Below are 57,047 nucleotides of genomic sequence, written 5' to 3' on the forward strand. Positions count from 1 at the left end.
CGCGCGGCCTGCGTCCACAGCGCGGCGATCTGCAGATCATCCTCACGCGGCGTGGGCAGCGGCAGGTCGACACGCTCCTCGCCGATCACGTCCGTCACCAGCACGGCGTGGTGAGCGGTCAGAGCACGACCGGATTCGGAGATGATGTGCGGATGCGGCAGATCATGCGCCTCGCACACCGCGTGGAACGCCCCGACCACATAGTCGGCGTATTCGCGCATCGAGTAGTTGAGCGAGCAGGCGCTTTCCGAGCGCGTGCCTTCGTAGTCCACGCCCAGGCCACCGCCGACATCGACGATTTCCACGCCGGCACCGGCCTCATGCAGCCCCTGATAGAAGCGCGCGCACTCGGCCAGGCCGCGCTGGATGTCGCTGATGTCCGCGATCTGCGAGCCGAGGTGGAAGTGGACCAGCTTGAGGCAGTCCAGCGCATCCACCTCGCGCAGACGCTCGACCAGCGCGACGATCTGGCTCGCCGTCAGGCCGAATTTCGACTTCTCGCCGCCGGTGTTCTGCCAGTTGCCCTTGCCGATGGTGGCCAGGCGCGCGCGCAGACCGATGCGCGGCCGCACGCCGAGACGTTCAGCCTCTTCCAGCACCAGTTCCAGCTCGCTGGCCTTCTCGACCACCAGGTGCACGCGATGGCCGAGCTTCTCGCCCATCAGTGCCAGACGCACGTACTCGCGGTCCTTGTAGCCGTTGCAGACGATGACCGACGGGCCATTGTCCGACAGTGCCAGCACGGCGAGCAGTTCCGGCTTGCTGCCGGCTTCCAGGCCGACACGCCCGCGCGAGCGTTCGCTGGTCGCCAGCAGTTCCTCGACCACGCGACGCTGCTGGTTGACCTTGATCGGATAGACGGCGGTGTAGCTGGCGCCATAGCCGCGTGAGCTGATGGCGGCATCGAAGGCGGCGCACAGCTGCTCGACACGGTCATGCAGGATATCGGCGAAGCGGATCAGCAGCGGCAGTCGCAGGCCCTGGGCGCGGGCCTTGTCGATCAGCGAGATCAGCGGCAGCGCAGGCGTACCCGGTTCGCCATGGGGGCGCACCAGCGTCAGGCCATCCTGGCCCACATCGAAATAGCCGCTGCCCCACTGGTCAATGTTGTAGGTGCGGCGTGCTTCGGCTGCAAAGGAGGTCATCGCGGTCTCCGGAGATGGACGGCGTGAAGGCAAGCCCGGCGGTGCTCAGCGGTGTGGGCAGCGTCGGAGAAGACAATGGCGCCCGCACGGATGCGGGCGCTCAGGGGGCGCATTATGCCTGCTGGGGAGGCGCAGGCAATCGCTTTGCCACTTGCGTGGACATTCAGGCCGGCTGGGTGGCGTCGGGCAGCGGCAGGGCGCCTTCCTCGATGCGCCGGCCCAGCAGCTGGCGATACTGTGCCGGGTCCTTCGGCGTCAGGCTGTGAGCGGGCGGGTCCACGTAGACCACCAGCAGGCGTGACAGCCAGTAGCGCAGCGCGGTCATGCGCAGCATGCTCGGCCACAGGCGGCGTTCGTCAGCGTTCATCGGACGCTCGGCCAGATAGGCGCTGAGCAGGGCGTCATAACGCGCCTGATCCAGACGGCCATCGTCATTGGAGCACCAGTCATTGACCAGAATCGACAGATCGAAGATCAGGTCGCCGGTGCAGCCATTGTAGAAGTCGATGATGCCGCCGAGGCGATCGCCGTCAAACAGCGTGTTGTCGCGGAACAGATCCCCGTGCAGCGCGCCCTGTGGCAGGTCGACGCCACTGAAGACGTCTTCGCAGACATCGATCTCGTCGGCCATCAGTGCCTGGTCTTCCGGGCTCAGATAGGCCAGCACCTTGTGGTGCATCGGCTTGATCCAATGCAGGTCACGGGTGTTGGGGCGCTGGCCGGTGAAGTGCTGGGAGACGGCATGCATGAGCCCCAGCGCAGCGCCGATCTCGCGGCACTGGGCGACATTGGGCGAGACGGGCCACTTGCCCGGCATGCGCGGAAACAGCAACGCCGGCTTGCCTGCCAGCGTCTTGAGCGCCTGACCTTCGCGGTCATGCAGCGGGCCGGGCACCGGCAGCTGGTGGCTGGCGAGGAAGTCGAGCAGCTCGACGAAGAAGGGCAGTTCCTCATGCTCGCCCTGCTCGAACAGGGTCAGCACCATCTCGCGGCGGTCGGTGGTGACGAAGAAGGTCGAGTTCTCGGTGCCGTGGGCGACATCTTCCAGCGATGTCAGCGTGCCTGCATCGTACTCTGCCAGAAATTCTGCGACCTGAGCCTCGCTCAGGGGGGTAAAGACTGCCATGGGTGACTCTTCTCGCCGAAATGTGTCCGCCCCATCAGTGGCGCGCCGCTGGACCGACGCGGCGGCAATGCGCTGACAGGAGTTGTTGTCGGTAGGCAGGAGGGAGACCTCCATGCCCGGGCCGAGCGCAAGGGATGCGTCCGGTCCGGGCATGATGCCCGTCACTGCCGGGTCAGATGCCGCGTGACCCGCAATGCCGAGCTTATCACTTTTTCCGCGCCCAGCCGGGCACCTTGAGCTGACTGGCCTGCGACACGCTGGAACGGGTGAAGTTGCCGTTGCCATCACTGTCGAGCAGGAAGAAGGGCGTGCCCCCCTTGGGGATGATCTCGATGGCGTACAGATGGCCATTGACGCGGTATTCGCGCAGCTGGCGGTCATCCTGCTGACGGCTGGTGACCTGTGGCTTGGGGGCATCACTCTCGGCCACGGACAGCGGGGCGCCCAGCGCGGTGATGACCAGCAGCAGAGCACTCGCCAGCAGCGTGGGCAGGCGCAGCGTCGGGTGCGGAGCAATCGAAGCAGTCGTGCGCATGGCATTCCTCCTTTAACACGTGAGCCTTCATCGCAGGGAGACTGGCGACAAGGCCCCGTACACAAAAGTCCTGAGCGCAAAGATTCTGTGCGCAAGCGTGCGGAGGGCAAGCGAATCGGCGATGGCCAGAAACCTTGCCTGATGGGCGCAGTCTACGACTCTTGTCAGCCGCGTGCACGATTTCACTGCCCCCGGGAGCTGCCCGAAAGCCGGTCCATGCCCGCGGCGTGACTGTGCCTCGCCGCAGCCCTTGCGTATCATGACAGCCATTGATGCCGAGAGAGTTTCGGCCCCGACTCTGCTTGCCCCAAGCTCACCCTTCAGCCTACGGATGCGACTGCTCATGGCCGCCACGCCGATCGTTCTCGTCGATGGATCTTCCTACCTCTATCGTGCCTTTCATGCCCTGCCGCCGCTGACCACCTCCAAGGGCCTGCCCACCGGCGCGGTGAAGGGCGTGATCAACATGCTCAAGAGCCTGATCCGCCAGTATCCGGACAGCCCCATGGCGGTGGTGTTCGACGCCAAGGGCAAGACCTTCCGTGATGACATGTACCCCGAGTACAAGGCCCAGCGTCCGCCGATGCCCGATGACCTGCGCCTGCAGGTCGAGCCGCTGCATGCCTGCGTACGCGCGCTGGGTCTGCCGCTATTGTGCGTGGAAGGTGTCGAGGCCGATGACGTCATCGGGACTCTTGCGCGACTGGCCACCGAGGCCGGACGTGACGCCGTCATCTCCACCGGCGACAAGGACATGGCTCAGCTGGTGAACGAGCACATCACCCTGGTCAACACCATGAAGAACGAGACGCTGGACGTGGACGGCGTCACCGAGAAGTTCGGCATTCCGCCCAATCTGATCATCGACTTCCTCGCGTTGATGGGCGACAAGGTCGACAACATTCCCGGCGTGCCGGGGGTGGGCGAGAAGACCGCGCTGGGCCTGCTGCAGGGCATGGGCGGCGGTCTCGACACCATCTACGGTGATCTCGATCGCATCAAGACGCTCAGCTTCCGCGGCGCCAAGACCCTGGCCAAGAAGATGGAAGCGCACCGCGAAGATGCCTATCTCTCCTATCGTCTCGCCACCATCAAGCTGGACTGCGAGCTGGAGCATGGCCTGGATGACCTCGCGATCGCCGCGCCGGATACCGCCGCGCTGGTCGAGCTCTACAAGGAGATGGAGTTCCGCGCCTGGTTGAAGGAGCTGCTGGAAGGCGGTGACATGGCCGCTACCCCGCACGCCGACGAGAAGGACAGCGGTGTCGCCGGCGGTGATCTGTTCGGCGACAGCATCGCGCCCGTCGCGGAGAAGGCCTCCGGCAAGGGCAAGACCGCCGCTGCACCGACGCCTGAGCTGGATGGGGCGGGTGACGAGGACGAGATGCCCGAGGCGCTGCCGCCGCGTGAGGAGCGCAACTACCGCGCCATCACCGAGCAGGCCGAGCTGGACGCGTGGCTGGAGCGCGTGCGCAACGCCACCTCGCTGTGCTTCGACCTCGAGACCACCAGCCTCAACTACATGGAAGCCGAGATCGTCGGCATCGGCATGGCGCTGGAGGTCGGCGAGGCCGTCTACATCCCCGTCGCCCACAGCTATCTGGATGCCCCCGCGCAGCTGGACCGCAAGGCCGTGCTGGAGGCGCTGACGCCGATTCTGGCCGATGGCGCCATCACCAAGATCGGCCAGAACCTCAAGTACGACATCGAGGTGCTGGCGCGCTATGACATCGCGGTGGCCGGTCCGCTGGCCGACACCATGCTGATGTCCTATGTGCTCAACTCCACCGCGACCCGTCACGACATGGACTCGCTGGCGCTCAAGTACCTGGGCGAGAGCACCATCAGCTTCACCGACATCGCCGGCAAGGGCGCCAAGCAGCTGACGTTTGACCAGATCGCGCTGGAAGAGGCGATGCCCTACGCCTGTGAGGATGTCGACATCACCCTGCGCCTCGCCGCGCTGCTGATGCCGCGCATCGAGAAGCTGGGCCGTCTGGGCGAGGTGCTGCGTGATTACGAATACCCGCTGATTCCGGTGCTGGCGCGCATCGAGCGCAACGGCGTCGCGATTGACCCCGAGCGCCTTCACGCCCAGACCCGTGAGCTAACCGAGCAGATCCACGACATCGAGAAGCAGGCCTTCGAGCTGGCGGGCCGCGAGTTCAACCTCTCTTCCCCCAAGCAGCTGGGCGAGATCCTCTTCGAGGAGCAGAAGCTGCCGGTCAAGAAGAAGACTCCCAAGGGCGCGCCGTCCACCGCCGAAGCCGTGCTTGAGGAGCTGGCGCTGGACTACCCGCTGCCCAAGCTGATCATGCGCCATCGCGGCATGACCAAGCTCAAGAGCACCTACACCGACAAGTTGCCGCAGCTGGTCAACCCGACCACGCGCCGCCTGCACACCAGCTACCATCAGGCCGTCACCGCCACCGGGCGTCTGTCGTCTTCCGATCCGAACCTGCAGAACATCCCGGTGCGCAGCGAGGAGGGCCGTCGCATTCGTCAGGCCTTCATCGCGCGCCCCGGCTATCGCATCGTCGCGGCGGATTACTCGCAGATCGAGCTGCGCATCATGGCGCACCTCTCCGGTGACAAGGGGCTGCTCTCGGCCTTCGCCGACAACCGTGACGTGCACGCCGCCACCGCCGCGGAAGTCTTCGGCACCGAGGAATCGCGTGTCAGCAGTGATCAGCGTCGCAGCGCCAAGGCCATCAACTTCGGGCTGATCTACGGCATGTCCGCCTGGGGCCTCTCGCGTCAGCTGGATATCGACCCCGGCCAGGCCAAGACCTACATCGAGCGCTACTTCGAGCGCTATCCGGGCGTTGCCACCTACATGGAAGACACTCGCCACCTCGCCGCCGAGCAGGGCTATGTCGAGACCATCTTCGGCCGTCGTCTCTACCTGCCGGAAATCGGCTCGCGCAATCATGCGCGTCGCAGTGCTGCCGAACGCACCGCCATCAACGCCCCGATGCAAGGCAGTGCCGCCGACATCATCAAGCGCGCCATGATCGACGTGGACGCCTGGCTGGCGGGCAATGACGGTGACAAGGTGTATGACGCCATGATGGTCATGCAGGTGCACGATGAACTCGTCTTCGAAGTCGCCGAAGCGCAGGTCGAAGACTTCATGAAAGACGTCGCCCAGCGCATGCAGAACGCCGCCTCCCTCGACGTCCCGCTGCTCGTCGAAGTCGAGCAAGGCGACAACTGGGAAGAAGCGCATTAACGCGACGGACTCTTTAAGCAATAACAAAAACCCCGCCTCGGCGGGGTTTTTGTTATTAACTTTGACAGTTATCCTTATCAGGGCAAAGATCTAGGAGCTAGCTTTTACACAGGGAAGAAGAAAAATGAGCTTAATAGAACGTTTCCAGCCATTAGTCCGTCGTGCACGTGATGAAAGCTCTCACATTACGACCGAAGAGGCCACCAAGACGGCGTTAATATTACCCATGTTGCAGATCTTGGGGTATGACGTTTTTAATCCTCGCGAGGTCATTCCAGAGTATATTGCCGATATAGGGAAGAAAAAGGGCGAGAAGGTTGATTATGCCATCATGAAAGATGGCGAGATATCCGTGTTAATTGAGTGCAAGCCCTTGGGTATGAATCTTGACCAAGCCCACTTCACCCAGCTTTATCGTTATTTCAGTGTGACGCCTGCGCGCTTTGGTGTACTCACGAATGGTGTGGAGTATCGCTTCTTCTCGGACTTGGATGACAGGAATAAGCTTGACGATCAGCCTTTCTTCCGTTTCGATCTGCTAGATCACAACGATCGTGATTTAGAGGAGTTGAAAAAATTCAGTAAAAGTGATTTTGAAGTTGATAATATTCTTGGCTCTGCAAGTCAGCTTAAGTATATCTCGCTTATACAAGAAGAGTTTGCTTCTCTCATTACCGACGTGCCTGAAGACTTTGTGAAATTTATTGTGTCGCGTGTCTACGAAGGGCGCATGACTCAAAGTGTGGTGAGTGAGTTCAAGCCAACCGTTTATGATGCAATTCAACAGTTTATTCGTGAGCAGGTGGATACTCGTCTCAAGAAAGCGCTTAACTCCAGTGACTTGTCAGTTAGCGACGTTATGAGAAGTGATCCTGTTGAAAAAGAGGTAGAGCCAGAAGATGGCATTGAAACCACGCAAGAAGAAATTGACGCCTATAATATTGTAAGAGCTTTGGTTTGCGCCAAGGTTGATATTGAGCGTGTTGTCATGCGTGATACTAAAAGCTATTGCGGTATTTTACTTGATGATAATAACCGCAAGCCGATTTGTCGCCTGCGCTTTAATGGTAAAAGCATCAAAAGAGTCGAGTTCTTTGATGATGACGCCGATCGAGTAGAGATCAAAGACGTTAAGGACATTTTCTTGTTCAAGGAACGCTTGTTGAACACTATTGATAAATATATCCAGTAAATAGTGTTGGCTGATAAGGAAACCCCGCTCCGGCGGGGTTTTCTTGTTTTTGGGGCGAGTGTCATCTGGCAAGTTCTAGTTCTGCATGGAATGGTCCACAGCTAGATCGCGAGTATAAGCAACTACCGCATGTGCTGACCTCGGGAACTCCTACGACCACTGGCTACGTTGATCCTTGGCGGTGGTAGGCCGATGCTGTAGGTGGAGTCCGGTTTTCCGGACGCTGGCCGCGGAATGAAGCGACACACAACAATCAGATCCGGCGGGTGTTGGTGGCAGCATGGCGGCTACCCACGATGACCGGACACGCCAAGGGAGAGTCGGTGATGGCTCAGCAGATGCCAGTGTCAGGCGCGGTGGGCGGGGAGAAGATGGCTGCTCCGCTGCGCAACGATTCACCTGCCACCTCGATTCATGTCGAGCGGGCGCGTCGCGAGTTGCTGCGAGCCGCGATGGATGCGGTGGAGGAGTGGGTGGTGGTGGTGGATGCCCAGGGCGGTATCCAGTTTCTGAACGCCCCCTATGCCGAGTTTCTCGGGGTGGAGGCCAGCGAGGTGCTGGGGCGCGATGTCAGCGAGGTGATCGAGAACACCCGCATGCATGAGGTGCTGGACAGCGGACGCGCGGAGCTGGCCCAGCTGCAGTTGATTCGTGGCCACCACATGATTGCCCACCGTTACCCCATCTTCCGCGATGGCGAGCTGATCGGCGCCATCGGCTCGGTGCTCTATCACGACACCTGGGAATGGCGGCAGGTGAATGCTCAGGTCCAGGCGCTGGAGGCGGAGGTGGACTACTACCGTCAGGCGCTGGAAACCCCCAACGGCGCGCGCTGGCAGCTGAGTGACATCATCGGGGATTCGCCCGCCATGCGGGAGCTGGCCAGCAAGGTACGCAAGATCGCCCCCGGTGGCGCCTCGGTATTGATCCGTGGCGAGTCCGGTACCGGCAAGGAGCTGTATGCCCATGCGCTGCACCGCAGCTCGGCGCGCGCCAAGGGGCCCTTCATCAAGCTCAACTGCGCGGCGATTCCCGAAGCGCTGCTGGAGGCGGAGCTGTTCGGCTATGAGGAAGGCGCGTTCACCGGCGCGAGGCGAGGCGGCAAGCCCGGCAAGTTCCAGCTCGCGGATGGTGGCACGCTGTTTCTCGATGAGGTCGGTGACATGCCGCTGGCGATGCAGGCCAAGTTGCTGCGCGTGCTGCAGGACCGTGAAGTCGAGGCGGTCGGCGCGACACGACTGGTCACCGTCGATGTACGAGTCATCGCCGCCACGCACCGCCCGCTGGAAGCGCTGGTCGAGAGCGGCGAATTCCGCGAAGACCTCTTCTATCGCATCAACGTGGTGCCACTGCAGGTGCCGCCGCTGCGCGAGCGCCGTGACGACCTGCCGACCCTGGCCACGCATCTGCTGTCACGTCTGGCGCGTCGTAGTGGCCGTCGTCCGCCGATACTCTCCGAGACCGCGTTGGAGCGCCTGTGTGCCCATCACTGGCCCGGCAACGTGCGCGAGCTGGAAAACGTCCTCGAAGCCGCCTTCTACCTGGGCGGCAGCCATATCCAGCCGACCGATCTGCCGGATGCCATCGGTGCCCGGCATGGCGATGCGCGGCATGGCGATGCCCGCCGGACTGAATTATCCACACCCCCCTCGGATTCAGCCGAGCTTGCTGCTTCCGACACGCCAGTGGCAACCGGCTCGCTGCGGGAGGCGATGGCGCAGACCGAGCGACGCCTGATTGAGGCCGCCCTGTCTGCCGCCAATGGCAATCGCACCCGCGCCGCCCGTCAGCTCGGCATCGCCAAGTCCTCGCTCTACGAGAAGCTCAACCGTCATGGCCTGTTGGCCGAAACGCCCTGATCGAGAGTGGTTTCACCTTCCCGCCACAGACGAGGGGTCAAAGCGTCCGGAAATTCGGTCAATGACCGGAATTCCGGACGCTTTGCGTATCTTGCCACCCCACGCCGTGCCTGCCCGCATGGGGTCTGCATTCCACTATCGGCATATTCGACTGGAGTCGTAGACCGAATTCATGTCAGCGCGCGACCTTGGTCGCAGCCTTGGCGACCCGCGTGTCCGACTTTCCGGACACTGCCGAGCATGGATGGCGGCATCGAGGACATCGTGTGGCTACTCGTGCGTGATTGGCTCTCGTAGCTCTCTGAAATCATTGGAATTGTTGTGGCGTGGTCAGGCGCTTGCGTTGTCAATGGGTAAGTTGACGTAAGCGTCAGCTTGTTGCGTGCCTTATCGCCAGAAAGCATCGAGCCGTACGACCAGCCAGTACAACAACAAATCAGGGAGCCGTGCCATGTTGCATCACGCCACGCCGCGTCACACGACGCCGACTCGTCGCCTGCGCCTCGGAGCCGCCATCGCGGCGGCCGTCGCCACCACCACCTTGATGGCCGCCGCACCTGCTCAGGCGGAAGGGCCGAAGCAGCTTGACGTCGCCAGTACCTTCTCGACCAAGAACTTCCTGGGCGCCGGGGCCGTGCGTCTGTCCGAGGAACTCAAGAGCGCCACCGGCGGTGAAGTCGGCCTGCGCGTGCATGAGCCGGGCGATCTGGTGCCGGCCTTCGAAGTCTTCAACTCCGTCTCTTCCGGCGCGATCCAGGCCGGTTGGGACTGGATGGGCTACTGGGCCGGCACGGTGCCGATCACCAACCTCTACGGGGCGCTGCCGTTCGGCCCGAGCCCGGAAGCCTTCATGTCATGGATGTGGGCCGGTGAGGGCACCGAGCTGATCCAGGCCGCCTATGACCCCTACGGCGTGAAGGTGCTGCCGTGCTTCATCTCCCCGCAGGAGACGGGCGGCTGGTACAACAAGGAAATCAACTCGCCGGATGACTTCAAGGGCCTGTCGATGCGCATCTCGGGCCTTGGTGCCAAGGTGCTCAACAAGCTGGGCGCCTCCACTCAGCTGGTACCGGGCAGCGAGATCTATCTCGCGCTGGAGCGTGGCCGTGTCGATGCCACCGAGTTCTCGGTGCCGCAGGTCGATCAGGCGATGGGCTTCAATGAAGTCGCCAAGTACTACTACTTCCCGGGTTGGCACCAGAGCGCCAGCTGGTTCTCGCTGTTGATCAATCAGCAGGTGTGGGACAGCTACAGTGACCAGCGCAAGGCGCAGTTCCAGACCGCCTGCCGCGCGACCCTGCAGTGGGCGATGGCCGAAGCGCCGCCGGCTCAGGTACGTGCGATCCATGAGCTCGAAGCCAAGGGTGTCGAGGTCAAGCGCTTCCCGGAACCGGTGATGACCGCGCTGCAGAAGGCCTGGGGGGAAGTGCTGGAAGAAGAGAAGCAGACCAATCCTGACTTCGCCAAGGCCTACGATTCGCTGATGAAGCATGCCGCATTGATCGACGAATGGTACGAGCTGCAGGCCATGCCGCAGCCGATGGCCATGAAGCAGGCTGGTGACGCTGAGGAGGGTAGCGCCCAATGACCGACCCCCGCCTTGCGCCCTGGCGGGCACAGGGCGGGGCGGTGTGTGACGCCCTGGGCCGACCGCTGGTCGGCCTGGGGCTATGGGTGGGTCGCCTGACCAGCTGGTTGGGTCTGGCGATCATCCTGGCCGTGCTCACCACCGTCACGCTCAACGCCCTGGGCATCAATGAAATCGCCAACTGGGGGTCGCCTGACGTGCTGCTGTTCGGCACCGCGATCACCATCAATTCCGTCACCGAGCTTCAATGGCATCTGTTCGGCCTGCTGACGCTGTTCGGTGGCACCTATGCCTTGCACAGCGACACGCATGTGCGGGTCGATCTGTTCTACCAGCGCCTCTCGCCGCGTGGGCGCGCCGTGGTCGATATCCTCGGCCACCTCATCATGCTGATTCCCTTCTGCCTGCTGATCGCCTGGCTGTCCAAGCACTTCGTCACCATGTCCTACATGTCCGGCGAGAAGTCCAACTATGGCGGGCTGGTGGACCGGTATCTGATCAAGGCGATGCTGCCGACGGGGCTGGTGTTTCTCGCCCTCGGCGCACTCGGGCAGATCTTCGAGAATCTGGCCTGCCTGTTCGACCCGGCGCGCACTCCTGAGCGCCTGAAGGACCATGAGATTGCCAGTCTTGCCGGCCTTGCACCTCAGGCAGGCAAGACGCAGGACACCGCTGCACACGAGACGGCCGGCACGACGGCACCCAAGGATCAAGCAGACGGGAGCCATGACGATGCTCGCTGAATACGCCTTGCCCATCACCATGGTGGTGGCACTTCTGATCGGTATCTTCTCCGGCTACCCGGTAGCCTTCCTGCTCGGCGGGCTGGGTATCCTGTTCGCCTTCATCGGTGACATCCCGCTGCCGTTTCTCGGCACCGTCGGCTCGCGCATCTTCGGCGGGGTGATCGAGAACTGGCTGCTGATCGCGATTCCACTGTTCGTGTTCATGGGGCTGATGCTGGAAAGCTCCGGGGTGGCGCGCAATCTGTTGATGACGTTGCAGCGCCTGTTCGGCCGCGTGCATGGCGGTCTGGCCGTCTCGGTGGCGCTGCTGGGCGTGGTGATGGCCGCCAGTACCGGCATCATCGGTGCCTCGGTGGTCATGCTGGGGCTGCTGGCGCTGCCGGTGATGCTGGGGCAGGGCTACAAGGCCGAGATGGCCTGTGGCGTGATCGCGGCCTCCGGCACCCTGGGCATCCTGATTCCGCCCTCGATCATGCTGGTGCTGATGGGCTCCATCCTGCAGATCTCGGTGGGGGCACTGTTCAAGGCGGCGCTGATTCCGGGGCTGATGCTCGGCGCGCTCTACGTGGCCTATCTGCTGATCACCGCCAAGCTGCGTCCGGACTGGGCACCGCTGCCGGACCAGTCGCTGCTCGGCACCGACAAGACACCGCTGCCGCTGGCGCTGCTGCGGGATCTGCTCGGCCCGATGGTGCTGATCGTCGCGGTGCTGGGCTCGATCATGACCGGTATCGCCACGCCCACCGAGGCTGCGGCCATCGGCGCGGGCGGCAGTCTGCTGCTGGCGCTGGTGATGGGTGGGCTGTCCTTCGACACCCTGCGCAACACGCTGCGCGATACCTCGCGAACCAGCGCGATGATCCTGTTCGTCGTCATCGGCGCGACCTGCTTCTCGGTGGTCTTCAAGCGCCTGGGCGGTGACTACCTGATCGAGGATGTCATCACCGGCACCGGGCTGGGTCCCTACGGCCTGCTGCTGCTGCTGATGGGGCTGATCTTCGTGCTCGGCTTCTTCCTCGAGTGGATCGAGATCAGCTTCGTGGTGCTGCCGCTGGTGGCGCCGGTGGTCGAGGCGCTGGACTTCGGGCTCGGGCTTTCCGGCCAGGGGCTGCTGGTATGGTTCGCGATTCTGGTCGCCATCAACCTGCAGACGAGTTTCCTGACCCCCCCCTTCGGCTACGCATTGTTCTATCTCAAGGGCATCACCGCCGGGCAGGTCTCCATCGGCACCATCTATCGCTCGATTCTGCCCTTCGTCGGCCTGCAGCTGGCGGGGTTGATCCTGTGCATGCTGTTCCCCGCGCTGGTGCTGTGGTTGCCGGGGCTGATGCCCTGAGTGCGGGCAGGGGACGGGCAGAGTGCGGGCGTGACATCGGCGCCGTGACACCGCCACGCCGTGGAAGGTAGTCAGCAGGGCGAGGGGCATCACAGGGAGGTGATGTGCCACAGATCCGCCGTGATCGGAAGAGCGATCCATCAGGGAGAACGAGATGCTGCCACGACGCAGGGTATTGATTGCGGGGCAGGGAGAATGGCTGGAAGCCATGGCGCGCACCTTCCTGGAAGATGGTGCCATCATCGCCCTGATGAGCACCGCGCAGACGGATCTTGAGCGCGTGCTGGACGCGCTGGGCGGCGAGCAGTCGGATCGCTTCGGTCAGGTGGTGGGCGAGGGCTGTTTCGAGGTGCTGGTGGCGCGTCTCGGCCGTCTCGACGTGCTGGTCTGCATGCCGCCGCAGGCCGTGGCCGGGCAGTCGCTGGAGGCGTGTCTGGTCGCGCAGGTCGCCGGGCCCGGCGCCTTGCTCAAGGCGGCCTGTGCACGCATGTTGCGCCACGGTGGACGCCTGCTGGCCGTCGCGCCGCCGCTGTCCTCGCCGCTGCCCTCGCAGGAGCATCACGGCACTGCCATGGCGCAGGCGGCGCTGGGTGAGTTGATCCAGCGCCTCGCGCTGCGTGCCCCCGACAGGGTGCGCGCCAATCTGCTGTGTCCCGAGGGCAGCCGACCGGATGCCGTGGCGGAGTGCGCGCGCTTCCTAGCCGGTGGTGCCGGGCGCGCGCTCAACGGTCAGGTCCTGCACCTGACCGACTGATATCGAATGGGGGCTCCCGGCCCTCGTTCTCTTGTCGTACCCCCGGCGCACGATGGCTGCCGGGCCTGCCTGCCATTCCTTCCCAAGCCTTGCCGATTCGTTTCCGCGGATGCGCCGCGTTCGCTGGTCCGACATATGGCCAATTTCATCAAATCTATGTCCAGTTTCCTCAATCCACTTCGACGGTAGGGGCTTAAGGTAGAAGAGATTCCAGTCGGACCCGCCCCCGAGAGCAGGCACCTGCCAGGGAAAACAAGCGTGCCGCTCCCCAGCCGTGGAGAACATCGAGTGCCCAGCGCCCCCCTTTCCGTCTGCCTGACAGACTCCGGACGACAACTGCAGCTGAGCCACCCCGAGGGTGATCTGACCCTCGAGGCGCTCTGGCTGCGCGAGCGGAGTCCTGATGACGCGACTCTCGATTCCCTGACCGGTCAGCGCCTGATCGAGGCGGCGGATCTGCCGCTGGATCTGCGCCTGAGTGAGGCGCAGCTCGACGGCGATACGCTGTCGCTGGCCTTCAGCGACGGCCACGCGGTGAGTGTCTCGTCGTCGGCTCTGCTGGCGGAGTGTCGCGCGCCACAGGCCTACCAGGGCATGACGTTCTGGAAGGGGGATCTCGCCCAGCTGCCCGAGGCTGACTTCGCGGCAGCACTGGACGATGACGCGGCCTTGCTGGACATGCTCGAGCAGTTGCAGCGCTTCGGCTTCGTGCGGGTCAGTGGCGTGCCGGATCACGAAGATGGCATGCAGAGCCTGATCCATCGCATCGGGCCGCTGCGACGCACCAACTGGGGCGGCATCGCCGACGTGAAATCCGTCGCCAACGCCTATGACCTCACCATGACCCAGCGCGGGCTGGAGCCGCATACCGACAATCCCTACCGCGACCCGATTCCGGGCTATATCTGGCTGCACTGCCTGCGCAACGCGGCCCAGGGCGGCGACAGCATGCTGGTGGATGGCTACAGCGCGGCAGAGCACCTGCGCCGTGAAGACCCCGAGGCCTTCGCCTGCCTGACAGAAGTCACCCCCGGCTTCCGCTACCACGACGCCACCACGCGCCTGGAGAGCGAAGGCCCGCTGATCGAGCTGGATAGCCGTGGTCAGGTCGCCCGAGTACGTTTCTCCAACCGCACCGAGCGGGTGCCGGCGCTGCCCGGCGCGACCCTGCGTCGCTACTACGCTGCCCGCCAGGCGTTCTATCGCCTGATCTCCGGTGATGACTTCACGCTGCACCTCAAGCTGGCACCGGGCCAGATGCTGATCATGGACAACTACCGGCTGTTCCATGGTCGTAGCGCCTTCCAGCTGGAAGGCGGCATCCGTCACATGCGTCAGGGCTATGTGGATCGCGACTCCACGGCCAGCCGCCGCCTGCTGCTGGCCGACCAGCTTGCCGATCAGCTCAGCGGTCAGCCGGACAACCGGGAGGAGGCCACCGCATGAGTCAGCAAGATACCGTCCCGATGACCCAGGCGCGCTTTCGCAGCTTCGCGGAAAGCACGCATGCCGAATGGGCGCTGATCGATGCGCACTTCCGGGAGTATCAGTCCGATGCCTGTCGGCGCGTGATCGCCCACCTGGGCCGCCTCCAGGGAGATCACCATGGCTATCCGGTGGATCGCTACGAGCACTGCCTGCAGACGGCGACCCGCGCCTTGCGTGCCGGTGCCGATGAGGAGATGGTGGTCTGCGCGCTGTTGCACGACATCGGCGATGATCTCGCACCGGCCAATCATGCCGAGATCGCCGCGGGTATCCTCGAACCGTTCATTGATCCGCTCAATGTCTGGATGATTCGCCATCACGAGCTGTTCCAGGGCTATCACTACCGGGAATTCTTCGGCCAGGACCGCCATGCACGTGATGCCTACGCCCACCACCCTGCCTATGAGCGCACCGTGCGCTTCTGTGACGAGTGGGACCAGACCAGCTTCGACCCCGAATACGACACCCTGCCGCTTGCGCATTTCCTCCCGATGCTTGCGCGCGTGATGGGGCGTGAGCCCTTTGGCGGCCTGCCGAAACTGGTGGCAGCGCCATCGGCTGCAGTCGCGCAAGGCATGCAAGACCCCGCTTGACACTCCCTATAACAAGGCCCGGTGCGACCGGTGCTGACAAGGAACGACAAGATGAAGCGACCCCTGACCTGCCTGACCTCTTCCCCGTTGCGCGGCACCCGCCGCGGTCTTCTCACGCTCGGTGCACTGCTGCTCAGTACGGCGCCGCTGGCGGCTTCTGCCCAGGACACGGACGACGTCTTGACGCTCATCGTGCCGCCCTGGCCCGGTGTCAGCGTCAAGAGCGAGATCGTCGCCCAGATTCTCGCCCCCATGGGCTATGACGTGGAGCGGCAGGAAGTCAGCTCCACCGTCGGTTACAACACCCTGACCACCGGCGACAGCGATGCCTTCCTCGCCGGCTGGCTGCCGGCCCAGAAGGACAGCTACGACGCGGCCATGGCGGCCGGCGCGATCACGGATCTCGGCAACAACGTCACCGGTGCCCGGATGGGCTTCGCGGTGCCGGGCTATGTCTATGACGCGGGTATCCACAGCGCGGCGGATCTGGCCGCCCACGCCGATGAATTCGATGAGACCATCTACTCCATCGAAAGCGGCTCCACCATCAGCGACATGCTCAACGGCGCCATCGACGACGATGTCTATGGGCTGGGTGACTGGGATGCGATGGAATCCTCGACGCCGGGGATGCTCAGTGAAGTGCGCGCCGCCGAGCGCGAGCAACGCTGGATCGCCTTCTACGGCTGGACGCCGCACTGGATGGTGCCGGAATTCGACACCCATATCCTGGAAGACCCGGAATCGGTCTTCGGCCCTGACAACGGCGCCAGTGACGTCAAGACCGTCGTGCGGACCGCCTACGCCGAGGCCAATCTCAACCTGACGCGCTTTCTCGATCAGCTGGTCTTCAGCTCCGATGAGCAGAGCGCCTTCATCCTCGACTACAGCCTGAACGAGCGTGACCTCGATGAGGTGGCGCACGACTGGCTCGTCGCCCACCCGGAGCGTCTGGCGGAGTTTCTTGCCGGCGTGACGACCCGCGATGGCGAAGATGCCGTCGCTGCCGTGAACGCCAGCCTGCAAGACTGACGTAGCCTCCCTACCGCGATGACGGCCATTGATCGCTTCCCGCGCTCCACTTCTCCTGCATACGAAGACGCCGAGTCAGTCGACTCGGCGTCTTGCTGTCAGGGGCCCAGTGTTCAGGCCCCGAAACCCGCGATGAAGACGCGCACGCAGCGCCTGACGTGTGGTCGCAGGCTTTCCGGGTCGGCCGGTTCGGGGAAGCTGCCCAGCAGGGCATCGACATGCAGCGGGTTGAGCAGCATGCCGGTCAGCAGGTTGGCGGCGGCCAGCGGTTCCTGCCCGAGGCCGGAGCCTGGCAAGTGGCCCTCCGCCACCTGTCGTGACAGGTAGCCTGCCAGCCGCTGGCGCGTCAGCTTGGGGCCATTGTCGAGGAAGAGCTTGCCGAGCTGCGGGTTGCGGCCGCTCTCGAAGGCGAGGCCACGAAACAGCCGGATCAGCTGTGGTTCGAGGGCCAGTGTCAGCATCGCCATCCCGAAGTGTTCCAGGGCCTCGTCGACGCGACGTGCCTCATTGACCTCGTGATCCATCACCGACCATACCGACTGTGCTTCCTGCTGCATCACGGCGAGGAACAGCCCCTCCTTGTTGCCGAAATTCCGATAAAGCGTCGTCAGTGATCCGCCGGCCTCCCGTGCGATCTCGTTGATGCTGGTCGCGGCGTAGCCATTTTGCAGGAAGTGTTCTCTGGCGACTTCCCGCTGGCGTCTGCGGCGGGCTTCCCCGCGCGGCGAGGTGCGGGATGTGGCGGTGTCCGGAGCACTCTGCGAGGAAGGGGAGTCCGTCATGTCTGTGTCCTCTGGTGAAAGGGGCCGACTGACGCCGTCAGGGTTGCGATATTGCGAACGAGGCACGCTGTCGGTTGACGCTGTCGGGGGTGGCTCAATGAAGTGTAGTATTCATTACACTTAGTGGCGGTGCAAGATGGCAGTCCCGAGCGCAGGCGTTGCGTCATCGAGGCCGGCCACCGTCAGACGCTTTCCCTGCCTGGCACTGACAGGCAGCAACAGAGAGTCGCCGTATGAACAAGGCAGGCAAGGGCGCAGTGGCGCTCCTCGTGGTGGCGGGCGTGATCGCGGGTGGCGTGATGGGAGTCGAGTGGTGGCAGGTCGGGCGCTTCATGCAGGAGACTGACAATGCCTATGTGCGGACCGACAGCGTGCCGGTACGTTCCGAGATCACCGCGCGCGTGACGCGCATGCTGGTGCATGACAACCAGCCGGTGAAGAAAGGGCAGTTGCTGGTTCAGCTGGACGATGGGGATGCCAGGGCCAACCTGGATCAGGCGAGCGCCGCACTCGACAAGGCGCGCACCGGGGAAGTCCAGGCCGAGCGTCAGCTGGATCTGCAGAGCGCGAAGATCGATGAGGCCAAGGCGGCCCTGGCCTCGGCCAAGGCCGAGCGCGATCAGGCCGCGCTGCATCTCAAGCGCTCAAGGAGTCTTGAGAGCCGCAGCTACGCCTCGCGGCAGTCCCTTGAAGATGATCAGGTGACCCTGCGCACTGCCGAGGCCAGCGTCGCGCAGCAGCAGGCGTCGCTGGTCTCCGCGCGTCAGCAACTCGAGGTCTACAAGGCACAGCTGGACTCGGCCCGCGCCGAAGTGGTGTCAGCGGCGGCGGATCTCGCCTACGCGCGCCACCAGCTGGAGAAGACCTCGATTCGTGCGCCCCAGAACGGCGTGGTCGGCAATCGCAGTGTCGAGGTCGGCACCATGGCCAGCGCCTCGCTGACCCTGATGCAGCTGGTGCCGGTGGAAAGCGCCTACGTGGTGGCCAACTACAAGGAAACCCAGACCGAGCGCATGCGAGTCGGGCAGCCGGTCCACCTTGAGGTGGATGCCTATCCGGACATCGAGTTCGAGGGGGTGGTGGACAGCCTCGCGCCGGCGACCGGCACCGAGTTCAGCCTGCTGCCGACGGACAATGCCACCGGCAACTTCAACAAGATCGTCCAGCGCGTGCCGGTGCGTATCCGCCTGACCGGCCCGGAAGCGGCATTGCCACGCCTGCGGGCGGGGCTGTCGGTCGTGCCGTCCATCGACACCCGCGAGCTGCCGGAGACCGGCACCTATGCGGCCAGTGTCACCGCGCCGGTCACTGCGGCTGTCACCGCGCCTGTCATGGCGCCTGATAGCGTGCAGGCCGCCTCCGATGTCGCGGCCACCGCCGAACACGGAGCGCAGTGAGCATGGCCGAGGCAACCGCAGCCCCGGCTGGTGCTGCCAGTGACATGCCGTCGCGCCGTCAGCAGATCGGCTTCATCGCGGCGGTGTTCGGCATGTTCATGGCGATCCTGGATATCCAGATCGTCGCCAGCTCGCTCAATGAGATCCAGGCGGGCCTGGCGGCCAGTCCCGAGCAGGTCTCCTGGATCCAGACCAGCTATCTGATCGCCGAGATCGTGATGATTCCGCTCTCGGGCATGCTGGCGCGCATCTTCTCGACCCGCGTGGTACTGACCGTCTCGGCGCTGGGGTTCACGCTGGCGAGTCTGGGCTGTGCATTGTCCACCTCGCTTGAGGCGCTGATCGTGCTGCGTGCGGTCCAGGGCTTCATGGGCGGGGCGATGATTCCGCTGACCCAGGCCGTGAGCTTCTCGATCTTCCCGCGGCGCAAGATGGGCACCATTCAGGCGGTGATCGGCCTGGTGGCGACCATGGCGCCGTCCATCGGTCCCACCGTCGGTGGCTATCTGACCGAGTATTTCAGCTGGCACTGGCTGTTTCTGGCCAATCTGCTGCCGGGCATCCTCGTGGCCAGTCTGGTGTGGCGCAATCTGGAGATCGACAGCGGTGATCGCGGACTGCTCAAGCGTCTGGACACGCTGGGACTGTCGTTGATGGCGGTGTTTCTCGGCAGCCTCGAATACGTGCTGGAGGAGGGGCCGGGAGATGACTGGTTCGCCAGCACCCCCATTCTGCTGTGGGCCATCGTCTGTGCGCTGAGCTGCGTGGGCTTCTTCTGGCGCGTGCTGAGTGCTGACAACCCCATCGTGGATCTGCGCGTGTTCAAGAATCGCAACTTCGCGCTCGGCGCGCTGGTCGGCTTCTGGCTGGGCGTGGTGCTCTACGGGCTGGTCTATCTGGTGCCGCTGTTCCTCGGCAGCGTGCGTGGCTTCTCGAGCCTGCAGATCGGCGAGGTGATGTTCGTGGCGGGCGTGGCGATGTTCCTGATGGCACCGCTGTCGGGCAAGCTCTCCGATCTCATCGATCTGCGCCTGATGATGTTCATCGGTCTGGTGCTGACCGGTGTCGGCACCGGCATGAATGCCCATCTGACGTCGGGCTCGGGCTACAACGAGTTCTTCTGGCCGCAGGTCATCCGTGGCGTGGGCCAGATTCTGGTGCTGCTGTCGGTGTCACGCCTGGCGATGGGACGACTGGCACCCCACGAACTGGGCAACGGCAGTGGCCTGTTCAACGTGATGCGCAACCTGGGCGGCGCGGTGGGTCTGGCGCTGATCGATACCGTGCGCGACTGGCGGGAGGACTACCACTGGAACCAGCTGATCGGCTCCATCGACCAGAGCCGCCAGGTGGTGATCGACCAGCTGGCCAGCTATCAGGTGACCTTCTCGGGCCTGACCGACCCCTGGCAGGCGGGCGTCGCGATGATCGCGCAGCGCATCAGTCTTCAGGCCGAGGTGCTGGCCTTCGACAATATCTTCCTGTGGCTGGGCGCGGTCTATGTGGTGGGCAGTGTCGTGGTGATCGCCTTCCGTCGCCCGGAGAGCGAGGGCAGTGACGAAGGCGGCGCTCACTAGCGTGGCGTCCCGTGGCGTCACCGCCGCCCCGGCCAACCAAAAGACCCGCCTTGATGGCGGGTCTTGTCGTTTCAGCCTTCGGGTGACAGCGTCTCACCAGCCCCAGAACATCAGGTACCAGACCCCCAGCGCGGGCAGGCAGGCCAGTGCGACGCTTGTCGTGCCGACCAGTCGTGCGGCGTTGCCGGCGAGCCGTCCACCGTTGCGCTGCTCGCTGTCGTGCTGCTCGCCGTTGTACTGCTCGCCAGTAATGCGCCAGGCCAGTCGCAGGCCCCACAGGCAGGCCAGTGCCAGCAGCACGGCGCGAAGATCATTGGCCCAGGTGAGGTTGATGCCGTCACCGCGCAGCAGCGTCATGGTGGTGGCGGAGAGGCCGAGGAACACGCCGAGCCCGCCCAGCGGAATCAGGCTCAGCGAGAGATGCCACAGGCGTGACAGCGTCGCCTTGCCCCCCATCAGCCAGTTGCCAAGCAAGAGCGGCAGGCTGGTGAGTGCGCCCAGCAGACCGCCGCCCACCACGATCCACAGCGTGATCAGACTGCCATCGAGCAGATTGAAGACATCGTTGTGCTCGGGGTAGTTGGTCAGGATCCAGGGGGGCAGGGTGGTGGTCAGCGGCCACATCAGGTCATGCTCGATCAGCCAGACGGCCAGCTGCTGCTTGAGCGCGACGAACCACGGGCTGGCGCTCCAGCTGAAGGCGCCGATGGCGATGCCGAGCAGGCCGAACACCAGCACCGAGTAGTGGGTGAAACGCACCGGCTGCGGCGGTTCGACCAGCTCCACGCCCGGCGACCGCCATTCCAGCTGCATCGCGTCCTTGTAGCCACTGCAGCGCCCGCAGACATGGCAGTCGCCGGCACTGTCGAGCTGCTTGAGCGGAATCAATGGCGCGCAGTCAGGCGCATGCGTACGCACGGCATTGCCCTGGCGCACGGCGCGGTTGTGGGCGTTCCAGCGCGCCTGGTCGGTACGGAAGTGGGTCGGCGAGAGGCGCGCCAGCAGATTGAAGACGCCATTCACCGGGCATAGCTGACGGCACCAGACGCGTGTGCCCTTGCCGTAGATCAGCCCGACCACGATCGCCGCCACCGTCGAGCCGCCCAGCACCACCAGCGCGCCCAGCGGGTACTGATAGACGCTGGCCAGCTGACCGTAGAGCGTGGTGCCCAGGAAGGCCACGAAGGGCCAGCCTCCCCAGCGCATCCAGCCCGGAATCGGCCGGCCGAGCCCGATGCGGCTGGCGGCCTCCGTCAGGGTACCCTCGGGGCAGAAGACCCCGCACCACACCCGGCCCATCAGCACCATGCTGATCAGCACGAAGGGCCACCACAGCCCCCAGAACACGAATTCGGCGAACACCGTCAGATTGGTGAGGATGTGCGCCTGATAGTCGGGCAGCGGCAGCAATGCCGGCACCACCAGCAGGAAGGCGTAGATGCCCACCACCAGCCACTGGATCAGCTGGATCAGGCCGCGCCGCTGTTGCATCGCCTGGCCGAACCGCGCGATACGGGTGGCTCGGGAGGCACCGGCTCCGGCGTCACTGGCGATGATGTCCGCCCGTGCGTCGGGGCGTGCGGAGTGTGTACTGCAATGGGCCATGAACGCTTCCTCTTCTCTCACTGGGCAGTGCGCGGGACGGGCATCAGCTGCGCGCGCGGGCGGTGAGCTGCTTGCGCTGATCCTTGCGCTCCACCTTGCGCTGGCGCTTCATCAGAGTGATGACGATGACCCAGTAGAGGGCATAGCCCAGCACCATGGTGGTGGCGGGCCAGGCGCGATAGCCGGCGAAGGTCGCCAGCAGGCCACCGAGACCGCTGCCATCATCGAGCAGCCAGCTGGAATCCCACAGCGGGTCGAGACCGGCCGGCAGATAGCCCAGGCCGATGAGCTGCTCAAGCCCTGACATCAACAATGACGCGGCCAGCAGCAGCAGCAGGACTTCCGTGACGCGGAAGAACAGCTTCCAGGAGAACAGGCGCGAACCCAGCTGCAGGGCCATGAAGGTCGCCACTGCCAGCGCGAAACCGATGAAGGCCGCGAGAGAGAAGCTGCCGATGCCACCGGACTGCAGGCTGGCGGCGCCCATGCCGTAGAGGAAGACGACGGTTTCCGCACCTTCACGTGCCACGGCGATGGCGACCAGTACCGCGACCCCCCAGTAGCTGCCGGAGGAGACGGCCTCGGCCAGGCCGCTCTCGAGTTCTGCCTTGAGAGTCCGGCCCTTGGTCCGCATCCAGAGCACCATCTGGGTGATCAGCAGGCAGGCGATCAGTACCAGCGCCGCCTGGAAGACTTCCTGGGCGGTGCCGGTCAGCCAGGTGTTGGCGCCCATCAGGGCCGCGCCCATCAGCCCGGCCAGCACCAGACCGGCAACGACCCCACCCCACAGGTAGCGCAGCCCGGCGCGCGTGCCCGACTGCACCAGCCAGGCATGCATGATGCCGATGACGAGAATGGCTTCGACGCTTTCGCGCCAGACGATAAACAGAACCTGATCAAACATGGCGGGACTCTCGGGGACAGCGGGCAGGGTGAGGAATCGGCAATGCCGTTCGTGCCCTGACAGGGAAGAGATGGCAGGCGCGGCAGGGGACGAGACGAGTGACGGCGGACATGTGCCGGTGCCTCAGTCTTCTGCGACGACCTTGCCGCGGGCATCCGGCAGGTGGAAGTCATCGAAGTAGTCGTAGCTGCCGGCACGCAAGGGGTGGATCACCACGAAGGATTTCACGCCCGGGGCCAGCACCTTCTCCTTGCGCAGCGAATTGCTCTCGAATTCGGCGGGCGTGTTGCCCGCGTTGTGCAGCTGGATGACGAATTTCTCGCCGGCCTTGACCTTGAGCACCTCGGGACTGAGCTTGCCGTTGGTGAGCGTCAGGTCATAGGACGGCATGTCGCTGGCCAGCGTCACGCGCGGCAGCAGTACCGCCAGCAGCAGAGCGAGGGTCGGCAGCAGCGCAGCGACGGACTGCCGGGCAGATCGACGACGAGGAAGGCGCATGATGGGCTCCGGGATAGTGGGGTAGGCACTCGGCAGAGGCACGAGGGAGGGTCATTCGGACGTGGCACTCGCGGGCGCCAGGTGCCAGGGATGGAGGGTTGCCGGCAGAGCGACCAATGGCCGCGAGCGCTTTTCAGCACAGGCGGCCATTGGAGACAGCGGGCGGACATGCCGGCGGATACGAGATGGCGCCGGCATGTCCGCCACGTGCAGAGGCTGGTGCTCAGTAGCCGCCTTTCTTGCCGACACCGGCATACACGAAGTCGTAATCGGTGGTGATGGTGTCCGGCCACTCGGCGACACCGGTTTCCTTGTCGATGTGACGCGGCATGTCCGGGTGCTGGATGTCGAAGGTCAGGTGGTACTTGCCCGGGCCATCCAGCTTGACGTTCTTGCCATAGTGGGTGCCGTCGTTGGCGATCATCGGCACCAGATCGCCTTCGATCGGGGTATCACTGCCCTGCTTGGTCAGGGTGTAGTGAATGCCCAGATAGGGGATCCAGTCGCCCGGCGCGAAGCCGTTGTCGTTTTCCATCAGTGCGTGGATATCGGCTTCCAGATGGATGTCGGCCTGATTGGCCGGCAGCTTGCCGGCCGGGGCCATCACCACTGGCTGCAGATAGACGGCCGCGATTTCCATGCCGCCTTCCTTGACCGGAGTGCCGATCGGGTATTCCAGTGCCGAGGCCTGGCCCGCCACGAACGGTGCCGCCAGGCTCAGGGCGAGCAGGGCAGGCTTGAGCGCGCGGGGCAGAGTAGTGGTGACGAAATGACGCTGTGGCATCGGGGATGGCTCGCAATAATGGGAAGTGGAGCTTCATTATCCTGATAGGCATAAATATAACCATTCTCATTCTTGCGCCGCCTGCGTTGCCTATCTTGCAACGGGGTGTTTTTAAATATGAGATATTACTTAAATAAAAGGACGTTGAGAGAGAGGGCTGCCCGGCGTGACTGGCCCCTGGCCGCCCGTCATGAGGATTCCAGCACCATGTCTGGTCTGCCACGTCACCATGCGGCATGCTGCGCGCCATGATGACGACTTCTTCACGTTACCCCGCCCCATTGGACCCTCCCGCCATCGATGCCTGGTGCCGGACACTGCATGAGCGCCTGCTCGCGCGGCATCAGCGCGCCTGTCTGTGGATCAGCGGCGGAGAGGGCACGGCCAGCGATCCCTGCGCTGCTGCGCTGGCGATCTGTGATCTGTGGCCAGCGCGTGAGCCTGCTCCACTGTGGCTGGGGGCCGGGGAGGCGATCACGACGCCGGGCGGGACACACGTGCGCTCGCTGGCGATGGCCAAGGCTGCCACTCAGCTGGGCGGCGAGCAGGCATTGGTCGTCTTCGATGCCGCACATCCGCAGAGTGGTCTTGATCCCGATGCCTTCGGGGCCGTGACCGGCACTCTGATGGCGGGAGGACTGCTGGTGCTGGTGACGCCTGCCGCCTGGGCCGACGCCGAGCCAGCGCCAGCGCCGGATGGCGACTACGCGCGTCTGGCGCACTGGCCGTTCGCGCGTGAGCAGCTTGCGGCGCGCTATCTGGCGCGGCTTGCACGGCGTCTCCAGGCGGATGCCAGCGTACTGCACTGGCCGCAGGGCGAACCGTTACCGGCGCTGCCACCCGCCGGGGAGGCAGCGACCCGTGTCGGTGAGGTCACGGACCCTGATTGCCTGACGTCAGATCAGGCCGAGGTGGTGGCCGCGCTGGCGGCGCTCCGTCCGAACCAGCCGGTGGTGATCAGTGCCGATCGTGGCCGCGGCAAGAGTGCCGCGCTGGGCATCGCCGCGGCACGCTATCTGGCAGCGGGGGAAAGTGTCTGGCTGACGGCGCCACGGCCGGCGGCGGTGGCCGCGGTCTTCGCGCGTCTGGCAGCGCTGCTGCCGCGGGGGCGCCGCGAGGGCAATGCCTTTCGGCTTTGCGTGCCGGCAGTGCACCCCGCGCAAGCCCGGCGGACAGCTGATGGAGCGGAGGTTGCGAGCGAGCTGCGTTTCCTGGCGCCGGACGCCATCGCCGCCGCCCGCCTTGCCTGCCCGGAGGGGCCACTGCCGCGCTTGTTCGTCGATGAAGCAGCCGCCATCCCCACCCCGTTGCTCAAGGCGTCTCTGGTGCATTTTCCGCGCATCGCCTTCGCCACCACCGTCCATGGCTATGAAGGTACCGGGCGAGGGTTCCAGCTGCGTTTCCGCCAGCATCTCGAGCGTCAATGCCCCCGCTGGCAGGCACTTGAGATGACCACGCCTGTCCGCTGGGCGTCCGGTGATCCGCTGGAGGCGCTGACCGATGATCTGTTGTTACTCTCGGCACCGCCATCAACGCTGGCGCCGGTCATGGAGGATCGCAGCGATGCCGAGCAATGGCTGGTCGGCAGTGAGGTCGTCGTGCTGGATCGGGACGCTCTGGCACGCGATGAAGCGATGCTGGAGTCGCTGTTCGGCCTGCTGGTGCAGGCGCATTACCGCACCACGCCGGCGGACCTGCGGCAGCTGCTGGATACCCCGGGGCTCAGGCTGCTGGCGATTCGCCATCAGGAGACCGCCAGTGGCAAGCCGGCATGGCTGGGCGTCGTGGCGGCCGTCGAGGAGGGCGGGTTTCCTGCACCGCTGGCAGAGGATATATGGCGAGGTCAGCGGCGGCCGCGCGGGCATCTGCTGGCGCAGTCTCTGGCGGCGCATGCCGGTCATCAGGCGGCCGCCGAGACGCGCTGGTGGCGGATTCTGCGCATCGCGATACATCCCGCACTGTGGCGGCGTGGGCAGGGGGCGCGCTTGCTCAATGCGCTGGAGCAGCAGGCACGGTTGGCGGGTGTCACTCGTCTCGGCACCAGTTTCGGGGCCGAGGCGGGACTGGTGGACTTCTGGCTGTCCCAGGGCTTCATGCCACTGCGCATGGGGCTCAAGCGCGATGCGGCCAGTGGCGAGCATGCGGTGATGATGGGCAAGGCGACGGGGGGGGCATGCGATGACGAAGGCGAGGCCTCGCCGGGAGATACCTTGCTCGAGGCGCTGCATCAGGACTTTCAGCATCTGCTGCCGAGCCTGCTGGCGCATGAGCTGGCCGGGCTGCCTGACGTGCTGGCATCGCGGCTCGCCCTGGGCGGTCAACCGGCTCAGGGCTGTCAACCGGCTCAAGGCTGGCCGCAACGACTCGACTGGTATCGGCGCGGTGGCGGAGGTCTTGCCCTGGTGCGGCCGTGGCTGCAGGCCGCGCTGAAAGCTCACGGCTCCCCGGATGAGCAGTGCGTCGGCTCATCCGGACTGGATGAGGCCGCGCGTCACGGGCTCGCACTGGCCCTGGCCGGCCAGGATGCACCAGCCTTCATCGACTGGGCCCAGCGTCAGGGCATCGTGGGGCGCAAGGCGCGTGATCGCTGGTGTCGTGCGGCGGCAGGGCGTCTCGTCGATGCGCACGGTGCCCTGCCTGCCGGCGATCATTGATCAGAGGCCGGGGATGCCGATCGGTCCCGGCATGTCGGGAATCGGCGAGCAGCCGCTCAGCATCAGCAGGCCAGCAGTGGCGGAAAGGACGGATAACAGCAGAAGTCGGCGGGGCATGAGGGCTCCGGTTGTCAGGGGCTGGAAGTGCACAGCGTGGCCGTGTCGAGAGATCTCATCCTTGCATATTCGCAGTCACTGATCGACAGGCACCGACAACCACTAGCCATGGCCGTGGACGGTTCCGTATGCTCGGGGATGACAAGAACAGGAAACTTCGCCATGAATGAGCATATCGACACGTTGGAACCCGCCATTGTCTGGCGTCATTTTCGTACCCTGTGCAATATCCCGCGCCCTTCCGGGCATGAAGCGGCACTGGTTGAGCATCTGATTGAGTGGGCGCAGTCGCGCGGCCTCGCGCATGACCGCGACGATTTCGGCAACCTGCGTCTGCGCAAGGCGGCCACCCCCGGCCATGAGAGCGCTCCGGGGATCGTGTTGCAGGGGCATCTCGACATGGTGGCCCAGGCGGCCAGCGACTCCCGCCATGACTTCACCCGTGATGCGCTCGAGACCTATCTCGAGGAAGGCTGGCTCAAGGCGCGCGGCACGACGCTGGGCGCCGACAATGGCCTCGGCGTCGCCGCGGCGCTGGCGGTGCTGGAAGACGAGACGCTGGTGCATGGTCCGCTGGAGGCGTTGTTCACCCTCGAGGAAGAAACCTCGATGGGCGGCGCATTGAATCTGGCCGAAGGCTGGCTGGAAGGGCGCTATCTGCTCAATCTGGACTCGGAGGACCGTGGCCAGGTCTATATCGGTTGCGCTGGCGGTGCGGACATCAATGTCGCGCACGAATTCGCCACGTCCTCGCTGAAGGATGCCGAGGCGGAGCTTGAGCTCACCATCGGCGGGCTGGTCGGAGGACATTCCGGGCTCGACATCCATCGTGGGCGCGGCAATGCCAACCGCCTGATGTCACGGGCACTGGTGGCGCTGGCGGAATTCTCGCCGCGTCTGGTCAGCTGGTCTGGCGGTACGCTGCGCAATGCACTGCCACGCGAGGCGACCGTCGGCGTGGTGCTGTTCGATGAGCGTGTCGCGGCAGCCCGCCAGCGTCTGGCGGAATTCGAGGCGCAGATTCGCGATGAGCTACGTGACACGGACCCGGACGTCACCCTCAGCGTGACGCGCGGCAATGCCGAGAGTGCCCTGTCCGTCGAGGATACCCAGCGGCTTGTCGCTGTGCTGGATGCCGCGCCCTATGGCGTGGAGCGCATGAGCGCAGCCGTGGAAGGCGTGGTGGAAACCTCCAACAATCTCGGCGTGGTCCAGCTGCGTGAGGGGAGTTTCCATCTCTGCGCCCTGGTGCGCTCGCTGCGTGATGATGCGGTCTCCATGATGGAGCAGCGCATCCGCGGGCTGTTCGGCCTGTTGGGGGCGCACACTCAGGCCGAGAATGCCTACCCGGGTTGGCAGCCGCAGCCTGAGGCGGAGCTTTTGGCGCGATTCTGCCATCTGCACGAGAGCGTCACCGGCCGCGCGCCGGAGATCAAGGTCATCCATGCCGGTCTGGAATGCGGCATCCTGGGGGCCAAGTATCCCCAGCTCGAGATGATTTCCTTCGGCCCCTTGATTCGCGGTGCGCACTCGCCCAGCGAGCGCGTCGAGGTCGACTCGGTCGGGGAATTCTGGCAGGTGCTCAAGGGACTGATCACGACGCTTGCCGAGCCGCGCGACGCCTGATCCGGGCCGATTGACTCCCCACGACACCGCCCCCGCAGGTAGCCTGCGGGGGCGGTGTCGTATCTGGGCATCAGGCTCTCGTTGCGCTTCCTGCGGGGGCGCTGGCTGGGCACTTCGAGCGTGCGTCAGCTCAGTGGATATTGATGCGTATCGCCGGGAAGCCGATGCTCACGCCATCGTGACGGCGGCGCAGGTCATGGCGGCGCGAATCGTATTGTCGATACTGATGAGGCGCGTAGCGCTCATGTTGGTAGTAGCGGCGCTGGGGAATGCGGTGACGTGTATCGTGGCGAGAGTGATGGCGCTCCACCCGCGGCTCGTCGAACATCCTCAGATGGCGGCGATTGATCGCCTCATGGCGGCTTTGCGGCGTGCTGTGACGCTCGATGGTCTGTCGGCCGTGATGCTGCTGACCCTGTGAGCGATGACGATCATCCGCGGCAACGACACCGGGGATGGCGAGGCTCAGCATGAGTCCCAGGCCCAGCAGGACTGGTGCCATTGTGATGGTGTGCATGGGGTGGTCTCCCGTGTTGTCGGATAGTCACCCTTCTTGATCCCTGTTCACACGATACCGTGTCGCGGACACTTTGACGAACAGCGTTCTCTGATGTGCCGACGTCTCCCTGAGTCCATGTCGTGATCTTCTGGCCTTCATGCTCTATGGCGCTCAAGGTAAGTGCTTGCTCGCAAATGCTTTTCCCGCGATGAGCCTCAGTCTGCGGTGCAGAGCGCAAAAAAACGCCCCTGCCGCGGGGGCAGGGGCGTTTTCGGGTGCTGTCGTCGGGGACGAGATCAGGCGTGTTGATGCTGATGCTTGCCCTCGGCGAGCTCCTCGAGCAGCTTGGCATTGAAGGCATCGAGGTCATCCGGCTTGCGGCTGGTGACCAGCGCGCTGTCACACACGACGTCGCTGTCCTGCCACGCGGCACCGGCGTTTCGCAGGTCCTGGGCGACGGAGGGGAAGGAGGTCATCTTGCGGCCTTCGACCACCCCGGCGTTGATCAGGATCCACGGCGCGTGACAGATGGCGGCCACCGGCTTGTGGGCCTGGAAGAAGCTGCGCACGAAGTTGAGTGCGGTCTCGTCCTGGCGCAGGGTATCGGGATTGAACAGGCCGCCCGGTAGCACCAGGCCATGATAGTCGTGTTCGCTGGCATCGCTGAGCGAGGTGTCGACCTGGTAGGTCTCGCCCCAGTCGGTTTCGGCCCAGGCACGAATGCCGTCTTTCTCCGGCGAGACGATGTGTACCTCGACGCCCGCCTCCTGCAGTGCGGCGCGCGGCACCGCAAGCTCGGATTCCTCGAAGCCATGGGTCGCGAGAATGGCCACGCGCTTACCTTGCAGTTGTTGACGTGTCTGCTGATCGGTCTGCTGTGTCATGCAAATCTCCTTTCCGTGCTTCGGCTCTTGCGAGCGTGTTGGGCAGAGAAGGGAAAAATTCTGCTCTCAGCATGCGTTGCTCACTGAGGTGAGCGCCCCACGTTGATGCAGCGAATTCCCGTCCTTTCGTGCCCTGACACTCAAGACATGGATGCGCGATACTGACTTTCAAGGGGGTGACCCCACTGCGTTTTCACCGGCCATGGAGTGCCCGATGCCTCTGCTTTCTGAATCTTCCGCCGTGATGTGGTTGCTGGTCGGCGTGCTGTTGATGCTGTCGTTGATCCTGGGGTTGGGCTGGCGGCGAACCCGCGAGCAGCTTCACGCTCTCGAAGAGAGCAGTGACGAAACCCGGCAGGCGTTGCAGCAGACGCTTGAAGAGGCGCGGGATCTACAGCAACAGGCCGAGCAGCGGGCGGCCCTGGTCGAGCAGCGTGCCGCACTGGATGGGCAGCAGGCGGAGCAGCAGCAACGCCATCTGAGCCAGTCGCTGGAGGAGGCGCGCCAGGCGCGCGATGCGCTGACGGAACAGCTCGCCACGCTGCGCGAATCGCTGCAGGGGCGGCTTGATGAACAGTCGCGTGCGCTGAGTGAACAGCAGACGCTGGCACGCAGCCTGACCCGCCAGCAGGAAGTGCTGGAGGCCCAGCTGCTGGAGCGCGAGGAGCGTCTCGAGACATTGACCGAGCGCTACGCCGAGCTGCGCGAGACGCATGCCTCGCTGGTCACGCGTCAGCGTCAGGAGGCCACTCATCACGCCGAGCAGCTGGCACTGCTCAACGACTCCCGCGAACGCCTGAGTCAGGAATTCGAGCAGCTGGCAGGCAAGGTGTTCGAGGAGCGCCAGCAGCGTTTCACCGCCGCCAGTGGTGCCCAGCTCGAACAGTTGCTCAAGCCGTTTCGCGAGCAGGTCGGGGACTTTCGTCAGCGCCTCGAGCAGCTGCATGGCGAGGAGGTACGCGAACGCACCAGCCTCAAGAGTCAGCTCGACCAGCTGGCGGGACTCAATCGCCAGATCACCGAGGAAGCGGCCAATCTGTCACGTGCGCTCAAGGGCGACAGCAAGATGCAGGGCAACTGGGGCGAGATGATTCTGGAGACCGTGCTCGAGCGCTCCGGCCTGCGAGAGGGGATCGAGTTCAAGCGCGAGGTGTCCTTCAGCGGTGAAGGCGGGCGTCAGCGCCCGGATGCCATCGTCTACCTGCCGGACAACAAGCATCTGATCATCGATGCCAAGGTCTCGTTGAGCGCCTACACCGACTACGTCAATGCCGCGGGTGAGACGGCGCGGGCGAGAGCCCTGAGGGCGCATCTGACCTCGGTGCGCGGCCACGTCACGGGACTGGCGCGGCGCAACTATCCTGCCATCGAGGGGCTGGGGTCACCGGATTTCGTGTTCCTGTTCCTGCCGATGGAGCCCGCCTTCGCGCTGGCCTTCGAGCATGACTACAGCCTGTTCCAGGACGCCTCCACCCAGGGCGTGGTGATGGTGACGCCGACCACCTTGCTGGCCAGTCTGCGCACCGTGGCCAGTCTGTGGAGTCTGGAGCGCCAGAACGACAATGCGCGCGTGATCGGTGAGCGTGCCGGGGCGCTGCTCGACAAGTTCCGCGGACTTGCCGAATCCCTCGAGGAGCTTGGTAGCCAGCTGGGCCGTACCCGCGAGGCGCACGATACCGCCATGAAGCGTCTGGCCAGCGGGCGCGGCAACCTGATCAGCCGTGCCGAGGAGCTGCTGGAGCTCGGTGCGCGCATGAAGAAGCCGTTGCCCGAGACCCTGGTGCGTCAATCCCGTGACTCCCTGCATCACCAGGGGCCGGTCTCTGGCCCGACATCGCAGTCCGATGCTGCTATTGAATCTGATCCTGAGACTGAGTCTCAATCTGAGACTGAGCCTGCCTCTGGCTCGACGGCGGACAAGGCTCAAGGTGCCACGCTATCGCGCTGGGAACATCTGGAGCGCAAGTGGCAAGGGGACACCCCGTGAACCGGCACATCTCGCTCATTGCCGGCTGACACTCGGTGGCATGCCATCTCTCGTATTCCCTGTTCTTTCTCGACGGCCCTCCAGCAGGGCCGTTTTTCTTGAGATGCAGGGTCAACGCAAGCTCGGACTATCGTGTTCTGACGCGGTGAGGAAGGAAATATCGTGAGTGATGCAAAAAATTCGACATCTTCTGCATCCGTTCTCCGGACCTCCCCGTAAGTTGGTTTGAGCCTGCGGTAATGGGGCGAAAATGACAAATGAACAACTTTCAGCTCATGAATGAGCGTTTTCTCAGGAGATGTGCCCATGTCTACCAAGTCCAACAAGTCCGCCAAGACCGCTTTCGCCCTGGCTTCCGCCCTCGGTACCGCCGTAGCGCTGTCTGCCGCCGTGGTCTCCATTCCGGCGCATGCCGCAGACATGGAAAAGTGCTATGGCGTGTCGCTGGCCGGTGAGAATGACTGCGCTGCAGGCCCGGGCACCTCCTGTGCCGGCACTTCGACCGTCGATTATCAGGGCAATGCCTGGAAGCTGGTCCCGGAAGGCACCTGCACCTCCATCGAAACGCCCACTGGCACCGGCAGCCTGGAAGAGATCAAGTAAGCATCACGCCTCGGGTCTCCCCCGAACCTGACGTCCGGTGGGCGGGTGTCTCACCCCTCCGCCGGACGCTCGCAGAATCGAGAGGTCGTCATGCACGAGTCATCCCCCACCTCCCGCAGCCCGGATTTCGGTACGGCCTTGCCGTCGTTCGATGACATGGCCACGGGAATCAGCCTCAAGGCGCAGCATGTCAGGGAGCTGATGTCATCACGGCCGGCGCTGGGGTTCCTCGAGATTCATGCCGAGAACTACATGGGCGCAGGCGGAGCTCCCCATGCGCGGCTGGATGCGCTGCAGGAGTATCCGCTGTCGATCCATGGTGTCGGCCTGTCGCTGGCATCGGATCGTCCGCTGGAGGCCGCGCATCTGGCACGCCTTCGAGCGCTCTGCGAGCGTCACCCGCCCACCAGTGTGTCAGAGCATCTGGCCTGGGCCGGCCATAGCGGCCACTTCTACAACGACCTGCTGCCGGTGCCATTGACCGACGCGATGCTGGCACGGGTCAGCGATAACCTGATGCGGCTGCAGGACTGCCTGGGCCGCCAGGTATTGATCGAGAATCCCGCACACTATCTGCGCTTTGATGCGCAGGCTCTGGGCGCGGAGTTGATTCCCGAGACGAATTTCCTGACCCGACTGGTCGAGCGCAGCGGCTGTGGACTGTTGATCGACGTCAACAATGTCTTCGTCTCGGCGCACAACATCGGTGTCGATCCTGCGGCATGGCTTGAGTCGATCCCGGCCGCGGCCGTCGGCGAGATCCATCTGGCGGGTCATGTCGTCGATGAGCGCGAAGGCCTGCTGATCGACAATCACGGTGCGCCGGTCTGCGAGGCGGTATGGGCCCTGTATGCCGACTTCATCCAGCGAGTCGGGCCGCGCCCGACCCTGATCGAGTGGGATACCCAGGTGCCGGCGCTGGAGGTGTTGCTGGGGCAGACGGCTCGGGCCGAGCAGATTCTGCAGAGCGCCTTGGTTCAGCAGGGCTCTCGGGTTCCGCAGACCTCTGGCCCTCAGGTGGAGAGTCCGCGATGAGCACGCCAACGGCCCCGATGACTGACCATGATCTTCTCACCTGGCAGCGGGCCTTCATCACGGCGCTTGAGCAGCCTGACCGTCATCTGCCGGGCATCGAGGCGGCACATCAGGGGCGTCTTGACGTCTATCGCAACAATGTCTGGGCCAGCCTGATCTCCGCGCTGCAGGACGCCTATCCCGTGACGCGTCAGGTCGTGGGCGAGCGCTTCTTCGCGGCGCTGGCGCATGATCACTCACGCCGTCACCTGCCGGAATCGCCCTTGATGATGGAGTACGGGGCGGGGCTTGCCGAGACCTTGCACACGACTCTGACGACGCTGGTCGAGCATCGACAGGCATCGGCCGCTCAGCTGCCGTTCTACGCGGTGGATCTGGCGCGGTTCGAGGCCGCGCGTCTCACGGCCTATCACGCCGCCGACGCTGAAGTGCTGGCACCGGCCAGGCTGGCGCAGCTGTCACCCGAGGCGGTGATGGCGTTGACCTTCCTGCCTCATCCCGCGGCAGGTCTGCTGCGCCTGGAGCATGCGATCTTCGGGGTCTGGCAGCGCCACCAGCATGAGGGAGCCAGCCTTGAAGGCCTGGATGTCGCGCGGCCCGAGAACCTGCTGATCACCCGTCCGGTCCTGGAGGTTCAGGTGACGGTGCTGTCAGAGGCGGCTGCCTGGTTGCTCGACCTGCTGTTGGCGGGTGAATCGCTCGCGGATGCGGCCGCCATGCTGGCGGATGTCCATCCCGAGCAGGACCTGGGGCAGCTGCTGGCCCCTCTGCTGGCAAGTGGCGTGTTTCTCGCGCCGGACTAGTGTTGCCCCATGATCTTTCGTCCATGCCAGTCTCCTGCCGACCTACCCGGGCCGAGCTGGCGCATCCCCTTTTTCTCGCGCACTGGCGCATCCTTGAGGAGGCCTCATCATGAGCCTTGAGTCATCCACGACGCCCGCGGTCCGTACCGGTGTGGCGGGGCAAGTCCTGAACGTGTTCGTCTGGCTGGAAAATCTGCGCATGGATGCCGTGCTGATCCTGATGCGCATCGTCATTGGCGCCGTGTTCTTCATGTCAGCGCAGACCAAGGTCGACGGCTTCGCGCTCAAGGAAAGCACCTTCTTCCTGTTCGAGTACGAATACGCGTTGCCGCTGGTCCCGCCGGTACTGGCCGCCTATCTGGCCACGATTGCCGAGCATCTCTTCCCGCTGATGCTGTGGCTGGGCCTGGGCTCCCGCCTTGCCGCGCTGGGTCTGGCCGGCATGACATTGACCATTCAGCTGTTCGTCTACCCGGAAGCCTGGGTAACCCACGGTCTGTGGCTGTCCAGTCTGCTGGTACTGGTGCTGCAGGGCCCGGGGCGTCTGTCACTGGATCACCTGATTCGCTCACGTATCGCCTGATCTTGCCTGCTGGCCACAACGCAAGACGGAGACCTCAGGGTCTCCGTCTTGCGTTGTGCGTATCGTGGGTCGTCGTGGGTCAGACAGGCTCTTCGGCGCGCTGATGCTCGATCTCGGCACGTACCATCTCGACACTGGCGGCATCGATGTAGTCATTGGCGTGTGCATGATGCGCCATGTCGAGGCTGTCGGTGCTCAACAGCATGTCGCAGCCCAGTGCGGAGAGCTCCTCGCCCAGCGTGGCCAGCTCTGCCTTGCGCGATTCGGAGTCACCGATCTGGCGAATGTAGATGGCGCAGATGCGGCCCGGGTAACGGCGCACGACATCGGCATAGACCTCCGGATCATGCTGACCGCTGTCTCCGATGAGCAGGAACTGCATCTCGTCATACAGGTCGAGCATCTTCTCGATCAGCGCCTGCTTGTGGTCTTCCGAGCGCTTGGGCAGGGGGCGCTGCAGCGTCAGCCCCCATTCGCGCAGGAACAGGATGGGGCCGACCGGGATGCGGTTGTGCTGGAAGAACACCTCCAGCATCTCATAGATGCTCCAGGGGCCGCGTGAGACGTAGAGCAGCGGGCGACTCTGCTGACCGTCGCTGCCCTCGTGGAGCGCCTGATAGAGCGCGGCGACTCCCGGGAAGGCAGTGCGTCGCTCGGCGGATTCGATGAACAGCCGATAGAGCATCTTGAGCTTGTTGGCGACACCGGTGTACATCACGGTGTCGTCGATATCGCTGATCACGCCCAGTCGGGTACTGGCCGGTGGCAGGTAGACCTGGGCCTCGCCCTCGACAGCGGCCTGCTTCGGCGGCCGGGCGGTGATCCGTGCCGTCTGCCATTGGCCTTGATCTGCCAAGGGCGACAGCAGAGGCAGGTGGACGCTGAAGTAGCCATCGCGGTCGGTGACGACGGTGGTCTGGTTGCCGCCAAGGCTGACGTCCACCTCCACGCCGCCCTTGCCCCAGCGCAGCAGACGGCGGCCGACATCCATCAGGTCGCGCCCGGCCCCGGGCGCCAGCTGACTGCGCGAGCCGGGCTGCTGAAAGATGCGGCCCATCAGAAAGGCTTCATTGTGTGAGCCATAGCCACGATAGGCATGGATGACGCAACCATCCTTGCCCTGAGCATGGCGCATGGGCTTGGCAGCCACATGCAGCAACTTGCGTAGCAGACGTGTCAGCGGCAGTGACATGCAACCCTCCTGGTATGACGCCTGATCAACCTGCCTGATTGGCAGCCACCCTGCGTGTCGCGTGATGATGCGCTTCCGAGCATGGTCCTGCGCCTCTTGCTCAAGTGCTTCTCGGGCTCAAGTCCTTCTCGAGCTCAAGTTCTTCTCGAGTCTGCCCCTCGAGTGGTGTCCGACCCACGAAAACGCCGCCTTCCGGACACCGCGCAAGCACGGGACAGAAGGCGGCGTTCACGGCCTGCCGATCACGCTGGCGGCAGTGTCAGACACGCGATGGTGTCCTGGTCAGAATCACTCGCCCAGGTAGGCGGACAGCATCCAGACCGTCTTTTCCTGCTCGCGGATGTAGTCGCCGACCAGCGAGGCAGTCCCTTCATCGTCGGCATCGGAGGCGACGGAGAGGATTTCACGCTGCAGCTCGATCAGGGACTTGTAGCCGGTGAGCAGACCCTTGACGCAAGCGGTGCCATCGCTGACATGGGTGTCTTCCTTGATGGTCGCCACACGAGCGTAATCGCTGTAGGCGTGCATCGGCTCGTGACCCAGGGTCAGGATGCGCTCGGCGATCTCGTCGACCTTGGTCAGCAGGTCGGTGTAGGTTTCCTCGAACTTCACGTGCAGCTCGAAGAACTGGTTGCCCTTCACGTTCCAGTGATAGCCACGCGCGTTCATGTAGAAGGTCTGGTAGTTGGCCAGCAGCACATTGAGGTGCTCCGCCAGCTGGGTTGCGCTGGAAGTATGCAGGCCAATGGCATTGGTATCGGTGGACATGAAGACTCTCCTTGAGAATGGGCGACGTGAAATGTGGTTGGAATACGTGGTGAGGCAGGGCGCGGGCACTGAGGACAAGCAGGCGATATCCCTTACCTTCGAGTGCCTCAGGTTCATGAAGCCAAGCCCATGGCACCAGGCCCGAGCAACCGGGTCGATGACACCAGTGTAGAGGGTGACGGTGCCGTGCAGTAACGAATTCGCTGCATCGTCGTGATCGTCTGGTGCTATGACGTGTTCCGGTGCGAATGATCGGATGACTGAGCCATCCAGTGCCTCACGATGAATCCGTGATCAAGCGTCTTTCTGGTACATGCGGCTCAGGATGACGCTTTTCAAGGTGGCACGGCAAGGTAGCACGCGGTTCATTGCCGGGGCATGACCGTGAGAAACGCAAAGGCCCCGCACGGGGCGGGGCCTTTGCGACAGCCATACCAGCAGCTGTCATCACTTCAGCAACGCTCAGGCGTCAGTTGCGCGCCATGTGCAGGAAGTGCATGTGCTTCTCGTACTGATCCAGTACATCACCGATGACCTGCTCCTTGGTGTAGCCCATCAGGTCATAGGTCTGGCCGCCTTCGCGCAGGAAGACCTCGGCCCGGTACTGGCGCTCCACGTCACTGGTGCCCTTGCGCTTGACGTTGCGCAGCGCGAAGGCCGGTGCCGCATACTCGCGGACACGTACGCCATAGATGAAGTCGATCTCGTCGCCATGGCTGACCTGCAGATAGCTGCGGTCATCTTCGTCGTTGACGCGCACATCCAGTCCCTGCGCCTCGAACTCCTTGGCGACATCCGACAGCGCCGGCGTCACGACATCCGACAGATACTGCTCGACATTCTTCTGCTGCGGCGTCTCGACCAGGGTCTGGACGCGCTTCTGCCAGCTGCGTGCACCACCGGCGGTATGCCCCGGCGTGTTGCTGAGATGCTGCATGGAGCGCTGCTTGACGCCTTCAAGACGCAGCGCCTTGAGCAGGCCGTAGCAGACGAACATCAGGATGATGGCGAAGGGCAGAGCAGAGGCCAGCGAGGCGGTCTGCAGTGCGCCGAGACCCCCGGCCATCAGCAGCGCCACGGCCACGAAACCTTCGGACACGGCCCAGAAGATGCGCTGCCAGACCGGAGATTCATCGCCTTCCTTAGAGGTCAGCATGTCGATGACCAATGAGCCGGAGTCGGAGGAGGTGACGAAGAAGGTCACCACCAGCACCGTGGCCAGCAGGGAGGTCACGCTACCGAACGGGAACAGTTCCAGGAACTTGAACAGTGCCACGGAGGCATCCGCGGAGACGGCCTCGGCCAGATTGCCAGCGGCGTCGGTCATCAACAGGTGCAGTGCACTGTCGCCGAAGAAGGTCAGCCACATGAAGGTGAAGCCCATCGGCACGAACAGCACGCCATAGACGAATTCACGGATGGTACGACCACGCGAGACGCGTGCGATGAACATGCCGACGAACGGGGACCACGCGATCCACCAGCCCCAGTAGAACAGGGTCCAGCCACCCAGCCACTCGGACGGGCCGTCTTCCGGAATGTAGGCGAACATGTTGAAGGTCTTGTCGACCACTTCGCTGAGGTAGCCACCGATGTTCTGGATCAGGGTCTGCAGCAGGAAGATGGTCGGGCCAACGCACAGCACGAACAGCATCAATGCCAGCGCAAGACCGAGGTTCAGCTCGGAGAGACGACGGATGCCGCCGTCCAGCCCCATGACCACGGAGATGGTCGCTAGGCCGGTGATGATGGCGATCAGGATGACCTGGGTGGTCAGGCTGTTGTCGATATCGAACAGATAATGCAGACCGGAGCTGACCTGCAGCACCCCCAGACCCAGCGAGGTGGCCACCCCGAACATGGTGCCGAAGACGGCGAAGATGTCGACGGCATGACCGATCGGGCCGTGGATGCGCTTGCCGATCAGCGGGTATAGCGCGGAGCTGATGCGCAGCGGCAGGTTGTGGCGGAAGCTGAAGTAGGCCAGCGCCAGTGCCACGACGGCATAGACGCCCCAGGCGTGGATGCCCCAATGGAAGAAGGTGGTCTTCATGGCCTCGCGAGCGGCTTCCACGGTACCGGCATCGCCCACGGGCGGTGCGGTGAAGTGGAAGACCGGCTCGGCGACACCATAGAACATCAGGCCGATCCCCATGCCCGCGGAAAACAGCATCGCGAACCAGGAGCCGTAGCTGAAGTCCGGCTCGGAGTGGTCCGGCCCCAGCTTGATGTCACCGGATTTCGAGAAGGCGAGCCCCAGCGTGAAGACCACGAACAGCCCCATGGCCAGCAGGTAGAACCAGCCGACGGTATCGATGATCCAGGTCTGGACGTGGCCGAAGACCACGTTCGCCGTCTCGGGCATGGATACGGTGAAGATCACGAACGCCAGTATCACCACGGCGGAGCCGAAGAAGACTGGCGGATTGATCTTCGCGACCGTAGGTTGGTCGGCATTTTCTGACATAAATTTCTCTCCCTGATTGCCTGTTCGACGATAATGGTAACTTATTGAACCTGTGGCGTCGTGAGTTGTCCGCGCCATATCGTTTCCATGTGTAACCGATGATGAGGCCATGGAAATGCGATGGGGACGAAAGCGCTCCGGCACGCTGATGCCTTGGCGCATAGCGGGTCAGGCGTCGTGCCAGCCGGGACTGGCCGTCGCCCGGGAACATGCATGAGGTAGGCGTTGGCGTGGTGGCGAGCTAAGATGAGACCGTCTGCATTCAGGCCCCTTTACTGCTTGATACTATAGTTATGCACAAATCCTACAAGGCTTAAGTGTCAGTCTAGTGGCTTTGCGCCATCTCGCGGATGAAAATCGTGATGACTCGCCAAGTCAGATGGCTGACCGGAGACGTTCGCATGTTCTCTCGACTTCCCTTAGCTCCCTCTCGGACCGAGGCAAGCGCTCGAACGCCGCAGGCCGGAGCGGTGTCTCGCACGGGGCTGCTCATCTCGGGCCTGCTGCTGTTGAGCGGCTGTTCCACGCTGACGAGTCAGGACCCGCTATCTGCCCATGACAGCGAAGCGCTGCCTGCGGCCTGCATCTTCCCGCGTCAGGGCGATGCCGATCAGTGGCTGCGCGCCGCCGCCGAGGTCGTGGAGGCCCGCGGCTACAAGGTGCGCGAAAGTGAGCTGTCGCTGGGCCTGGTGACCGGGGAGCGCAAGGTCGACCAACCGGGACTCGGGGCCATCGAGGGGCCCTTCGGCTCTCGCATCGGGTTCTCGGTGGGCTACGGCGTGGCCGCCGGGCGTGGCATCGGTGTCGGGGTGGGCAATGACGTCTATCGGGACGACCCGATCAGCTTCGAGCGCATCTCGCTGGTGGCACCGGACGAGCGAGTGCGCGTGATCCGTGATGAGCAGGTCATCAACCAGGGCGGGTATGTCATCGATGCCCGACCACAGAATCTCAGCGAGAGCTGTCAACAGATCGAACGTCAGCTGGAAGCCGCGCTGGCGGGCCGTGATCCTCGAGAGGTGCGCTGATGAATCCTTCCCTTCCTCGCTGCCTGCGTCTGGTGGCCTGTCTCGCCCTGCTGTCGCTGGGCGGCTGCATGACACAGCCGACCCATGCGCCGGACTCCCGTACCGCGGTGATCGCGCCCGACAGCGGCACGCTGACCTCCCGGCAGGTCTTCGTCACGCTGATGACCACGCTTGCGGAGCGCGGCTTCATCATCGAGCGGGCAGACCCGGATCTCGAGCGGCTGGATGCCAGCTACGCCGTCAGACCACCGCTGACCCTCGACGCCTGGGTGAGTGAGGTGAACGGCCAGATTCGTCTGAGCGTGACGGGTGACAGCAATGGCGCCGAGATCGCGCCGGGGCGACTCGACAACCTGCTGGTGGACGTGGCAGTGGCGCTGAACGCACGTACCGTGCCGGTGATCGGCACGCCATGATCGCCAACATCCCATGACATCGCGCCATGCCCCGGGGCGTGATCGGGCATCTTCCAATCGCTTGCGCCCGGAGGGATTGAGTCTGCACCGACGACGGCGCCTGGCCTGGCTGGCACTGGGCGCCAGCCTGTTGGCCGGCGTACTGGTGCTGTTCGCGCTCTGGCAGTGGGAGTTCGCCCGCAGCGAGCGTGAGGCACGCCAGCATGCGGCCACTCGGCTGCACTTCTATGCCAGCACCCTCAATGCGGAGTTGTCGCGCTTTCAGTGGCTGCCCGCCATGCTGGCGCGACAACCGCGCGTGCGTGCCGCCTTCGATGACACGGCCGATATCGCCGAGTCCGGCAATCGTCTCGACTGGCACCTGCAGCGTGTGGCCCGGGAATCAGGCGCCGCCGCGATCTTCCTGACGGATGCCTCCGGCGTGACGCTGGCCGCGAGCAACTTCGATGAATCCGACAGCTTCGTGGGCCATCGTTACGCCTACCGGCCCTATTTCCTGGATGCGATGGCGGGCGGGCGCGGGGAATTCTTTGCGGTGGGCAATACCACGGGGCGCCCCGGCTACTTCGTATCCGCGCCCGTGGCGGGGGCGGGCGGCCAGCCGCTGGGCGTGCTGGTGGTCAAGGTCTCGCTGGAGGCGCTGGAGGATACCTGGCGCCAGGCCGGCGAAACAGTACTGCTGGCCGATGCCAATCGTGTCGTGCTGCTGGCCTCACGGCGGAGCTGGAAATACCGCACCCTCGAACCTCTCGCGCCCGCCGCTCTCGACGACATCCGGGCGCAGCAGCAATTCCGCGGGGCGCCGCTCTCCCCGCTGGCGCGCTCGCTGGAAGACGGCAGTCTGGTGCTGGGGGCGGGAGAGGCGTCTTCCCGCTCCTCGACTTCCGTCGGCCAGCGCTATCTGGATGAGTCGCTGTTCAGTGGTCCGCTGGCCTGGCAGCTGCACTTTCTGATGCCGCTGCGGCCTCTCTATATACAGGCGCGCAACACCATGCTGGCCGGGCTGGCGGTACTGCTGGGGCTGGGCATGCTGGCGCTGTGGATGCGCGAGCGTCAGGCGCGCCTGCGGCTCATCCGGCGTGAGGCGGTGGTCATGCGTGAGATCAACGAGCGTCTCGAGGAGCGTGTCGCCGAGCGCTCCCGCGAGCTTGAGGCCACCCGTGACGAGCTGGTGCAGGCGGGCAAGCTGGCGGCGTTGGGCACCATGGCTGCCGGCATTGCCCATGAACTCAATCAGCCGCTGGTCGGCATTCGCACCTATGCCGCCAGTGGCGGGAAGTTGCTGGCGCGTGGCGTGTCTCAGGCGACGACCCGCCCGGAGCTGCTGCCACGTGCCGCCGAAGCGGCGAGCGGCAATTTCACGCGTATCGCGGCACTGGCCGAGCGTCTGGGCGACATGATCCGCCAGTTGCGGGTGTTCGTGCGGCCGGCCAGTCAGCAGCCGCCAGCGCCGCTGGCACTGGTGCCTCGCATCGAGTACGCCCTGGAACTGCTCGATGAGCGGTGCAAGCTTCTGGGGCTAGTGATCGAGCGGCAGGGACTGATGCCAGAGGTGCGGGTGATAGGAGAGCAGGCGCGCCTCGAGCAGCTGCTCACCAACCTGATCCGCAATGCCGTGGATGCGCTGGAGGGTCAGCAGCGCGATGGCACCCTGGGCGGGCGCGCCCGTATCCGGCTGAGCTGGCAGGCCTGGCCTGAGGTTGCCTGGCTCGAGGGGCGGCCCGGCGGTTGCCTGCGCATCGAGGACAATGGCCCCGGGATCGACCCGGCATTGCGGGCCACCCTGTTCGACCCCTTCACCACCACCCGCGAAGTGGGTGACGGCATGGGCATGGGGCTCTTTCTGAGCTATGGCATGGCACGTGACCTGGGCGGTGTCCTGCGGCTTTCGGACGATGCCCCGCCGGGTGCGCTGGGCGGTGCCAACTTCGAACTGTGGCTGTGCACGCCCCCTGATGACGCGGGCAGCCCGACACCCACTCGACTGACCCCGGAGGCACCTGACCATGAGTGATGCTGCCTTCGAGACGGGCGATGAGCGCCTGACTCAGGATCATGAGCTGACCCGCGAAGCGCCCATCTGGCTGGTGGACGACGACCCGGCCGTGCGGGAATCGCTGTCTCAGTGGCTGGAACTTGCGGACCTCAACCTGCGCTGCTTCCCGAGGGCCGAGGCCTTGCTGGAAGCGCTGGCCGCCGGCGAGCCGGTCAGTGTGGTGATCAGTGACATTCGCATGCCGGGCATGGATGGGCTGACGCTGCTGTCACGGCTCACGCTCGAGGCGCCGGAGCTGCCGGTGCTGATGATGACAGGGCATGGCGATGTGGCCACTGCGGTCTCGGCCATGCAGGGCGGAGCGCGCGATTTCATCGAGAAGCCCTTTGACCCGGAAGCGCTCGAGCTCAAGCTGCGTCAGGCGCTGGCAGGCCGGCGGCTGAGCGATGAGAACCAGCGGCTGCGTCGTCGCCTGAGCGTGCGGGGGCTTGCCGGTCTGCTACGTGGTGAAAGCGCGAAGATACGTCAGTTGCGCGAGCAGGTACTGGAGCTCAAGGGGCATCCGGCACGCGTCTGGATCACGGGGGAGTCGGGCAGCGGGCGGACCACCACGGCGCTGGCACTCGCCGAGCATGCGCCGGCGGAGGGAGAGGCCCAGCGCGTCGGCACATCGCCGGCCTCCGCGTTGCTGGCGAAGGTCGAATGTCGTGCCCTGGTCGGTATGGCGTCGAGCACCAAGGCGTCGAGCGGCGCGGCATTGTCCGAGGCGATCGATGAGGCTCTTCAGGCCGCTCCCGAGATGAATACCCTGTTGCTGCATGACGTCGACGTTCTGAGCCGTGAGCAGTGGCAGTGGCTGGACGCCTGGCTGAACGCTCAGCCCGAGGGCGGACGTCGCGCGCCGCGGGTGGTCTTCAGCGCCGAGTGCAGCGTCCAGGCATTGGTGGCCTCCGGCACGCTGGGGCTGACGCGGGGGCACGCGCTGGCGGAGATCGAGCTGGTCACGCCGTCACTGCGTGAGCGGCGCGAGGATATCCCGTTGTTGATGGCGCATTTCAGCCGCCAGGCCGCCGACGTTCATCAGGTTCCTGAACTGCCCTTCGTCCGGGGCGAGCTGACGACCCTCATGGCGGCCGACTGGCCCGGAAATCTTGCCCAGCTGCGTCAGCTGGCCAGCCAGCGGACCGTGCTGGGTGAACAGGCGCAGGAGCCGCCGGCGACCGGGCAGGAAGCGGGAGAGGAGGACCCGGACGGGCTTGCCGCGCAGGTGGCGTTGTTCGAGGCGACGCTGATTCGAGCGGCCCTGACACGTGCCCGAGGCAACATTGCCCAGGTGCTGGAGGAACTGGCCCTTCCGCGCCGGACGCTCAACCTCAAGATGCACAAGTACGGACTGCGGCGTGATGACTTTCGTCATGGTGCGGACGGGGCATCGGAATGAGCGCCTGCTCGGGAATCAAATTGTCGGTCTGGCGTCGAAGGGGTGGTTCGTGCCCCCGAATGTTATAAGGTAACGACGATGTGCCACGCCTGGCATTCGCTTTTCTTCGTATCCGCCTTTCCGGAGTGTCTGCATGCCCCTTGCTGTTGATCATCGCGATGATGCGCGATCGTTTCCGCGCGCCTGGCGTCGTTGCCTGCGCTTGCTGACGGGGGCGTGGGTCGGCATGTTGGCCATCGCGTCGTTGATGGTCAGTCAACCGGCGCTTGCCCATCCGCATGGCTGGGTGGATCTGCGCGTGACCCTGCGCCTGGATGATCAGGGGCGGGCGGTGGCATTGCGTCAGTACTGGTTGCTGGACCCCTTCTATAGCCTGACGCTGCGGCAGGAGCTGGCCGCCCTGCAGGACGATACCAGCATGGAGCAGCGCCTGGATGCGCTGGGCAGCGAGATCCTCGCCAATCTTTCCCAGTTCGATTATTACACCCATGTTCAGCGTGACGGAGCGCCGGTGGCGCTGGGAGAGGCGACACGCCAGACCACCTGGCTCAAGGGGGAGCGCGTCGCCTTCCAGATGGAACTGCCTCTGGCCGAACCCGTGCCGATGGCCGGCCATACGCTCAGTTATCGCATCTATGATCCCACCTATTACATCGAGATCCTGCATGACCCGGACGCGATCGCCGTCCAGGAAGGGCTGGTGATCAAGGGGTTGTCCTCGCAGCAGGTGCCGATGGACTGTACGGCGAAGATCGCCAAGGCAGACCCGGATCCCCAGAAGGTCGCCGAGGCCTCGATGCTGGATATCAATGCCACCGCGCCGATGGATCTTGGCCAGTATTTCGCCGATGTCGGCAGTGTCCATTGTGAGGCGTCTCGATGAGCGATGAGCACAAGGACACCACCGGGCTTGGGGATGTCAAAAGCCTCAAGGGCATGCGTGATGGCCTGCTCAAGCCGGCCTCTTCGCGAGGGCGACGCCTGGCCGGCTGGCTGGCCCTCGGATTCGGACTGATCGTGCTGGGCATGGCCCTGTGGCCGAGCCTGGTACAGGCCTGGGGTGAGGCGCTGGGCTGGATCTTCGCTGAACAGTCGCGTTTTCAGCGCTCGCTCGGGCGCGCCATGAGCGAGCTTGCCGCGCACCCCGGCACCCCCTGGGCGCTGATCGGGCTGTCCTTCACTTACGGAGTGCTGCATGCGGCGGGCCCCGGCCATGGCAAGGTGGTGATCAGTACGCTGCTGGCCAGCCAGCCCATCGCGCGGCGACGTGCGCTATGGCTCTCGCTGCTGGCGGCCTTGCTGCAGGGCGTGAGTGCGCTGGTGCTGGTCGGCCTCGGGGCGGGACTGCTCGACTGGGCCGGGCGTGAGGTGCTCGGGCAGGTCGAGAAGGTCACTCTGCTCAGCCATGTCGGCGTACTGGCGTTGGGCCTGCTGCTGCTGTGGCGTGCCGCGCGTGCGTTGTGGCGGGCACTCAGGTCGCCCGCCACCACTGGCATGGAGGAGAGCGTGACGACACAGGAAGCGCCAGCGATGCAGGGGCTGGCGTTCGAGCCGTCGCATGGTCGCGACCACTCTCACGGCCACGATCATTCACACGGGCATGACTGCGGTTGCGGCCATGCGCATGGCGTGACGGCGGAGCAGGCCAGCGGCGACTGGCGCACCATGGGCATGGCGGTGCTGGCGATCGGCCTGCGGCCGTGTTCCGGCGCGATTCTGGTATTGCTGGCCGCGCTGGCGCTGAATCTGGTCGGCAGCGGGGTACTGGCGGTGCTGGCGATGTCACTGGGCACCGCGCTGACGGTGGGCAGCGTGGCAATGGCCACGCTGCTGATGAAGGCCAGCGGGCGTCTGACCGGCAAGCGCGAAGCGGGCGGAGCGCTTCGCCAGTGGCCGTGGGCCGCGGTGATCGGGCTGCTCGGCGGGATCGTCATCAGCGTGTTCGGGGCCTTGCTGGTCGCCAGCAGCCTCAAGGCGCTGGACTCCCCCACCGGACGCGGTGCCTCGCCGTTCGGGCGCGCGGCGCAGGGCGCGCCGTCCCCGTTGCGTGCCGCTCCCGCCGCGTCTCTGGTGGCTCCGCGCCCCGCCGTCGAGGCACCAGAAGCAGGCACATGACAGGTGCCTGGCGATCCAGCGTCCGGCACTCGGCGTCCGAGTGATGTCATGCTGACTGGCTTTCCTTCCCATCACGACAACGGGGCCCGCTGGGCCCCGTTGTCGTTGGCGCCTGAACAGGGCGCTAGAAGGAATAGGTCGGCAGCTCGGCGATCTTCATGCGTAGCGTGTCAATCAGCGTGGTGAGCGCTTCATTGTCATAGGCCTTCGGGCGTCCCACTCCCCAGACCGGCCCGGGCCAGGTGGCATCATCGCTGCTGCGGGCGATCACGTGTACATGCAGCTGTGACACGACATTGCCCAGGGTGCCGATATTGAGCTTTTCGCCGTCACTGAGCTGCATCAACAGCTCGCCGAGCAGGGTGGTCTCGTGCCACAGCTGGTGCTGGGAATGGCTGTCCAGCTCATAGACTTCGCGAATGTCCGCACGGCGTGGCACCAGCATCAACCAAGGATAGCGCGCATCGTTCATGAGGCGCACGCTGCACAATGCCAGGTCGGCCACGAAGTGAGTGTCTGCCTCCAGCTGCGGGTGCAGGGTGAAATCATTCATTGTCGTTCCTCGTCGTCGCGGGGCTGGCGCGCCCGAATGGCCTCGGCTGGTCTGCCGGTCCGTCTGCCGGCGGGGCCGTCACGGGTGTCCCCAGGCCAGGTGTCTGAATGTCTCCAGTGTGACCAGATCGGCAGAATCCTGCCACTTTTCGGTTTGCGCCATGCCGGCCGGCCGTTGGCGCAATGCCCCCATCGCCAAATACCGCCCCTGCTCGACACTTGCTAGTCTTCACTCAAGGCTGGGCAGTACGACCTGACCTTCGCTGTCCCGTCCGCTATCGCCACGTCTCGCCTATTCCAACAATAAGGGTTCGCCTGCGTTCCGGCAGGCCCGCCAAGGAGTCATTCCATGCAAAAGCGCCAGTTCCTCAAGGCCGGCCTCGGTCTCGCCATCGCTGCCTCTCTGGGCCTCAGTGCCGCAGCCCAGGCGGAAGGCAAGTACATCATGGGTACCGCGACCACCGGCGGTACCTTCTATCCCGTCGGCGTGGCGCTTTCCACGCTGATCAAGGTCAAGCTCGAGCCGACCGCCGGCATCTCGGTGTCCGCGATCTCCTCCGCCGGCTCCGGCGAGAACCTCAAGCTGATGGAAGAGAACCAGGCCCAGTTCGGCATCATCCAGGGCCTCTATGGCGCCTGGGCATGGAATGGCACTCCGCCGGTCAACAAGGCGCACAAGGACCTGCGCAGCATCTCGATGCTGTGGCAGAACGTCGAGCACTTCGTGGCACGCAACGATGAGGTCAAGACCGGCACCATCGAGGACATGACCAACTTCTATGGCAAGAGCTTCTCCATCGGCAAGAAGAACTCCGGCACCGAGGGCTCGGGTCGCTTCATTCTCGAGCAGCTGGGCATCGATGCCGACAAGATGAATCTGGCCTACATGGGCTATGGCCCGAGTGCCGACGCGATGCAGAACGGCAACATCGACGGCATGAACATTCCGGCAGGCGCACCGGCTTCCGCCGTGACGCGTGCCTACGCCAACCTCGGTGACGAGATCACCACGCTGGACTTCACCGAAGAGCAGCTGGCCAAGGTCAATTCCCAGTTCGAGCTGTGGACACCGTATGAAATCGCCGCTGGCACCTATCCGGGCCAGGACAAGGCGATCAACACCATCGCCCAGCCGAACATCCTCGTGGTACGTGATGACGTCTCCGAAGAAGACGTCTACCAGATCACCAAGACCATGTACGAGAACCTGCCGTTCTTGAACAACATCCACCCGGCCACCAAGGCCATGGCACTCGACAAGGCCATCGCTGGTCTGCCGCTGCCGCTGCACCCGGGTGCCGTGCGTTACTTCAAGGAGCAGGGCATCGAGATCCCTGAGCGTCTGATCGCCGACTGACCCACCCCTGAGTCCGCTCCATCGCTGCCCTCATCGCGCGCCCATGGCCGCGGTGAGGGCTGTGCAGTCCAACAAGACAGTGCCGGTCCGGCGTCATGCTGCGCCTTCGTTTCGCAAGCCAGCCTCTGCCAGGCCAAAGCCTGCCCATGCATCACTGATGTCACCGACGTCATTGATGAAGCAAGTCCGCATTTCCTCGCAAGCCCGGGCGCAGGTTGACGCCACACGTCGCCGCCGCGCCATCGCTGTCTGATCCCGTCTTGAGGCACCGCCATGCATGATTCCCGCTCGCCAGAGCCCTCTCGTCCCACTGAAGCCGTGCCGGATGCGCCGGACCTGTCCGGTGTGCGCGATGAATCCGTCGAAGCCGCGCCATGGCGCATGGAACTGCCCTGGCTAGGGCGGGCCGTGTTCGTGATTTCCATCGTCATCTGTCTGGCGCATCTGTACTTCAACACCATCTCGACCCTGTCGGAGCTGTGGGTGAGCGCGTTGCACTTCGGGCTGTTCGGCCTGCTGTGCGCGCTGACCATCCCGATGCTGACGCCGTCCAGTGATGGTGCCAAGCGCTGGGTGCTGGGTGTGGATGTCATGCTGGGGCTGGCGGCACTGGGTTGCGGCCTCTATCTGATCGGCTTCGAGGATGCGCTCTATGATCGTGGGGTCGTGTTCTCCCCCGCGGACTGGGTGGTCTCCATCGTCGCGGTGGGGCTGATTCTCGAGTTCGCGCGGCGCACCACCGGCTGGTTCATCCCGGTGCTGTGTCTGATCGCGCTGACCTATGTGGCCTGGTGGGGCAAGTATGTCGGTGGCGTGTTCAACTTCCCGGGCCTGACCTGGGAGACGGTGCTGTTCAGAAGCTTCATCGGCGGCGAAGGGATGCTGGGCTCCATCGCGCGCATCTCCTGGTCCTACGTGTTCATGTTCATCCTGTTCGGCGCCTTTTTGGTCAAGTCGGGCGCGGGTGACTTCATCATCGATCTGGCGCGCTGCGCGGCGGGTCGCTTCAAGGGTGGCCCGGGCTTCGTGGCCGTGTTCGCCTCCGGCCTGATGGGCTCGGTCTCCGGCTCCAGTGTCGCCAACACCGTCTCCACCGGCGTGATCACGATCCCGCTGATGCGGCGTGCCGGCTTCCCGGCGCGCTTCGCGGCAGGTGTGGAGGCCGCCGCCTCCACCGGTGGCCAGCTGATGCCGCCGGTGATGGGCGCGGGCGCCTTCATCATGGCGTCCTATACCCAGGTGCCGTACCTGACCATCGTCGGCGTGGCCGCCCTGCCGGCGCTGCTCTACTTCCTGTCTGTCGCCATGTTCGTGCGCATCGAGGCCAAGCGCTCCGACGCCACGGCGCTGGATGACCCGCAGGGCCCGCGTCTCAAGGACGTGCTCAAGGATGGCTGGCACTATCTGGCACCGCTGTTCGTGCTGGTCGGTGCACTGATCTACGGCTTCACGCCGACCTACGCCGCCGGCATCGCGATCCTGTCCGTCATCGCGGCCTCGTGGCTGTCGAAGAACCCGATGAAGCTCGGTGACATCATCGAGGCGATGCTGGCCGGGGTGCGCAACATGACCACCACGGCGATTCTGCTGATCACCGTCGGGCTGATCGTCAATGTCGTCTCCACCACGGGGATCGGCAACACCTTCTCGCTGATGATCACCGACTGGGCGGGTGGCAGCCTGCTGATCACCATCATCCTGGTCGCGCTGGCGTCCTTGATCCTGGGCATGGGGCTGCCGGTGACGGCGTCCTATATCGTGCTGGGCACGCTGTCCGCCCCGGCGCTCTACAACCTGATCGCGCACTCCCAGCTGGTGGATCTGCTGGCGGCGGGCAACCTGCCGGAGCAGGCCAAGGCCATCTTCATGCTGGCGGCACCTGACAAGCTGGACCTGCTGGGCGCGCCGATGAGCATGGACGCCGCACGTGAACTGCTGGCCCTGGTGCCGGATACCTTCCAGAGCCAGCTGTATGAGCAGGCGCTGTCGCCGCACGTGCTGACCATGGCACTGGTGAGTGCCCACATGATCATCTTCTGGCTGTCCCAGGACTCCAACGTCACGCCGCCGGTCTGCCTGACCGCCTTCGCGGCTGCCGCCATCGCCAAGACACCGCCGATGAAGACAGGCCTGATGGCGTGGAAGATCGCCAAGGGGCTCTACATCGTGCCGCTGCTGTTCGCCTGGAGTCCGCTGATCTCCGGTGACATCGGTGAGATGCTGACGGTCTTCGTGTTCGCGCTGTTCGGGATCTACGCTATCGTGGCGGGCATGGAAGGCTATCTGGAGCACGAACTGCCCTGGTGGCTGCGTCTGGCGATGTTCCCGCTGGGAGCGCTGATGCTGTGGCCGCATGGTCAGCTGACCTATGATATTGCCGGGCTGGCCATCTTCCTGGGCGTGCTGACCTACAGCGTGCGCCAGAGTGGCCGTCAGGAAGCCTTGGCTTCCTGAGTTCCGGCAGGTTCCGGCAGACGTGCCTGAATCCTGCATGACGTGACGCAATGCATCACCCACGATGCCCGGCATCCCTGCCTTCGCGAGGTTCCTGCGAGGAGGGTGTGTCGGGCATCGCGCGCTCTGAATGACGAAGGGCGTGCAGCGTGTCCCCCTTTTACGGCAAGACAAGGAATGTCGGCATGACAAGTGATGTGGCAGGGCTGGCAGGCGGCCTTGATCTGATCAGCGTGGTGGCGCTGATCGCGCTGGGTGGCGTGGCCGGCTTCATCAATGTGCTCTCGGCGGGTGGTTCGATGCTGACGCTGCCCTTGTTGATGTTTCTCGGCCTGCCCCCCGCGCAGGCCAATGCCACCAACCGCGTGGCGATCGCGTTGCAGAGTGCGACTGCCACCAGCACCTTCCTCAAGGCGGGGGCGCACAACATGGGGGTGGCCTGGCGACTGGCCGTGCCTGCCGTGCTGGGCGCGATGCTGGGGGCCTGGCTGGCGACCCGGATCAGTGCCGAGGCCTTCGAGGGTGTGCTGATCGTGGTGATGGTGGTGTGCTCGATCATGATGCTGCTGCCGACGCCGCGCATCGACACCCGTGAGCTGACCCCGGAACGCATCACTCCCATCGTGCTGCTGGCGATGTTCGGCATCGGTCTCTATGGTGGCTTCATTCAGGTGGGCGTCGGCGTGCTGTTCATCGTGGTGCTCTACCGGTTGCTCAAGATCGATCTGACCCAGGTCAACGTCTTCAAGGTCTTCATCGTGTTGATGTATACCCTGCCGGCGCTGGCGGTCTTCGTGTTCGATGGTCAGGTGCGCTGGGCCTATGGCCTGGTACTGGCGGTCGGCAACATGAGCGGCGCCTTCCTCGGTGCGCGGGTCAACATGAGTCCTGCCGGTGCGCGTTGGGTCAAGTGGCTGACGGTGGCGGTGATCTTCCTCATCGTGCTCAAGCTGGTGCTGACCTGATGCTGATTTGAGGCATGACACGGAGTAAGCTCGGGTCATTGCCGACATGGCGCCACCTTAGTGGCGCGGTGTCACCCAACTTTCATGACGGCGCCGTGCGGGCAGGGCGTCGCTTCTTTCTCATTGTTCAGGAGTCTTCCCACATGCAGGCCATGGTCATCGAGCAATACGGCGCCCCGGATGTGTTCGTCGAGCGCGAGCTGGACACGCCGACCCCGGCACGAGGTCAGGTGCGCATCAAGGTATCCGCCTCCAGCGTCAATCCCATCGAGACCAAGCTGCGCAGTGGCCTGGTCAAGTCGCACCCCGACTTCCCGGCCATCCTCAATGGCGATGTCGCGGGGGTGATCGACGCCGTCGGCGAGGGCGTGACGGATTTCTCGGTCGGCGATGAAGTGCTGGGCTGCGCCGGTGGCGTGAAGGGCTGGCAGGGCGCACTGGCGGATTACATGATCGCTGACACCCGTGTGATCGTGAAACGCCCGAGTCTGGCGGCGCTGACCCTGGAAGAATGCGCGGCCTTGCCGCTGGTGTTCCTGACGGCCTGGACGGCGCTGGTCTCGCGCGGTCAGATCAAGGAAGGCGAGCACGTGCTGATCCACGCCGGTACCGGAGGGGTCGGCCATGTCGCGGTGCAGATCGCCAAGTATCTCGGCGCACACGTCACCACCACCGTGTCCAGCGAGGCCAAGGCCGATCTGGCGCGCCAGCTGGGCGCCGACGAGATCATCAACTATCGCGAGGAAGCGGTCAGTGACTACGTGGCACGCCTGACCTCCGGGCGTGGCTTCGATCTCGTCTTCGACACCGTCGGTGGTGACAATCTGGATCGCTCCATCGAGGCCACGGCGATCTCCGGTCGGCTGTGCTCCATCAACACCCGCTCGACCCACGACCTGACCCAGCTGCACGCCAAGAACCTGTCGCTGCACGTCATTTTCCGCTCGGTGCCGCTGCTGACCGGTATCGGCATGGATGAGCAGCCGGAGCTGCTCAACGCCTTGAGCGAGATGCTGGAGGCCGGGGCGGTTCGCCCGCTGCTGGACGAGCATCAGTTCAGTTTCCGCGATATCGCCAAGGCACATGAATTGATCGAATCCGGCGAGGCAATGGGCAAGATTCTGCTGGTGAATCGCTGAGAATTGGCACTTTCCAGTGTCACGAAGGTCAGAGTGGCAGAGACGATTGATCAGGAATGCATGACATGCGAGTGACTCGCTTGATGATGGCCGCCTTGCTGGTGGCCAGCGTGGCCCTGACGGGCTGCAACACGGTGGCCGGCTTTGGCAAGGATCTTGAACACCTGGGTGGCAAGATCGACAACGCAGCCAGCTGAGCCTGACGGCCTGATCGACACCTTGCGTGCGATCAGGCACTTGAGAGAGGAATACCCATGCGACGCTTCATGATGATGACCGGTACGGCTCTGCTGTTCGGCCTGATGCTGGGAGGCTGCAACACCGTGGAAGGCTTCGGGGAAGATCTTGAGCATCTGGGGGGCTCCATCGAGGAGTCGGCCAGCTGAGCGAGTGAGGTGGCAGCGGATTCAGGCAATGAACGAAACATGAATTTCTCCCTTGAAACCCCGCAGGGTGGCCCAAGGTAATGGGTATCAGCGCAGGCATGACGCGTTGAATGGCAGGATCCATGATATCCATCACCACAAGGAGCATGACCATGTCCCGTACCATTGCACTGCTGTTCGCCTCTTTCTTCACTGTGGCGGCACTCTCCGGCTGCAACACCGTTGACGGTGCCGGCCAGGATGTCGAACACGCAGGTGAAGCCGTTCAGGACGCTGCCCAGTAAGCAGGTCGCCAGACACGCCGCTTCACTGTCAGCACGAGATGTGAGGCATGAGGCGCGATGCAATAGCGGCCCTGCGCCGATGATGACGCCCGGTGATTTCCGCCGGGCGTCGTCGTGTCCGGCCTTCCGTCGTCGCGTGCATCTGCTCTGCGTGCCATTCACTTTCTCTACTCTCCCCCTCGCAAGGACCCCGTCATGGATCATCGGCAGTTGGGCTTTCTGGTCGCGCTGGCCAATGAACGCCATTTCGGACGGGCGGCGCGAGTCTGCCATGTCACCCAGCCGACGCTGTCGGCGCGTCTCAAGCAGCTCGAGGAGGAGCTGGGCACGGCGCTGATACTGCGCGGCCATCGTTTCGAAGGTTTCACGCCGGAGGGGGAGCGGGTGCTGACCCATGCGCGGCGCATCATCGCCGAGCTGGATGAGCTCAAGGGAGATCTATCACCCGAGGCCGTGCTGACCGGTCGGCTGACGCTGGGTGTCGTGCCGTCCGCGCTGGCGGCGGTGGGGGAATTCCTGCCGCGTCTGCGTGAGGCCTTTCCCCAGCTCTCCCTGCGCATGCGGGAGCTGTCCACCTCCTCGCTGGCTCAGGGGCTGGAGGATGGTGAGCTGGATCTCGCGGTCGGCTATCCGGCGGCCCCCGCCATGAGCGGCTTCGCCTGCCGACCGCTCTATCAGGAGCATTCGGCGCTGATTGCCAGTCAGGCGCATTTCCTGCTGCCCGAGACACCCGCATGGGAGTGTCTGCGGGAGTATCCGCTGGTGCTGCTGACGCCGGAGATGCAGCAGCGACGCCGGCTCAATCAGCAACTGGCTCAGCTGAACCATCAGCCGTCGCCGTTGCTGGAAGCCAACTCCATCGCGGCGCTGGGCGTGATGCTGGAGGCGGGCCTGGGGGTGAGCGTGCTGGCGGAACACCTTGCCGACTCGCGTCTCGGTACGGGGCTGGTGGCGCGACGCCTGCCCGGGGAGGGCGAGACGGTGGGGCTGCTGTGGCGTAGCGGCCAACAGCATAGCCGTCGGCTGAATGCCGTGCTGGAGCTGTTGCGCTCGCTCCCTCGGTCGGCAGACGTGGACGGATGATGGAGGGGGCAACGCAAGACACCCCGTGAAAACGGGGTGTCTTGATCAGTCTTCAGCCACGCACGAGGTCGGGGTCAGCCCTTGTCGGCGTCCTGCGTCTGCGCCTTGAGCGCGGCCAGACGAGCCGCTTCGCGCTGACGCTGCTTGGCGTCACGACGCGCCTGCATCTGGGCGAGCGCGTCCTTGCCCAGGTGCGCCTCACCCCGTTGCTCGGCGAGACGAATCTGATTCTCGCGCTCGGCAAAGCGTGCCTTCTGGGCATCGCTGAGCTTGTCGTAGCAGCGCGGGCAGCTGACACCCTTCTGGTACTTGTCGCTCTGCTTGTCCGCTTGCGTGATCGGCAGACGGCAGGCGTGACATTGGTCAAACTGACCGGGGCGCAACTTGTGGTCGACGGTGACACGGTCATCGAACACGAAACATTCGCCCTGCCACAGCGTCTCTTCCTGGGGCACCTCTTCCAGATACTTCAGAATGCCGCCCTTGAGGTGATAGACCTCCTCAAACCCCTGCTCCTTCAGATAGGCGGTGGATTTCTCGCAGCGAATGCCTCCGGTGCAGAACATCGCCACCTTGCGGTGCTGCTGCGGGTCCAGCTCACGGGAGACATAGTCCGGGAAATCACGGAAAGCGGCCGTGTTCGGGTTGACGGCACCCTTGAAGGTCCCCACTTCCACTTCATAGTCGTTGCGGGTGTCGATCAGCAGCACGTCAGGGTCGGAGATCAGCGCGTTCCAGTCCTTCGGCTCCACGTAGGTACCGACGGTATGGCGCGGGTCGATCCCTTCCACGCCCATGGTGACGATCTCGCGCTTGAGCTTGACCTTGGCACGCAGGAAGGGGGACTGCTCTGCCAGAGACTGCTTGGTGTCCAGTTCCGCCAGGCGCGGGTCTGCCATCAGCCAGGCCAGCAGGGCATCGATGCCGGCGCGAGAGCCGGAGACGGTGCCATTGATGCCTTCGCGTGCCAGTAGCAGGGTGCCGCGGATGCCATGCTCGTCCATCACTGCCAGCAGCGGTTCGCGCAGCGACTCGAAGTCCTCGAGGGTGACGAACTTGTAGAGTGCGCAGACGACATGCTGCGGCGCCAGCGGGCTGGGACGAGCGGTGTCGGCAGCCGGTGCGACGGTCGTGGGGGTATCGGTCATGCAGGAGTCCTCATGCGGGCCGGAACGTAAATCCGGAGCAGGATGATCAGAAGGGAAGGCGTGCGACAGCGCGTGAGTGCCGCGTCGTCCAGGCGAGCCTTCGTGGTTCGGCGGCATATTTTACGTGACTCGCGCACGAATTTCCTGCGCGGGATCAAGGGGTCGCCTCATGCTGGCAATTTCATTGATGGTGTCTATCAAGGTACGGGCGAGTTCAATTGGTGAGCGATCGATGATGACGCTATCGTATCGCCATGACGGCTTGCGTACATTCGCGAATCTGCACAGTGATGTCGCGCACAACGGGGTGTCGGAATGAGTGATTCACTCTATCAAGCAGCGACCGAGGGACTGCGTTATCAGGATGCGCGTGAGCGGCCCTTGCGAGAGCTGGATGGGCCCTCCGAGCTACCCGTGAGTCTGGTGCTCAATGAGATCCCGATGGGCACGTTGCTGGCGAGCCCCGAGGCGCTGGAGCCACTGGCGCTGGGGCACGCCTTCACCGCAGGCTGGATCACGCGGCGTGAGGAGGTCACCGCCATCCATCTCTCGCGGCTGCGCCATGGGCTGGCGGTGCGTCTGGACGTCAGCGAGGCGCTGGCGCGCAAGGCCGAGGGCCATCAGCGGCGCGAGAGCAGCGTGTCCAGCTGTGGCGCTTGCGGCGTGCAGGATGAGGCCGAGCTGATGGCTGGCCTGACGCGCCTTCCGCCACGGGCAGCGCTCTCACCTGAGGCGTTGATGCGTGGGCTGGAGCGCCTGGAGCGCGCGACACGGCGCGGCATGCACCTGGCGCTGGGGCTGGACGCCGAGGGCGGCCTGATCTCGCAGGGGGCCGATATCGGTCGCCACAATGCGCTGGACCGCGTGATCGGCATGAGTCTCGACAGCGGCGTCTGGCCCGAGGCGCTGCTGGTCTCCAGTCGCTGCAGTCTGGAGCTGGTCCAGAAGACCATCCGTGCCCGCATTCCGACGCTTGCCACCCTTGCCGTGCCTTCACGCCTGGCGGTGGAGACCGCGCGTGCCTGTGATCTCAACCTGATCTGTGCCCATCGCGGGCGTCGACTCGAGCTGCTCAGTGGGCAGGCCGACTGACGGCCCCTGGCGCGTACTCACGCCTGTCTGATCCTTTCCCGCCTTCCCCTTTTGCCTGTGGACCCTGACATGACTGATATTGCCGCCCCCGAGACGCCTGAGCACGCATCGGCTCGCCTGCCACGTGAGGATGAGAGGATGACGCGCCATCCCCGCATCGCTGCCTACTCCGGTCCGGCGGGCGGCTGGGGGGCGCTCAA

50 protein-coding genes (2 of these 50 cut by a window edge) are annotated in these 57,047 nt (G+C 64.4%); 35 read left to right on the top strand and 15 right to left on the bottom strand.

Translation table 11 applies throughout. The features are described from left to right. From speA to BOH68_RS01075, 3 genes are all read right to left on the bottom strand, one after another. On the bottom strand, positions 1–1,145 hold the 5' portion of the coding sequence (speA, locus tag BOH68_RS01065; RefSeq protein WP_077378572.1) for a biosynthetic arginine decarboxylase. Its footprint begins 754 nt before the window's first position; only the first 1,145 of its 1,899 coding nucleotides appear in the window; it begins with the start codon at positions 1,143–1,145; its stop codon lies off the left edge, out of view. A 163-nt stretch (positions 1,146–1,308) separates the two neighbouring features. Then, a complete protein-coding gene (locus BOH68_RS01070; RefSeq protein WP_077378575.1) occupies positions 1,309–2,271 on the bottom strand; it encodes a homoserine kinase in 963 nt (320 codons plus the stop codon). Positions 2,272–2,476: 205 nt separating this feature from the next. After that, positions 2,477–2,806 (bottom strand): DUF2782 domain-containing protein, encoded by a 330-nt coding sequence (locus tag BOH68_RS01075; protein WP_077378578.1) that lies wholly within the window; start codon positions 2,804–2,806, stop codon positions 2,477–2,479. 343 nt (positions 2,807–3,149) lie between these two features. Between BOH68_RS01075 and polA the strand changes: the two genes are divergently transcribed. The 10 genes from polA (at position 3,150) to BOH68_RS01125 (ending at position 16,626) form a co-directional block, all read left to right on the top strand. Continuing rightward, positions 3,150–6,038, top strand: coding sequence for a DNA polymerase I (gene polA, locus BOH68_RS01080; RefSeq protein ID WP_077378584.1), 2,889 nt, complete (start codon positions 3,150–3,152; stop codon positions 6,036–6,038). A 124-nt stretch (positions 6,039–6,162) separates the two neighbouring features. Continuing rightward, positions 6,163–7,230 (top strand): type I restriction endonuclease, encoded by a 1,068-nt coding sequence (locus BOH68_RS01085; RefSeq protein WP_077378587.1) that lies wholly within the window; start codon positions 6,163–6,165, stop codon positions 7,228–7,230. Between the two features lie 296 nt (positions 7,231–7,526). Continuing rightward, positions 7,527–9,089, top strand: coding sequence for a sigma-54 interaction domain-containing protein (locus tag BOH68_RS01090; protein ID WP_456821153.1), 1,563 nt, complete (start codon positions 7,527–7,529; stop codon positions 9,087–9,089). 451 nt (positions 9,090–9,540) lie between these two features. Next, entirely contained in the window at positions 9,541–10,677 is a 1,137-nt protein-coding gene (locus BOH68_RS01095; RefSeq protein WP_077378590.1) for a TRAP transporter substrate-binding protein, read from the top strand. Continuing rightward, positions 10,674–11,420: a TRAP transporter small permease subunit gene (locus tag BOH68_RS01100; RefSeq protein ID WP_077378593.1), complete on the top strand. Its 747-nt coding sequence runs from the start codon at positions 10,674–10,676 to the stop codon at positions 11,418–11,420. The genes BOH68_RS01095 and BOH68_RS01100 overlap by 4 nt, the downstream gene beginning before the upstream one ends. Continuing rightward, complete coding sequence (locus BOH68_RS01105; protein WP_077378596.1) at positions 11,410–12,759, top strand: TRAP transporter large permease; 1,350 nt, start codon at positions 11,410–11,412, stop codon at positions 12,757–12,759. Before BOH68_RS01100 ends, BOH68_RS01105 begins: the two co-directional genes overlap by 11 nt. Before the next feature lie 154 nt (positions 12,760–12,913). Next, on the top strand, positions 12,914–13,513 hold the full coding sequence (locus BOH68_RS01110) for a Rossmann-fold NAD(P)-binding domain-containing protein (RefSeq protein ID WP_077378599.1): 600 nt from the start codon (positions 12,914–12,916) through the stop codon (positions 13,511–13,513). A 288-nt stretch (positions 13,514–13,801) separates the two neighbouring features. Beyond that, positions 13,802–14,959 (top strand): 2-trimethylaminoethylphosphonate dioxygenase, encoded by a 1,158-nt coding sequence (gene tmpA, locus BOH68_RS01115; RefSeq protein WP_077378602.1) that lies wholly within the window; start codon positions 13,802–13,804, stop codon positions 14,957–14,959. 20 nt (positions 14,960–14,979) lie between these two features. After that, entirely contained in the window at positions 14,980–15,594 is a 615-nt protein-coding gene (locus BOH68_RS01120) for an HD domain-containing protein (RefSeq protein ID WP_077379338.1), read from the top strand. A 51-nt stretch (positions 15,595–15,645) separates the two neighbouring features. Beyond that, positions 15,646–16,626 (top strand): ABC transporter substrate-binding protein, encoded by a 981-nt coding sequence (locus tag BOH68_RS01125; protein ID WP_077378605.1) that lies wholly within the window; start codon positions 15,646–15,648, stop codon positions 16,624–16,626. A 113-nt stretch (positions 16,627–16,739) separates the two neighbouring features. Here BOH68_RS01125 and BOH68_RS01130 read toward each other — a convergent pair whose 3' ends face one another. Further along, on the bottom strand, positions 16,740–17,408 hold the full coding sequence (locus tag BOH68_RS01130) for a TetR/AcrR family transcriptional regulator (RefSeq protein ID WP_077378608.1): 669 nt from the start codon (positions 17,406–17,408) through the stop codon (positions 16,740–16,742). Positions 17,409–17,641: 233 nt separating this feature from the next. Between BOH68_RS01130 and BOH68_RS01135 the strand changes: the two genes are divergently transcribed. Together BOH68_RS01135 and BOH68_RS01140 are read left to right on the top strand one after the other, a co-directional pair. Further along, the gene (locus BOH68_RS01135) at positions 17,642–18,805 is read left to right on the top strand and encodes an HlyD family secretion protein (protein ID WP_077378610.1); all 1,164 of its coding nucleotides are present in this window, start codon (positions 17,642–17,644) and stop codon (positions 18,803–18,805) included. Positions 18,806–18,807: 2 nt separating this feature from the next. Beyond that, positions 18,808–20,382, top strand: coding sequence for a DHA2 family efflux MFS transporter permease subunit (locus tag BOH68_RS01140; RefSeq protein WP_077378613.1), 1,575 nt, complete (start codon positions 18,808–18,810; stop codon positions 20,380–20,382). Positions 20,383–20,475: 93 nt separating this feature from the next. Here the strand turns inward: BOH68_RS01140 and BOH68_RS01145 are convergent, their stop codons facing one another. From BOH68_RS01145 to BOH68_RS01160, 4 genes are all read right to left on the bottom strand, one after another. Continuing rightward, entirely contained in the window at positions 20,476–21,987 is a 1,512-nt protein-coding gene (locus BOH68_RS01145; protein WP_077378616.1) for a 4Fe-4S binding protein, read from the bottom strand. Between the two features lie 43 nt (positions 21,988–22,030). Then, positions 22,031–22,891, bottom strand: coding sequence for an FTR1 family iron permease (locus BOH68_RS01150; RefSeq protein ID WP_077378619.1), 861 nt, complete (start codon positions 22,889–22,891; stop codon positions 22,031–22,033). Between the two features lie 123 nt (positions 22,892–23,014). Continuing rightward, positions 23,015–23,389, bottom strand: a complete 375-nt coding sequence (locus BOH68_RS01155) for a cupredoxin domain-containing protein (protein ID WP_077378622.1) — start codon at positions 23,387–23,389, stop codon at positions 23,015–23,017. Between the two features lie 223 nt (positions 23,390–23,612). Next, positions 23,613–24,173, bottom strand: coding sequence for an iron transporter (locus tag BOH68_RS01160; RefSeq protein WP_077378625.1), 561 nt, complete (start codon positions 24,171–24,173; stop codon positions 23,613–23,615). A gap of 248 nt (positions 24,174–24,421) precedes the next feature. Between BOH68_RS01160 and BOH68_RS01165 the strand changes: the two genes are divergently transcribed. Continuing rightward, positions 24,422–26,827: a GNAT family N-acetyltransferase gene (locus BOH68_RS01165; protein WP_170877475.1), complete on the top strand. Its 2,406-nt coding sequence runs from the start codon at positions 24,422–24,424 to the stop codon at positions 26,825–26,827. Positions 26,828–27,106: 279 nt separating this feature from the next. Beyond that, positions 27,107–28,570, top strand: a complete 1,464-nt coding sequence (locus BOH68_RS01170; protein ID WP_077378631.1) for an aminoacyl-histidine dipeptidase — start codon at positions 27,107–27,109, stop codon at positions 28,568–28,570. Positions 28,571–28,700: 130 nt separating this feature from the next. Here the strand turns inward: BOH68_RS01170 and BOH68_RS01175 are convergent, their stop codons facing one another. After that, entirely contained in the window at positions 28,701–29,087 is a 387-nt protein-coding gene (locus tag BOH68_RS01175; RefSeq protein ID WP_077378634.1) for a hypothetical protein, read from the bottom strand. Between the two features lie 278 nt (positions 29,088–29,365). Beyond that, complete coding sequence (locus BOH68_RS01180) at positions 29,366–29,953, bottom strand: type 1 glutamine amidotransferase domain-containing protein (RefSeq protein WP_077378637.1); 588 nt, start codon at positions 29,951–29,953, stop codon at positions 29,366–29,368. 214 nt (positions 29,954–30,167) lie between these two features. Here BOH68_RS01180 and rmuC point away from each other — a divergent pair, with 214 nt between their 5' ends. The 5 genes from rmuC to BOH68_RS01205 all read left to right on the top strand — a co-directional run bounded on the left by rmuC (position 30,168) and on the right by BOH68_RS01205 (position 34,964). Further along, complete coding sequence (gene rmuC, locus BOH68_RS01185) at positions 30,168–31,940, top strand: DNA recombination protein RmuC (protein WP_258038329.1); 1,773 nt, start codon at positions 30,168–30,170, stop codon at positions 31,938–31,940. 306 nt (positions 31,941–32,246) lie between these two features. Next, a complete protein-coding gene (locus tag BOH68_RS01190; protein ID WP_077378640.1) occupies positions 32,247–32,543 on the top strand; it encodes a BufA1 family periplasmic bufferin-type metallophore in 297 nt (98 codons plus the stop codon). 90 nt (positions 32,544–32,633) lie between these two features. Then, positions 32,634–33,578: an MNIO family bufferin maturase gene (bufB, locus tag BOH68_RS01195; RefSeq protein WP_077378643.1), complete on the top strand. Its 945-nt coding sequence runs from the start codon at positions 32,634–32,636 to the stop codon at positions 33,576–33,578. Then, on the top strand, positions 33,575–34,381 hold the full coding sequence (locus BOH68_RS01200) for an HvfC/BufC N-terminal domain-containing protein (protein ID WP_077378646.1): 807 nt from the start codon (positions 33,575–33,577) through the stop codon (positions 34,379–34,381). Before bufB ends, BOH68_RS01200 begins: the two co-directional genes overlap by 4 nt. A gap of 109 nt (positions 34,382–34,490) precedes the next feature. Then, on the top strand, positions 34,491–34,964 hold the full coding sequence (locus BOH68_RS01205) for a DoxX family protein (protein ID WP_077378649.1): 474 nt from the start codon (positions 34,491–34,493) through the stop codon (positions 34,962–34,964). A gap of 79 nt (positions 34,965–35,043) precedes the next feature. Here BOH68_RS01205 and BOH68_RS01210 read toward each other — a convergent pair whose 3' ends face one another. From BOH68_RS01210 to betT, 3 genes are all read right to left on the bottom strand, one after another. Then, positions 35,044–36,156 carry an App1 family protein gene (locus BOH68_RS01210; protein WP_077378652.1) on the bottom strand — a complete coding sequence of 371 codons (1,113 nt, stop codon included), beginning with the start codon at positions 36,154–36,156 and terminating at the stop codon, positions 35,044–35,046. 288 nt (positions 36,157–36,444) lie between these two features. Continuing rightward, positions 36,445–36,924, bottom strand: coding sequence for a Dps family protein (locus BOH68_RS01215; RefSeq protein WP_065392451.1), 480 nt, complete (start codon positions 36,922–36,924; stop codon positions 36,445–36,447). A gap of 469 nt (positions 36,925–37,393) precedes the next feature. Further along, positions 37,394–39,391: a choline BCCT transporter BetT gene (gene betT, locus BOH68_RS01220; RefSeq protein ID WP_077378655.1), complete on the bottom strand. Its 1,998-nt coding sequence runs from the start codon at positions 39,389–39,391 to the stop codon at positions 37,394–37,396. Positions 39,392–39,792: 401 nt separating this feature from the next. On the opposite strand from betT, the gene BOH68_RS01225 reads away from it, so the two are divergent. The 6 genes from BOH68_RS01225 to BOH68_RS01250 all read left to right on the top strand — a co-directional run bounded on the left by BOH68_RS01225 (position 39,793) and on the right by BOH68_RS01250 (position 46,387). After that, positions 39,793–40,419 (top strand): hypothetical protein, encoded by a 627-nt coding sequence (locus BOH68_RS01225; RefSeq protein ID WP_136939105.1) that lies wholly within the window; start codon positions 39,793–39,795, stop codon positions 40,417–40,419. Beyond that, on the top strand, positions 40,419–40,835 hold the full coding sequence (locus BOH68_RS01230) for a hypothetical protein (protein ID WP_077378661.1): 417 nt from the start codon (positions 40,419–40,421) through the stop codon (positions 40,833–40,835). The genes BOH68_RS01225 and BOH68_RS01230 overlap by 1 nt, the downstream gene beginning before the upstream one ends. A 13-nt stretch (positions 40,836–40,848) precedes the next feature. After that, entirely contained in the window at positions 40,849–42,849 is a 2,001-nt protein-coding gene (locus tag BOH68_RS01235) for a sensor histidine kinase (protein WP_077378664.1), read from the top strand. Then, entirely contained in the window at positions 42,842–44,272 is a 1,431-nt protein-coding gene (locus BOH68_RS01240) for a sigma-54-dependent transcriptional regulator (RefSeq protein ID WP_077378667.1), read from the top strand. The genes BOH68_RS01235 and BOH68_RS01240 overlap by 8 nt, the downstream gene beginning before the upstream one ends. Positions 44,273–44,405: 133 nt before the next feature. Further along, complete coding sequence (locus BOH68_RS01245) at positions 44,406–45,155, top strand: DUF1007 family protein (RefSeq protein ID WP_077378670.1); 750 nt, start codon at positions 44,406–44,408, stop codon at positions 45,153–45,155. Then, complete coding sequence (locus BOH68_RS01250; protein WP_077378673.1) at positions 45,152–46,387, top strand: nickel/cobalt transporter; 1,236 nt, start codon at positions 45,152–45,154, stop codon at positions 46,385–46,387. Before BOH68_RS01245 ends, BOH68_RS01250 begins: the two co-directional genes overlap by 4 nt. 124 nt (positions 46,388–46,511) lie before the next feature. Here the strand turns inward: BOH68_RS01250 and BOH68_RS01255 are convergent, their stop codons facing one another. Next, on the bottom strand, positions 46,512–46,940 hold the full coding sequence (locus tag BOH68_RS01255) for an HIT domain-containing protein (protein ID WP_077378676.1): 429 nt from the start codon (positions 46,938–46,940) through the stop codon (positions 46,512–46,514). 348 nt (positions 46,941–47,288) lie between these two features. Here BOH68_RS01255 and BOH68_RS01260 point away from each other — a divergent pair, with 348 nt between their 5' ends. The 8 genes from BOH68_RS01260 (at position 47,289) to BOH68_RS01295 (ending at position 54,607) form a co-directional block, all read left to right on the top strand. Then, the gene (locus BOH68_RS01260; protein ID WP_077378679.1) at positions 47,289–48,296 is read left to right on the top strand and encodes a TAXI family TRAP transporter solute-binding subunit; all 1,008 of its coding nucleotides are present in this window, start codon (positions 47,289–47,291) and stop codon (positions 48,294–48,296) included. Positions 48,297–48,677: 381 nt separating this feature from the next. After that, positions 48,678–50,750: a TRAP transporter permease gene (locus tag BOH68_RS01265; RefSeq protein WP_205632796.1), complete on the top strand. Its 2,073-nt coding sequence runs from the start codon at positions 48,678–48,680 to the stop codon at positions 50,748–50,750. A gap of 185 nt (positions 50,751–50,935) precedes the next feature. Next, positions 50,936–51,715: a sulfite exporter TauE/SafE family protein gene (locus BOH68_RS01270; protein ID WP_077378685.1), complete on the top strand. Its 780-nt coding sequence runs from the start codon at positions 50,936–50,938 to the stop codon at positions 51,713–51,715. Positions 51,716–51,858: 143 nt separating this feature from the next. Next, the gene (locus BOH68_RS01275) at positions 51,859–52,854 is read left to right on the top strand and encodes a zinc-dependent alcohol dehydrogenase family protein (protein WP_077378688.1); all 996 of its coding nucleotides are present in this window, start codon (positions 51,859–51,861) and stop codon (positions 52,852–52,854) included. 65 nt (positions 52,855–52,919) lie between these two features. Beyond that, a complete protein-coding gene (locus tag BOH68_RS01280) occupies positions 52,920–53,051 on the top strand; it encodes an entericidin A/B family lipoprotein (RefSeq protein WP_077378691.1) in 132 nt (43 codons plus the stop codon). 57 nt (positions 53,052–53,108) lie between these two features. Beyond that, the gene (locus BOH68_RS01285) at positions 53,109–53,240 is read left to right on the top strand and encodes an entericidin A/B family lipoprotein (RefSeq protein ID WP_077378694.1); all 132 of its coding nucleotides are present in this window, start codon (positions 53,109–53,111) and stop codon (positions 53,238–53,240) included. A 152-nt stretch (positions 53,241–53,392) separates the two neighbouring features. Then, positions 53,393–53,524 (top strand): entericidin A/B family lipoprotein, encoded by a 132-nt coding sequence (locus BOH68_RS01290; RefSeq protein WP_077378697.1) that lies wholly within the window; start codon positions 53,393–53,395, stop codon positions 53,522–53,524. 195 nt (positions 53,525–53,719) lie between these two features. Next, entirely contained in the window at positions 53,720–54,607 is an 888-nt protein-coding gene (locus BOH68_RS01295) for a LysR family transcriptional regulator (RefSeq protein ID WP_077378700.1), read from the top strand. A 74-nt stretch (positions 54,608–54,681) separates the two neighbouring features. Here BOH68_RS01295 and trhO read toward each other — a convergent pair whose 3' ends face one another. Next, positions 54,682–55,755: an oxygen-dependent tRNA uridine(34) hydroxylase TrhO gene (gene trhO / locus BOH68_RS01300; RefSeq protein WP_077378703.1), complete on the bottom strand. Its 1,074-nt coding sequence runs from the start codon at positions 55,753–55,755 to the stop codon at positions 54,682–54,684. Between the two features lie 315 nt (positions 55,756–56,070). Between trhO and BOH68_RS01305 the strand changes: the two genes are divergently transcribed. After that, positions 56,071–56,847 carry a formate dehydrogenase accessory sulfurtransferase FdhD gene (locus BOH68_RS01305; RefSeq protein ID WP_077378706.1) on the top strand — a complete coding sequence of 259 codons (777 nt, stop codon included), beginning with the start codon at positions 56,071–56,073 and terminating at the stop codon, positions 56,845–56,847. 69 nt (positions 56,848–56,916) lie between these two features. Next, a protein-coding gene (locus BOH68_RS01310) for an FdhF/YdeP family oxidoreductase (RefSeq protein ID WP_374700427.1) crosses the window boundary here: on the top strand, positions 56,917–57,047 show its 5' end (the start). 2,257 nt of this gene lie beyond the right edge of the window; 131 of the gene's 2,388 nt are visible here — the first part of the coding sequence; the start codon lies at positions 56,917–56,919; its stop codon lies off the right edge, out of view.

It is taken from the genome of Cobetia sp. MM1IDA2H-1 (assembly GCF_002916775.2).
In the GTDB taxonomy this organism is placed as follows: domain Bacteria; phylum Pseudomonadota; class Gammaproteobacteria; order Pseudomonadales; family Halomonadaceae; genus Cobetia; species Cobetia marina.

Excerpts from the sequence above, each read along its gene's own strand:
- BOH68_RS01070 (WP_077378575.1), bottom strand. The coding sequence starts at position 2,271 with ATGGCAGTCTTTACCCCCCTGAGCGAGGCTCAGGTCGCAGAATTTCTG.
- BOH68_RS01075 (WP_077378578.1), bottom strand. The coding sequence starts at position 2,806 with ATGCGCACGACTGCTTCGATTGCTCCGCACCCGACGCTGCGCCTGCCC.
- polA (WP_077378584.1), top strand. The coding sequence starts at position 3,150 with ATGGCCGCCACGCCGATCGTTCTCGTCGATGGATCTTCCTACCTCTAT.
- BOH68_RS01085 (WP_077378587.1), top strand. The coding sequence starts at position 6,163 with ATGAGCTTAATAGAACGTTTCCAGCCATTAGTCCGTCGTGCACGTGAT.
- BOH68_RS01090 (WP_456821153.1), top strand. The coding sequence starts at position 7,527 with ATGACCGGACACGCCAAGGGAGAGTCGGTGATGGCTCAGCAGATGCCA.
- BOH68_RS01095 (WP_077378590.1), top strand. The coding sequence starts at position 9,541 with ATGTTGCATCACGCCACGCCGCGTCACACGACGCCGACTCGTCGCCTG.
- BOH68_RS01100 (WP_077378593.1), top strand. The coding sequence starts at position 10,674 with ATGACCGACCCCCGCCTTGCGCCCTGGCGGGCACAGGGCGGGGCGGTG.
- BOH68_RS01105 (WP_077378596.1), top strand. The coding sequence starts at position 11,410 with ATGCTCGCTGAATACGCCTTGCCCATCACCATGGTGGTGGCACTTCTG.
- BOH68_RS01110 (WP_077378599.1), top strand. The coding sequence starts at position 12,914 with ATGCTGCCACGACGCAGGGTATTGATTGCGGGGCAGGGAGAATGGCTG.
- BOH68_RS01120 (WP_077379338.1), top strand. The coding sequence starts at position 14,980 with ATGACCCAGGCGCGCTTTCGCAGCTTCGCGGAAAGCACGCATGCCGAA.
- BOH68_RS01125 (WP_077378605.1), top strand. The coding sequence starts at position 15,646 with ATGAAGCGACCCCTGACCTGCCTGACCTCTTCCCCGTTGCGCGGCACC.
- BOH68_RS01130 (WP_077378608.1), bottom strand. The coding sequence starts at position 17,408 with ATGACGGACTCCCCTTCCTCGCAGAGTGCTCCGGACACCGCCACATCC.
- BOH68_RS01135 (WP_077378610.1), top strand. The coding sequence starts at position 17,642 with ATGAACAAGGCAGGCAAGGGCGCAGTGGCGCTCCTCGTGGTGGCGGGC.
- BOH68_RS01140 (WP_077378613.1), top strand. The coding sequence starts at position 18,808 with ATGGCCGAGGCAACCGCAGCCCCGGCTGGTGCTGCCAGTGACATGCCG.
- BOH68_RS01145 (WP_077378616.1), bottom strand. The coding sequence starts at position 21,987 with ATGGCCCATTGCAGTACACACTCCGCACGCCCCGACGCACGGGCGGAC.
- BOH68_RS01150 (WP_077378619.1), bottom strand. The coding sequence starts at position 22,891 with ATGTTTGATCAGGTTCTGTTTATCGTCTGGCGCGAAAGCGTCGAAGCC.
- BOH68_RS01155 (WP_077378622.1), bottom strand. The coding sequence starts at position 23,389 with ATGCGCCTTCCTCGTCGTCGATCTGCCCGGCAGTCCGTCGCTGCGCTG.
- BOH68_RS01160 (WP_077378625.1), bottom strand. The coding sequence starts at position 24,173 with ATGCCACAGCGTCATTTCGTCACCACTACTCTGCCCCGCGCGCTCAAG.
- BOH68_RS01165 (WP_170877475.1), top strand. The coding sequence starts at position 24,422 with ATGATGACGACTTCTTCACGTTACCCCGCCCCATTGGACCCTCCCGCC.
- BOH68_RS01170 (WP_077378631.1), top strand. The coding sequence starts at position 27,107 with ATGAATGAGCATATCGACACGTTGGAACCCGCCATTGTCTGGCGTCAT.
- BOH68_RS01175 (WP_077378634.1), bottom strand. The coding sequence starts at position 29,087 with ATGCACACCATCACAATGGCACCAGTCCTGCTGGGCCTGGGACTCATG.
- BOH68_RS01180 (WP_077378637.1), bottom strand. The coding sequence starts at position 29,953 with ATGACACAGCAGACCGATCAGCAGACACGTCAACAACTGCAAGGTAAG.
- rmuC (WP_258038329.1), top strand. The coding sequence starts at position 30,168 with ATGCCTCTGCTTTCTGAATCTTCCGCCGTGATGTGGTTGCTGGTCGGC.
- BOH68_RS01190 (WP_077378640.1), top strand. The coding sequence starts at position 32,247 with ATGTCTACCAAGTCCAACAAGTCCGCCAAGACCGCTTTCGCCCTGGCT.
- bufB (WP_077378643.1), top strand. The coding sequence starts at position 32,634 with ATGCACGAGTCATCCCCCACCTCCCGCAGCCCGGATTTCGGTACGGCC.
- BOH68_RS01200 (WP_077378646.1), top strand. The coding sequence starts at position 33,575 with ATGAGCACGCCAACGGCCCCGATGACTGACCATGATCTTCTCACCTGG.
- BOH68_RS01205 (WP_077378649.1), top strand. The coding sequence starts at position 34,491 with ATGAGCCTTGAGTCATCCACGACGCCCGCGGTCCGTACCGGTGTGGCG.
- BOH68_RS01210 (WP_077378652.1), bottom strand. The coding sequence starts at position 36,156 with ATGTCACTGCCGCTGACACGTCTGCTACGCAAGTTGCTGCATGTGGCT.
- BOH68_RS01215 (WP_065392451.1), bottom strand. The coding sequence starts at position 36,924 with ATGTCCACCGATACCAATGCCATTGGCCTGCATACTTCCAGCGCAACC.
- betT (WP_077378655.1), bottom strand. The coding sequence starts at position 39,391 with ATGTCAGAAAATGCCGACCAACCTACGGTCGCGAAGATCAATCCGCCA.
- BOH68_RS01225 (WP_136939105.1), top strand. The coding sequence starts at position 39,793 with ATGTTCTCTCGACTTCCCTTAGCTCCCTCTCGGACCGAGGCAAGCGCT.
- BOH68_RS01230 (WP_077378661.1), top strand. The coding sequence starts at position 40,419 with ATGAATCCTTCCCTTCCTCGCTGCCTGCGTCTGGTGGCCTGTCTCGCC.
- BOH68_RS01235 (WP_077378664.1), top strand. The coding sequence starts at position 40,849 with ATGACATCGCGCCATGCCCCGGGGCGTGATCGGGCATCTTCCAATCGC.
- BOH68_RS01240 (WP_077378667.1), top strand. The coding sequence starts at position 42,842 with ATGAGTGATGCTGCCTTCGAGACGGGCGATGAGCGCCTGACTCAGGAT.
- BOH68_RS01245 (WP_077378670.1), top strand. The coding sequence starts at position 44,406 with ATGCCCCTTGCTGTTGATCATCGCGATGATGCGCGATCGTTTCCGCGC.
- BOH68_RS01250 (WP_077378673.1), top strand. The coding sequence starts at position 45,152 with ATGAGCGATGAGCACAAGGACACCACCGGGCTTGGGGATGTCAAAAGC.
- BOH68_RS01255 (WP_077378676.1), bottom strand. The coding sequence starts at position 46,940 with ATGAATGATTTCACCCTGCACCCGCAGCTGGAGGCAGACACTCACTTC.
- BOH68_RS01260 (WP_077378679.1), top strand. The coding sequence starts at position 47,289 with ATGCAAAAGCGCCAGTTCCTCAAGGCCGGCCTCGGTCTCGCCATCGCT.
- BOH68_RS01265 (WP_205632796.1), top strand. The coding sequence starts at position 48,678 with ATGGAACTGCCCTGGCTAGGGCGGGCCGTGTTCGTGATTTCCATCGTC.
- BOH68_RS01270 (WP_077378685.1), top strand. The coding sequence starts at position 50,936 with ATGACAAGTGATGTGGCAGGGCTGGCAGGCGGCCTTGATCTGATCAGC.
- BOH68_RS01275 (WP_077378688.1), top strand. The coding sequence starts at position 51,859 with ATGCAGGCCATGGTCATCGAGCAATACGGCGCCCCGGATGTGTTCGTC.
- BOH68_RS01280 (WP_077378691.1), top strand. The coding sequence starts at position 52,920 with ATGCGAGTGACTCGCTTGATGATGGCCGCCTTGCTGGTGGCCAGCGTG.
- BOH68_RS01285 (WP_077378694.1), top strand. The coding sequence starts at position 53,109 with ATGCGACGCTTCATGATGATGACCGGTACGGCTCTGCTGTTCGGCCTG.
- BOH68_RS01290 (WP_077378697.1), top strand. The coding sequence starts at position 53,393 with ATGTCCCGTACCATTGCACTGCTGTTCGCCTCTTTCTTCACTGTGGCG.
- BOH68_RS01295 (WP_077378700.1), top strand. The coding sequence starts at position 53,720 with ATGGATCATCGGCAGTTGGGCTTTCTGGTCGCGCTGGCCAATGAACGC.
- trhO (WP_077378703.1), bottom strand. The coding sequence starts at position 55,755 with ATGACCGATACCCCCACGACCGTCGCACCGGCTGCCGACACCGCTCGT.
- BOH68_RS01305 (WP_077378706.1), top strand. The coding sequence starts at position 56,071 with ATGAGTGATTCACTCTATCAAGCAGCGACCGAGGGACTGCGTTATCAG.